At 62.0% G+C, this 55,981-nt stretch carries 54 protein-coding genes (1 of these 54 cut by a window edge); 37 read left to right on the forward strand and 17 right to left on the reverse strand.

The window, feature by feature from the left end; translation table 11 throughout:
- Window positions 1–364: 364 nt before the first annotated feature.
- The 3 genes from NKJ01_RS24465 to NKJ01_RS24475 all read left to right on the forward strand — a co-directional run bounded on the left by NKJ01_RS24465 (window position 365) and on the right by NKJ01_RS24475 (window position 2,346).
- A protein-coding gene (locus NKJ01_RS24465) for an IS630 family transposase (protein ID WP_502898192.1) occupies window positions 365–1,326 on the forward strand; the annotation gives its coding sequence in 2 pieces (ribosomal slippage) (window positions 365–703 and window positions 706–1,326; 960 coding nt in all).
- A 121-nt stretch (window positions 1,327–1,447) separates the two neighbouring features.
- On the forward strand, window positions 1,448–2,005 hold the full coding sequence (locus NKJ01_RS24470; protein ID WP_352731707.1) for a hypothetical protein: 558 nt from the start codon (window positions 1,448–1,450) through the stop codon (window positions 2,003–2,005).
- Entirely contained in the window at window positions 2,005–2,346 is a 342-nt protein-coding gene (locus NKJ01_RS24475; RefSeq protein WP_352731709.1) for a DUF6105 family protein, read from the forward strand. The genes NKJ01_RS24470 and NKJ01_RS24475 overlap by 1 nt, the downstream gene beginning before the upstream one ends.
- Here NKJ01_RS24475 and ruvX read toward each other — a convergent pair.
- Entirely contained in the window at window positions 2,264–2,770 is a 507-nt protein-coding gene (gene ruvX, locus NKJ01_RS24480; RefSeq protein ID WP_352731711.1) for a Holliday junction resolvase RuvX, read from the reverse strand. The genes NKJ01_RS24475 and ruvX overlap by 83 nt on opposite strands.
- Before the next feature lie 122 nt (window positions 2,771–2,892).
- On the opposite strand from ruvX, the gene NKJ01_RS24485 reads away from it, so the two are divergent.
- From NKJ01_RS24485 to NKJ01_RS24510, 6 genes are all read left to right on the forward strand, one after another.
- On the forward strand, window positions 2,893–3,600 hold the full coding sequence (locus NKJ01_RS24485; RefSeq protein ID WP_023759275.1) for a metal-dependent hydrolase: 708 nt from the start codon (window positions 2,893–2,895) through the stop codon (window positions 3,598–3,600).
- A gap of 51 nt (window positions 3,601–3,651) precedes the next feature.
- A complete protein-coding gene (locus NKJ01_RS24490) occupies window positions 3,652–4,038 on the forward strand; it encodes a hypothetical protein (RefSeq protein WP_352731797.1) in 387 nt (128 codons plus the stop codon).
- 130 nt (window positions 4,039–4,168) lie between these two features.
- The gene (gene gatC / locus NKJ01_RS24495; protein WP_023759273.1) at window positions 4,169–4,456 is read left to right on the forward strand and encodes an Asp-tRNA(Asn)/Glu-tRNA(Gln) amidotransferase subunit GatC; all 288 of its coding nucleotides are present in this window, start codon (window positions 4,169–4,171) and stop codon (window positions 4,454–4,456) included.
- Between the two features lie 7 nt (window positions 4,457–4,463).
- Entirely contained in the window at window positions 4,464–4,919 is a 456-nt protein-coding gene (locus tag NKJ01_RS24500) for a GNAT family N-acetyltransferase (RefSeq protein ID WP_352606210.1), read from the forward strand.
- Window positions 4,919–6,484: an amidase gene (locus tag NKJ01_RS24505; protein ID WP_352731714.1), complete on the forward strand. Its 1,566-nt coding sequence runs from the start codon at window positions 4,919–4,921 to the stop codon at window positions 6,482–6,484. Before NKJ01_RS24500 ends, NKJ01_RS24505 begins: the two co-directional genes overlap by 1 nt.
- A 29-nt stretch (window positions 6,485–6,513) precedes the next feature.
- Window positions 6,514–7,305 carry a YdcF family protein gene (locus NKJ01_RS24510; protein ID WP_352731716.1) on the forward strand — a complete coding sequence of 264 codons (792 nt, stop codon included), beginning with the start codon at window positions 6,514–6,516 and terminating at the stop codon, window positions 7,303–7,305.
- On the opposite strand, the gene NKJ01_RS24515 is transcribed toward NKJ01_RS24510, so the two are convergent.
- Window positions 7,284–7,997 (reverse strand): DUF599 domain-containing protein, encoded by a 714-nt coding sequence (locus NKJ01_RS24515; RefSeq protein WP_352731718.1) that lies wholly within the window; start codon window positions 7,995–7,997, stop codon window positions 7,284–7,286. The genes NKJ01_RS24510 and NKJ01_RS24515 overlap by 22 nt on opposite strands.
- A 436-nt stretch (window positions 7,998–8,433) precedes the next feature.
- Here NKJ01_RS24515 and NKJ01_RS24520 point away from each other — a divergent pair, with 436 nt between their 5' ends.
- The 4 genes from NKJ01_RS24520 (at window position 8,434) to NKJ01_RS24535 (ending at window position 11,866) form a co-directional block, all read left to right on the forward strand.
- Window positions 8,434–9,837 (forward strand): L-serine ammonia-lyase, encoded by a 1,404-nt coding sequence (locus NKJ01_RS24520; RefSeq protein WP_352731721.1) that lies wholly within the window; start codon window positions 8,434–8,436, stop codon window positions 9,835–9,837.
- A 78-nt stretch (window positions 9,838–9,915) separates the two neighbouring features.
- Window positions 9,916–10,353 carry a DUF1489 family protein gene (locus NKJ01_RS24525; RefSeq protein WP_352731724.1) on the forward strand — a complete coding sequence of 146 codons (438 nt, stop codon included), beginning with the start codon at window positions 9,916–9,918 and terminating at the stop codon, window positions 10,351–10,353.
- 83 nt (window positions 10,354–10,436) lie between these two features.
- On the forward strand, window positions 10,437–11,168 hold the full coding sequence (locus NKJ01_RS24530; protein ID WP_352731726.1) for a VWA domain-containing protein: 732 nt from the start codon (window positions 10,437–10,439) through the stop codon (window positions 11,166–11,168).
- A complete protein-coding gene (locus NKJ01_RS24535) occupies window positions 11,168–11,866 on the forward strand; it encodes a DnaJ domain-containing protein (RefSeq protein WP_352731728.1) in 699 nt (232 codons plus the stop codon). The genes NKJ01_RS24530 and NKJ01_RS24535 overlap by 1 nt, the downstream gene beginning before the upstream one ends.
- A gap of 46 nt (window positions 11,867–11,912) precedes the next feature.
- Here NKJ01_RS24535 and NKJ01_RS24540 read toward each other — a convergent pair whose 3' ends face one another.
- Entirely contained in the window at window positions 11,913–13,325 is a 1,413-nt protein-coding gene (locus NKJ01_RS24540) for an SPOR domain-containing protein (RefSeq protein ID WP_352731730.1), read from the reverse strand.
- Between the two features lie 283 nt (window positions 13,326–13,608).
- On the opposite strand from NKJ01_RS24540, the gene NKJ01_RS24545 reads away from it, so the two are divergent.
- The 3 genes from NKJ01_RS24545 (at window position 13,609) to clpA (ending at window position 17,038) form a co-directional block, all read left to right on the forward strand.
- A complete protein-coding gene (locus NKJ01_RS24545; RefSeq protein WP_023759263.1) occupies window positions 13,609–13,938 on the forward strand; it encodes a phasin family protein in 330 nt (109 codons plus the stop codon).
- 295 nt (window positions 13,939–14,233) lie between these two features.
- Complete coding sequence (clpS, locus tag NKJ01_RS24550) at window positions 14,234–14,563, forward strand: ATP-dependent Clp protease adapter ClpS (protein WP_010909565.1); 330 nt, start codon at window positions 14,234–14,236, stop codon at window positions 14,561–14,563.
- A gap of 6 nt (window positions 14,564–14,569) precedes the next feature.
- A complete protein-coding gene (gene clpA / locus NKJ01_RS24555) occupies window positions 14,570–17,038 on the forward strand; it encodes an ATP-dependent Clp protease ATP-binding subunit ClpA (protein WP_023759262.1) in 2,469 nt (822 codons plus the stop codon).
- Between the two features lie 210 nt (window positions 17,039–17,248).
- Here the strand turns inward: clpA and NKJ01_RS24560 are convergent, their stop codons facing one another.
- The 4 genes from NKJ01_RS24560 to NKJ01_RS24575 form a co-directional block, all read right to left on the reverse strand.
- Complete coding sequence (locus NKJ01_RS24560) at window positions 17,249–17,680, reverse strand: HIT family protein (RefSeq protein WP_352731733.1); 432 nt, start codon at window positions 17,678–17,680, stop codon at window positions 17,249–17,251.
- 92 nt (window positions 17,681–17,772) lie between these two features.
- Window positions 17,773–18,987: a GNAT family N-acetyltransferase gene (locus NKJ01_RS24565; protein ID WP_352731735.1), complete on the reverse strand. Its 1,215-nt coding sequence runs from the start codon at window positions 18,985–18,987 to the stop codon at window positions 17,773–17,775.
- 50 nt (window positions 18,988–19,037) lie between these two features.
- The gene (locus NKJ01_RS24570) at window positions 19,038–19,766 is read right to left on the reverse strand and encodes a glycerophosphodiester phosphodiesterase (protein WP_352606232.1); all 729 of its coding nucleotides are present in this window, start codon (window positions 19,764–19,766) and stop codon (window positions 19,038–19,040) included.
- 14 nt (window positions 19,767–19,780) lie between these two features.
- Complete coding sequence (locus tag NKJ01_RS24575; protein ID WP_352606234.1) at window positions 19,781–20,245, reverse strand: RidA family protein; 465 nt, start codon at window positions 20,243–20,245, stop codon at window positions 19,781–19,783.
- 138 nt (window positions 20,246–20,383) lie between these two features.
- Here NKJ01_RS24575 and NKJ01_RS24580 point away from each other — a divergent pair, with 138 nt between their 5' ends.
- From NKJ01_RS24580 to tsf, 6 genes are all read left to right on the forward strand, one after another.
- Window positions 20,384–21,211, forward strand: a complete 828-nt coding sequence (locus tag NKJ01_RS24580; RefSeq protein ID WP_023759257.1) for a cell envelope integrity EipB family protein — start codon at window positions 20,384–20,386, stop codon at window positions 21,209–21,211.
- Between the two features lie 165 nt (window positions 21,212–21,376).
- Entirely contained in the window at window positions 21,377–22,615 is a 1,239-nt protein-coding gene (locus NKJ01_RS24585; protein ID WP_352606236.1) for a lysophospholipid acyltransferase family protein, read from the forward strand.
- A gap of 59 nt (window positions 22,616–22,674) precedes the next feature.
- Window positions 22,675–22,953, forward strand: coding sequence for a DUF4031 domain-containing protein (locus tag NKJ01_RS24590; RefSeq protein ID WP_352606238.1), 279 nt, complete (start codon window positions 22,675–22,677; stop codon window positions 22,951–22,953).
- Entirely contained in the window at window positions 22,950–23,558 is a 609-nt protein-coding gene (locus tag NKJ01_RS24595) for a LysE family translocator (protein WP_352606240.1), read from the forward strand. Before NKJ01_RS24590 ends, NKJ01_RS24595 begins: the two co-directional genes overlap by 4 nt.
- Window positions 23,559–23,733: 175 nt before the next feature.
- Window positions 23,734–24,522, forward strand: a complete 789-nt coding sequence (gene rpsB, locus NKJ01_RS24600) for a 30S ribosomal protein S2 (RefSeq protein ID WP_023759253.1) — start codon at window positions 23,734–23,736, stop codon at window positions 24,520–24,522.
- A gap of 110 nt (window positions 24,523–24,632) precedes the next feature.
- A complete protein-coding gene (gene tsf, locus NKJ01_RS24605; RefSeq protein WP_352606242.1) occupies window positions 24,633–25,553 on the forward strand; it encodes a translation elongation factor Ts in 921 nt (306 codons plus the stop codon).
- A gap of 12 nt (window positions 25,554–25,565) precedes the next feature.
- Here the strand turns inward: tsf and NKJ01_RS24610 are convergent, their stop codons facing one another.
- Complete coding sequence (locus NKJ01_RS24610) at window positions 25,566–26,501, reverse strand: LysR family transcriptional regulator (protein ID WP_352606244.1); 936 nt, start codon at window positions 26,499–26,501, stop codon at window positions 25,566–25,568.
- A gap of 129 nt (window positions 26,502–26,630) precedes the next feature.
- Here NKJ01_RS24610 and NKJ01_RS24615 point away from each other — a divergent pair, with 129 nt between their 5' ends.
- From NKJ01_RS24615 to lpxB, 13 genes are all read left to right on the forward strand, one after another.
- Window positions 26,631–27,173, forward strand: a complete 543-nt coding sequence (locus NKJ01_RS24615) for a nuclear transport factor 2 family protein (RefSeq protein WP_352731741.1) — start codon at window positions 26,631–26,633, stop codon at window positions 27,171–27,173.
- 37 nt (window positions 27,174–27,210) lie between these two features.
- Window positions 27,211–28,320, forward strand: a complete 1,110-nt coding sequence (locus tag NKJ01_RS24620; RefSeq protein WP_352731743.1) for an aldo/keto reductase — start codon at window positions 27,211–27,213, stop codon at window positions 28,318–28,320.
- A gap of 146 nt (window positions 28,321–28,466) precedes the next feature.
- Window positions 28,467–29,189: a UMP kinase gene (gene pyrH, locus NKJ01_RS24625; RefSeq protein WP_023759248.1), complete on the forward strand. Its 723-nt coding sequence runs from the start codon at window positions 28,467–28,469 to the stop codon at window positions 29,187–29,189.
- Between the two features lie 87 nt (window positions 29,190–29,276).
- The gene (gene frr / locus NKJ01_RS24630; RefSeq protein ID WP_352731745.1) at window positions 29,277–29,831 is read left to right on the forward strand and encodes a ribosome recycling factor; all 555 of its coding nucleotides are present in this window, start codon (window positions 29,277–29,279) and stop codon (window positions 29,829–29,831) included.
- A gap of 34 nt (window positions 29,832–29,865) precedes the next feature.
- Window positions 29,866–30,600 carry an isoprenyl transferase gene (locus NKJ01_RS24635; protein ID WP_023759246.1) on the forward strand — a complete coding sequence of 245 codons (735 nt, stop codon included), beginning with the start codon at window positions 29,866–29,868 and terminating at the stop codon, window positions 30,598–30,600.
- A complete protein-coding gene (locus NKJ01_RS24640; protein WP_352731747.1) occupies window positions 30,597–31,412 on the forward strand; it encodes a phosphatidate cytidylyltransferase in 816 nt (271 codons plus the stop codon). Before NKJ01_RS24635 ends, NKJ01_RS24640 begins: the two co-directional genes overlap by 4 nt.
- A gap of 103 nt (window positions 31,413–31,515) precedes the next feature.
- The gene (gene rseP / locus NKJ01_RS24645; protein ID WP_352731749.1) at window positions 31,516–32,658 is read left to right on the forward strand and encodes an RIP metalloprotease RseP; all 1,143 of its coding nucleotides are present in this window, start codon (window positions 31,516–31,518) and stop codon (window positions 32,656–32,658) included.
- A gap of 217 nt (window positions 32,659–32,875) precedes the next feature.
- Window positions 32,876–35,248 (forward strand): outer membrane protein assembly factor BamA, encoded by a 2,373-nt coding sequence (bamA, locus tag NKJ01_RS24650; RefSeq protein WP_352607478.1) that lies wholly within the window; start codon window positions 32,876–32,878, stop codon window positions 35,246–35,248.
- Between the two features lie 76 nt (window positions 35,249–35,324).
- Window positions 35,325–36,383 (forward strand): UDP-3-O-(3-hydroxymyristoyl)glucosamine N-acyltransferase, encoded by a 1,059-nt coding sequence (gene lpxD, locus NKJ01_RS24655; RefSeq protein ID WP_023759241.1) that lies wholly within the window; start codon window positions 35,325–35,327, stop codon window positions 36,381–36,383.
- Window positions 36,376–36,843 carry a 3-hydroxyacyl-ACP dehydratase FabZ gene (gene fabZ, locus NKJ01_RS24660; RefSeq protein ID WP_023759240.1) on the forward strand — a complete coding sequence of 156 codons (468 nt, stop codon included), beginning with the start codon at window positions 36,376–36,378 and terminating at the stop codon, window positions 36,841–36,843. Before lpxD ends, fabZ begins: the two co-directional genes overlap by 8 nt.
- Before the next feature lie 13 nt (window positions 36,844–36,856).
- A complete protein-coding gene (gene lpxA, locus NKJ01_RS24665) occupies window positions 36,857–37,690 on the forward strand; it encodes an acyl-ACP--UDP-N-acetylglucosamine O-acyltransferase (protein WP_023759239.1) in 834 nt (277 codons plus the stop codon).
- On the forward strand, window positions 37,662–38,579 hold the full coding sequence (locus tag NKJ01_RS24670; protein ID WP_352731752.1) for an LpxI family protein: 918 nt from the start codon (window positions 37,662–37,664) through the stop codon (window positions 38,577–38,579). The genes lpxA and NKJ01_RS24670 overlap by 29 nt, the downstream gene beginning before the upstream one ends.
- A complete protein-coding gene (gene lpxB, locus NKJ01_RS24675) occupies window positions 38,572–39,750 on the forward strand; it encodes a lipid-A-disaccharide synthase (RefSeq protein ID WP_352731754.1) in 1,179 nt (392 codons plus the stop codon). Before NKJ01_RS24670 ends, lpxB begins: the two co-directional genes overlap by 8 nt.
- Before the next feature lie 253 nt (window positions 39,751–40,003).
- On the opposite strand, the gene NKJ01_RS24680 is transcribed toward lpxB, so the two are convergent.
- The 3 genes from NKJ01_RS24680 to gltX all read right to left on the reverse strand — a co-directional run bounded on the left by NKJ01_RS24680 (window position 40,004) and on the right by gltX (window position 45,589).
- Window positions 40,004–42,241, reverse strand: coding sequence for an adenylate/guanylate cyclase domain-containing protein (locus tag NKJ01_RS24680; RefSeq protein ID WP_023759236.1), 2,238 nt, complete (start codon window positions 42,239–42,241; stop codon window positions 40,004–40,006).
- Between the two features lie 410 nt (window positions 42,242–42,651).
- On the reverse strand, window positions 42,652–43,980 hold the full coding sequence (gene gltA / locus NKJ01_RS24685) for a citrate synthase (protein ID WP_031260182.1): 1,329 nt from the start codon (window positions 43,978–43,980) through the stop codon (window positions 42,652–42,654).
- Between the two features lie 184 nt (window positions 43,981–44,164).
- On the reverse strand, window positions 44,165–45,589 hold the full coding sequence (gene gltX, locus NKJ01_RS24690) for a glutamate--tRNA ligase (protein WP_352731757.1): 1,425 nt from the start codon (window positions 45,587–45,589) through the stop codon (window positions 44,165–44,167).
- A gap of 100 nt (window positions 45,590–45,689) precedes the next feature.
- Here gltX and NKJ01_RS24695 point away from each other — a divergent pair, with 100 nt between their 5' ends.
- The gene (locus tag NKJ01_RS24695; protein WP_352731759.1) at window positions 45,690–48,155 is read left to right on the forward strand and encodes a ComEC/Rec2 family competence protein; all 2,466 of its coding nucleotides are present in this window, start codon (window positions 45,690–45,692) and stop codon (window positions 48,153–48,155) included.
- Here NKJ01_RS24695 and lexA read toward each other — a convergent pair.
- From lexA to NKJ01_RS24715, 4 genes are all read right to left on the reverse strand, one after another.
- On the reverse strand, window positions 48,149–48,901 hold the full coding sequence (gene lexA, locus NKJ01_RS24700; protein WP_023759233.1) for a transcriptional repressor LexA: 753 nt from the start codon (window positions 48,899–48,901) through the stop codon (window positions 48,149–48,151). The two genes, NKJ01_RS24695 and lexA, sit on opposite strands and share 7 nt — an antisense overlap.
- A 442-nt stretch (window positions 48,902–49,343) precedes the next feature.
- A complete protein-coding gene (kynU, locus tag NKJ01_RS24705) occupies window positions 49,344–50,591 on the reverse strand; it encodes a kynureninase (protein WP_352607458.1) in 1,248 nt (415 codons plus the stop codon).
- A gap of 80 nt (window positions 50,592–50,671) precedes the next feature.
- The gene (gene kynA, locus NKJ01_RS24710; protein WP_031260180.1) at window positions 50,672–51,508 is read right to left on the reverse strand and encodes a tryptophan 2,3-dioxygenase; all 837 of its coding nucleotides are present in this window, start codon (window positions 51,506–51,508) and stop codon (window positions 50,672–50,674) included.
- Window positions 51,505–53,130: an AMP-binding protein gene (locus NKJ01_RS24715; RefSeq protein ID WP_023759230.1), complete on the reverse strand. Its 1,626-nt coding sequence runs from the start codon at window positions 53,128–53,130 to the stop codon at window positions 51,505–51,507. Before NKJ01_RS24715 ends, kynA begins: the two co-directional genes overlap by 4 nt.
- A 318-nt stretch (window positions 53,131–53,448) precedes the next feature.
- Between NKJ01_RS24715 and NKJ01_RS24720 the strand changes: the two genes are divergently transcribed.
- Window positions 53,449–54,279: a hormone-sensitive lipase gene (locus NKJ01_RS24720; RefSeq protein ID WP_023759229.1), complete on the forward strand. Its 831-nt coding sequence runs from the start codon at window positions 53,449–53,451 to the stop codon at window positions 54,277–54,279.
- Window positions 54,280–54,325: 46 nt separating this feature from the next.
- Here NKJ01_RS24720 and NKJ01_RS24725 read toward each other — a convergent pair whose 3' ends face one another.
- On the reverse strand, window positions 54,326–55,531 hold the full coding sequence (locus NKJ01_RS24725; protein WP_352731765.1) for a molybdopterin molybdotransferase MoeA: 1,206 nt from the start codon (window positions 55,529–55,531) through the stop codon (window positions 54,326–54,328).
- Window positions 55,531–55,981 carry the 3' portion of a cyclic pyranopterin monophosphate synthase MoaC gene (gene moaC / locus NKJ01_RS24730; RefSeq protein WP_352731800.1) on the reverse strand. 32 nt of this gene lie beyond the right edge of the window, so the window shows 451 of its 483 coding nt (coding positions 33–483); its start codon lies off the right edge, out of view; the stop codon is at window positions 55,531–55,533. The genes NKJ01_RS24725 and moaC overlap by 1 nt, the downstream gene beginning before the upstream one ends.

Here is a 55,981-nt window from a genome sequence, read left to right on the forward strand (position 1 = left end):
GTCCATCCCGGCGTCTGCTACAGTCGCCGAAGGGCCTTTGCGCGCCGCTAGTCAAAGTCGCAGCCTGGCTGTCGCCAGCAACGCTACACCTCAGCGTCAACGACCCAATGGCGCCGTCTCTCGCGTCGCAGATGGTCCTGCATCGCGACGACGGGCGACCGCCTAAGAGCGATCGGCGAGCCCGCTCCGGCGCCTCGGACACACTGTCGAGCCCTAAATCCCCATAGCCCCGCCCGCCATCCCGCGGTTCAGTTCAATCAGGCTTCAATGTAGTCGCGACCCGTGCATGCCCGCCCAATCGCGCCCGCGACTACACAGAACCCTCCAGATTCAACGTTCATGCTGGGCAAGGAGGTCAGCATGGATGGGCAAGCCTTACTCGATGGATCTTCGCGAACGGGTTGTTGCGTCAGTTGAGCAGGGTGGCCTGTCGCGGCGGCAGGCGGCAGTGCGCTTTGAGGTTGGGATCAGCACCGTCATCAGATGGGTGAGCCGGTTGCGCGAAACGAACAGTCTTGCGCCCGGCAAGATGGGTGGGCACAGACCGAAGAAGATTGCCGGTGAGCATCGGGAGTGGCTGCTGGTGCGCTGCCGGGCCGCGGATTTTACGCTACGCGGACTTGTGGCCGAACTGGCCGAGCGCGGCCTTGCGGTCGACTACCGCTCGGTGTGGGAGTTCGTCCACGCCGAGAAGCTCAGTCACAAAAAAAGACGCTGATCGCGGCTGAGCAGGATCGCCCGGATGTGGCGCGCCGGCGGGCACAGTGGACCAAGTATCAGGACCGTATCGATCCTTCCCGCCTGGTGTTCATCGACGAGACATGGACCAAAACCAACATGGCGCCGCTCAGGGGATGGGCGCCGCGCGGCGAGAGGATCAAAGCCAAGGTGCCACACGGCCATTGGAAGACAATGACCTTCCTGGCGGCGCTGCGCCATGACCGTGTCGATGCACCATGGCTCATCGACGGACCGATCAACGGCGAGCGTTTCCAGCTCTACGTCGACAAGGTTCTCGTCCCCACCCTCAAGCCAGGCGACATCGTCGTCATGGACAATCTCGGCTCGCACAAGGGCAAGGCCGTGCGCCGCGCCATTCGCTCAGCCGGCGCCAGGCTGTTCTTGCTGCCGAAATACTCGCCCGACCTCAATCCTATCGAGAAGCTCTTCGCCAAGCTCAAGCACTGGCTGCGCAAGGCTGCCAAGCGAACAGTCGAAACCGTCTGTGACGCCATCGGCCAAATCCTCGGCGAGGTCACGTCAACCGAATGCCGAAATTACTTCACCGAGGCTGGCTATGCCCAACCTAAATTCATCCCGCTCTAATCGCCGTTAACCTTAACAAATGGTTTCCGTTGCGGTGTCGAGCGGCAGGGCCCACTGTCCCGGCGAAAGCAGGGAATGGTTCAAATTTGGCCGCTCCTTGCTTTGCGAAGCGGGAACGGCGATGCGACACGTACTGACCTCTTTTCTGGCCTTGCACTGGGCGATCGTTTTCGCCCTGCTCGCACTCATCTGCATCGACGGAAGCCGTGGTGTGGCGACGGCTCTCGGCGTGTTGGGAGCCACAATCGAGGATAGCCGCTTCATCGACCTCGACAAATTTGTCGTCGTGGCGCCGCTCGCGACCGCATTGCTCGTCGTGGCGGTGCTGTTCTTCTGGGCCTTTGTCGAAACCCTGATCAACGACGCTACCAGCCAGGGCGTCGACAGCGTTGCCCGGATCGCCTTCATCTGCGCGTCCGGCGTGTTGTCGCTGATCGTGGTCGGTGGCGCCGCGCAAGGCATCAACGGGCTGTTCATGGTTGTCGCCGTGCAGTTGGCCGCACTTCAGGCGTCTTATGTCGCCATGCTTGCCGAGCGGCGGTCCGCGGTTGCGGCAGTTGCTTCGGGCGAGGGCGAGGTTCGCGCCGTCGCGCATGGCATGGCAAAGGCCGCGGCCCACAATTCGCTGCTTTCACTCATATCGGGCCGAACAGGCTCTAATTCCGGGGGAGACCGCTGATGCGTTACATCTTCGCATCCTGGGCGGCCCCCATGGCGATTTTCTGGGGCTGGTTCTATCTGTCGGCCAATGACATCAATTTTGGCTACACGATGCTCAGCCGACAGATGCACGACATCTTCTTCCAGCTCTATGGTCAGATGCTCGGCATCGATCCGGCGACCATCCCCGACATGGTGGCAAAGGCCTGCGTCTTCGACGGGTTTCTGCTGATGGCGTTGTGGGCGTTCCGCCGCCGTCGCGAGATCACAGGCTGGCTCAGCCGGCGTTGGGCAGGTCCGGGTCCGTTCGACCGGATGCGTGGAGCGACTGAAGCCGGTCCAAAACTCCCTGCAGAATAAACGCGGCTGCCGCCGAATCGATCTTGCCGGCGCGTTTGCGGCGCGAGAAGTCCATCTCGATCAGCGTTCTTTCGGCCGCGACCGTCGATAGCCTTTCATCCCAGAGCACGAAGGGCAGGTCGCTGATCTGCGCCATGTTGCGGACGAAGGCGCGCGATTTCTGAGCGCGAGGCCCTTCTGAACCGTCCATGTTGATCGGCAGCCCGATCACCACCGCGCCCGCGTTCTCCTTTTGCAGCAAGGCGAGCAGCACCGCCGCATCGAGCGAGAATTTCCTTCGCATGATGACTGGTCGCGGATGGGCGAAGGAAAACCCCTGGTCCGACACCGCGACGCCAATCGTCTTATCGCCGAGGTCGATCCCGGCCAGCGTCTTGCCTCCGGTTAACCGCGCCGGCAATTCATCGATCGTGATAATGCCCACCGGCGTCCTTCACCTTCACCGCTATGTGTTCTCTCAAACGCACAACGGACACAGTAACCCTTTGATCTGCGGTCTATCGGCGTTCTATCCTTTGGCAAGCCAAAAATCGAGGAGTGCGTTCCATGAAACTGACCTGGTATGGCCACTCGGCCTTTCGCATTGAAACCGCTGACGCCAAGATCCTCATCGATCCCTATCTGATCGGCAATCCGTCCTGGACGGGCGGCTGGGAAGGGCCGGCTGAGGGCGTCACGCATGTGCTGCTGACGCATGGACACAGCGACCACATCAGCGGCGCGCTGGAAGTGCTTGGCAAAAGCGGCGCCCAATTAGTCGCGAATTTCGAGATCTGCATGTACCTGGTCGGCAAGGGCGTCAGCGACAAGAAGATCAATCCCGGCAACATCGGCGGCACCGTCGATTGCGGCAGCTTCACCACCACGTTCGTCCAGGCGCTGCATTCCTCCTCGTTTGGCGAAGAGGGTGGCAAGAACGTCTATCTCGGCAATCCCGGTGGTCTCGTCCTGCACTTCCCGGAAGACAAAACGCTGTACCACATGGGCGACACCGACATCTTCTCCGACATGGCGCTGATCAACGAATTGCACGAGCCGAAGATCGGCATCGTGCCGATCGGCGACCGCTTCACCATGGGTGGCGCGGTGGCGGCACTTGCCTGTCGCCGGTTCTTCAAGTTCGAGACCGTGGTTCCCTGTCACTTCGGCACATTTCCGATGATCGATCCGACCGCCGATAAGTTCGAGGCCGGCCTGGAAGGATCCGGTGTGACGGTGGCATTGCCTGACATCGGAGAGACGATTACGATTTAGAAGTAGCCAAGGCGGAATAAATCGGTGTTGGGGCGATCTCTTTACGTGTCCATGTTTGTTGCGGCGTCGCCCGCGCTCGCCGCGGATGATTTCATAGAGGGCATCTATCTTCAGTCCGAGGAGCTTTGCAAACAGGCCAAAAAAGACACGCTGCAAACGCTTGTCGACGCAGGGAACATCGTGCTTTCGGCCCGCGGCCTGCAAAGCGTCGAATACAATTGCGAGTTTCTGCAGATCAGCAAGGCGACGGCCTCGCCAAGCTGGGCGGTGACGGCAATCTGCCAGGAGCCGGGCTATGTCTATCCGGATGTCCTCTCGGTGACGCAAATCAACCCGAAGCAGGTCGATCTCGTGTCGGTTCGGCCCACCGATAGCGAAAGCGAGGCAAGCGGCAACAGCGGCAGCTACTATCTGTGCGAGGGCGTTGCCCTGCCGTAGACAGCACCTTGCCCTTGGACCGATGGCCGAGAGCCGGGCCGCCACCACGGTCCGGTCTGCCGCATGATGCATGTTGCGCACCGCGCGCGGCGCCGCTATAGCCCGAACTGGTTTTCCCCGAGGCAAAAACATGTCCGTCGATCTGCAAACAGTGAAGCGCGTCGCGCATCTCGCCCGCATCGCGGTGAATGAAGAAGATGCCGAGCGCATGACTGGCGAGCTGAACGCCATCCTCGGCTTCGTCGAGCAGCTGAACGAGGTCGATGTTTCCGGCGTCGAGCCGATGACCTCGGTGACCCCGATGGAGATGAAGAAGCGCCAGGACGTTGTCACCGACGGCAGCAAGGCGACCGATATTGTCGCCAACGCGCCGGCGACCGACGAGAATTTCTTCCTCGTTCCGAAGGTCGTGGAGTAGCGGGCCGATGGCAATCGAGATCGCCATCGAGACGCCGCTGCAGGACGACGTGCGCGGCCTGGTCCAGGAACTCAACGAAACCTTGCTCGAATTGACGCCGCCGGAGCACTGCTACCACCTGACGGTCGAGCAGATGGCCGGCGACGACACGACCGTCTTCATCGCCCGCGAGGATGGTCTCGCTGTTGGCTGCGGCGCGCTGAAGCGCCATGACGGCGCCATCGGCGAGGTCAAGCGCATGTTCACGCGGCCTTCGCATCGCGGCCGCAAGATCGGCGCCAGGATCGTCGAGCGGGTCGAGGCGCTGGCGCGCAATGAGGGGCTGACGCGCCTGGTTCTGGAGACGGGCGATCGCCATCCCGCCGCGTGGACCGTCTACGAACGTGCCGGGTTTTCGCGCTGCGGCCCGGTGCTGGATTATCCCGATTCCAAGTGGTCGGTTTTTTACGAAAAGAGCCTTTGATGAGCGACCTGACCCAGCTGACGATTTCGCAGGCCCGCGCCAAGCTGCGCGGCAAGGAGATCACCGCGACCGAGATCACCGAGGCCTATCTGTCGGCCATCGATCGCGCCAATCTGGCGCTCAATGCCTATGTCGCGGTGACCGGCGACAAGGCGCGCGACATGGCCAAGGCCTCCGACGCAAAACTGGCGAAGGGCGAGGGCGGTGCGCTGGAAGGCATCCCGCTCGGCATCAAGGACCTGTTCGGCACCGAAGGCGTCCATACCCAGGCCTGCAGCCATGTGCTCGACGGTTTCAAGCCGCGCTATGAATCGACCGTCACCGCCAATCTGTGGGCCGACGGCGCGGTCATGCTGGGCAAGCTCAACATGGACGAATTCGCCATGGGCTCGTCGAACGAGACGTCATATTACGGGCCGGTCATCAACCCGTGGCGGCGCTCGCGCCTCGACACGGTGGTGATGCCGACGACGCATCAGGGCGACGGCGGCTTCGTCTCGGCCGGCGGCACCAGGACCGCGCGCAGCCTGGACAACGCGCAGCTGGTGCCGGGTGGTTCTTCCGGCGGTTCGGCGACCGCGGTTTCGGCTTTCCTGTGCGCCGGCGCCACGGCGACGGATACTGGCGGCTCGATCCGCCAGCCGGCCGCCTTCACAGGCACCGTCGGCATCAAGCCGACCTATGGCCGCTGCTCGCGCTGGGGCATCGTCGCGTTCGCTTCGTCGCTCGACCAGGCCGGCCCGATCGCCCGCGACGTGCGCGATGCCGCGATCCTGTTGAAGTCGATGGCGTCCGTCGATCCGAAGGATACGACCTCGGTCGACCGGCCGGTGCCGGATTATGAAGCGGTGATCGGCAAGCCGATCAGGGGCATGAAGGTCGGCATTCCCAGGGAATACCGCGTCGATGGCATGCCTGAAGAAATCGAGGCGCTTTGGCAGAAGGGCATTGCCTGGCTGAAGGACGCCGGCGCCGAGATCGTCGACATTTCCCTGCCGCATACGAAATACGCGCTGCCGGCCTATTACATCGTGGCGCCCGCCGAGGCTTCGTCCAACCTCGCGCGCTATGACGGCGTCCGCTACGGGTTGCGCGTACCGGGCAAGGACATCGTCGACATGTATGAGAAGACCCGCGCCGCCGGTTTCGGCCGCGAGGTCAAGCGCCGCATCATGATCGGCACCTATGTGCTGTCGGCCGGCTATTACGATGCCTACTATCTGCAAGCGCAGAAGGTGCGCAATCTGATCAAGCGCGACTTCGAGACCGTCTTCGCCGCCGGCGTCGATGTCGTCCTGACCCCGGCAACACCATCCGCCGCCTTCGGCATCGCCGATGAGGACATGGCGGCCGATCCGGTCAAGATGTATCTCAACGACATCTTCACGGTCACGGTGAACATGGCCGGCTTGCCGGGCATTGCCGTGCCTGCCGGGCTCGACGCCAAGGGCCTGCCGCTTGGGCTGCAGCTGATCGGCCGGCCGTTCGACGAGGAAACCCTGTTCCAGACCGCTGCCGTCATCGAGCAGGCGGCCGGCACATTTCAGCCGGAAAAGTGGTGGTAAGCATGCCGCTCGTCCGAGAGCGATGAGCGATGTTCTTCTATTTTTCCAAAATATTCTGGTTTTTCATCCAACCGCTCAATTTGGCGATCTTCCTGCTGCTGGCGGGATTGCTCGCGGCGATGATCGGCCGGCGGCGGCTGGCGGTCACCGGCTGCGTGCTGGCATTTCTGATCCTTGCGCTGTCAGCCTGGACGTCGCTTGGCGCCATGATGCTCAACCCGCTGGAAGAGCGCTTTGCGCGCCCGAAGCTGCCGGAAAAGGTCGACGGCATCGTCGTGCTCGGCGGCGGTTTTGAAGGCTCCATCAACCTGGTGCGCGGCGGCTACGAGCTTAACAGCAGCGGCGATCGGATGGTCGAGGCCGCGATTCTGGCCCAGCGCTTCCCCACTGCCAAGGTGATCGTCTCGGGCGGCACCGGCGAGTTGTTTCCCGACGGCGAGGGCGACGCCGCCACCGCGCCTCGTCTGCTCACCGCGCTGGGTGTGACGGCCAATCGCCTCATCCTGGAGAACAAATCCCGCAACACCTATGAGAATGCCGTCTTCAGCAAGGAATTGGTGACGCCGAAGCCCGGCGAGACCTGGCTGCTGGTGACCTCTGCCTTCCATATGCCGCGCGCCAAGGCGCTTTTCGACAAGGCCGGCTTTGCGACCGTTCCCTGGCCGGTCGACTATCGCACCTCGGGGCGGGAAGGCATCGGCCTGTTCCGCGACAATCCAGCCGATTCGTTGCAGGCTACCACCGTGGCGATCCGCGAATGGATCGGGTTGATCGCCTACTGGCTGTCAGGACGGATCGATCAGCCTTTTCCTGGCGGCTGACCGATCACCGCTTGCCTGGCCGCTGAGAAGAACTGGCGCCGCACCAGCACGGCCAGCAGCAACAGCGTCGACAACACGAACACCATGGGGTCTACGAACCAGCCGAGATAGCCGATCGAGAAGAACACACCGCGCAGGCCGGCGTTGAAATGTTTTCCGGCGAGCATGTTCATCTGTGTCGCGCGCCACACCGCCGTTTCGGTAACCGGATTGCGCGAGGCTTCGCCATGCGGGATCGGCACGGCGCCGATCAGGATCGTGCAGTAGTTGAACAGCCGATAAGCCCAGCCGAATTTAAAGAACGAAAACGCCAGGATCAGCACCAGTCCGAACACCTTTATCTGGAAGGCCGCGCGTGACGGGGCGCCGCCCAGGGGCAGATCGCTGAGCACTTCAAGAACCCGGTCGGACGCGCCCAGCAAGGCAAAGCAGCCGCCGATCGCGATCAGTGAGCTGGACGCGAAGAAGGCGGTGCCTTGCTGCAGACCGCTCATGATGGCGGTGTCGACGATGCGGATCTCGCGCTCGGCCATGGTCCGCATCCAGGCTTGCCGCTGTGCATTCATCGCCGTGGTCAGCGACACGCGGCTGATCAGCTTGCCGTCGGAGGCGAGCGTGTGCAGCAGCCACGCGATGAGGAAGAAGGCCAGCGCCGCGAGATCGGCTGTCGAAAGCTCGATAGAATCGCCCATAGGCTGAATCTATCACATCCGGTGCGGTCGCTTCGATGTCCGCAACCAGCGATCTAGGGCTTCGAATTCAGGTGAACAAAAGACCTGACGACGGCCAGTTCGGCGGTGTCGGCAGCTTTTGTGCCGGTAGCTTTTCACGATAGGAATTTTTTCTTGATTTCGTGACCTCAGCTATGGTACATATTTATCTATGGTGCTGATTTGCGCCAGTGACCCGCCGCGCAGGCGGGTTTTTCGTTTCCGTCAGCCTACGCGCCGGCGAAGGCTCCGAAGAAACCCGTTAACCCGAGTTCGTAGCCCTGACCAGCGATCGGCATCAATGTCGCTGCCGGAGCAAACAAGGTCGGCGGGTGCGGCGCCGCGGTTTCCAAAAGGGCGGAAACATCTGGGAATTCCTATATGTAATCCTCGACCTGACTCCAGGAGACAACGCCGCGTGTTCCTTTCGGTTTTCGACCTGTTCAAGATCGGCATCGGACCCTCGAGTTCTCATACGATGGGGCCGATGACCGCTGCGGCGCGGTTTCTCGATGAGGTCGCGGGAAATGACTGGCCGCGCCCGGCGGGCGTGAAGGTCGATCGGCTTGGCGCCAGCCTGCACGGATCACTCGCCTATACCGGCATTGGCCATGGCTCGGATCGCGCCGTCGTGCTCGGCCTTGCCGGCCTGACGCCACAGACGGTCGATCCCGACCAGGCCGATGGCATTGCCGGCCGCATCGCCGCCGAAAAGCGCATCTCGCCGCCCGGCCATCCCTCCTATCGCTTCGATCCGGCAACCGATCTGGTGCTGGACCGCAAAACTCCGCTCACCGGACACGCCAACGGCATGGCGTTCTACGCCTATGATTCAGGCGGCCGCCTGCTGCTCAAGCGCATCTACTATTCGATCGGCGGCGGCTTCGTGGTTTCGGAAGAAGATCTGCAGCGGATGAAGGCCAAGGGCTCGGTGACATCAGAAGGCAAGAAGGTGCCTTATCCGTTCAAGAACGCGGTCGAGATGCTGGCCATGGCCGGCAAAAGCGGCCTTTCCATCGCCGACATGAAGCGCGTCAACGAGGAGACGCAGATGTCGCGCGAGGAGCTCGATGCCGGCCTTGACGACATCTGGAGCGCCATGAAGGGCTGCATCGACCGTGGCCTGTCGCAGGACGGCATCATGCCGGGCGGACTGAAGGTGCGCCGTCGTGCCCGCATGCTGCATGACAAGCTGCAGGAGCAGTGGCAGCAGAACAAGCCTAATCCCTTGCTCGCCAATGACTGGCTGTCGATCTATGCCATGGCGGTCAATGAGGAGAATGCCGCCGGCGGTCGCGTCGTCACCGCGCCGACCAACGGTGCTGCCGGCACGCTGCCGGCGGTGCTGCGCTACTGGCTGCATTTCCATCCCGAGGCCGACCAGCCTAGCATCCGCGACTTCCTTCTCACGGCAGCCGCGGTTGGCGGCATCATCAAGACCAACGCCTCGATCTCGGGCGCCGAGGTCGGCTGTCAGGGCGAGGTGGGGTCAGCGTCGGCGATGGCGGCGGCCGGCCTGTGCGCCGTGATGGGCGGCACGCCTGAGCAGGTCGAAAACGCCGCCGAGATAGCGCTCGAACATCATCTCGGCATGACCTGCGATCCGGTCGGCGGGCTGGTGCAAGTGCCGTGTATCGAGCGCAATGCGCTGGGCGCCGTCAAGGCGGTGACGGCTGCGTCACTGGCCATCAAGGGCGACGGCATCCATTTCGTACCGCTCGATGCGGCGATCGAAACCATGCGCCAGACCGGCCTCGACATGAACGAGAAGTACAAGGAAACCAGCCTTGGCGGGCTAGCAGTCAATGTCGTGGAGTGCTGAGGGCTGGCCTAAACTGCTACTGTGGAGAAGGTCGATCAAGCCGTTGACGCGTCCCCGCGGCGGACTAAACTTTAAGCGATGTCTCTCAATCTCATAAAACTCTGTGTCGGCTGCGACAGCGTTGAGGATCTCGAAGAGTGGATCGCCTTCCGTCTCGACGAGCGGCGGCGCGCCGGTGAGCCGGTCGAGCAATATCACACCACCCGCATGGTGCCGACGCGCGGTGCCGAAGTTACCGATGGCGGTTCGCTCTACTGGGTGATCAAGGGCAATGTGCAGTGCCGCCAGCTGATCACCGAGATCCGGCCATTCACCGACCGTGAGGGCATCGGCCGTTGCCACCTGATTCTCGACCCCGAGGTTGTTCGAACCGACTGGCAGCCGCGGCGGGCCTTTCAGGGCTGGCGCTATCTGAAGCCGGCGGACGCGCCGGCCGATCTAGGCCAGGGCAAGGCGGGGCTGATCGAGATGCCGCCGAAACTCAGGCGCGAGCTTGCCGATCTCGGGCTGCTCTGACCTCCCGGAATCCGAGCCTCTGGCTCTCAATGTTGCCTTGGGCGGGGCTTGCAAGCGGCGGCACAGCGCCACATCTTGTTTCCATGAACGACAAGAAGCAGCCCGTGCCCGCAAGGGCCAATTCTGCGCCGGTCAAACCTCAATCCAATGCCGGCGAGATCGAAGCCTTTCTTCGGCAGGCAAGGACGCTGGCTGCCTCGGCGAAGGGGTCGGGCAGGCTGATCCTCTCGCTCGACGCGACGATGAGCCGCCAGCCGACCTGGGATCTGGCTTGTGAGCTGCAGGGCCAGATGTTCGATGCCGTCGGCAAGGCCGGAACCCTCAGTGTCCAACTGGTCTATTTTCGCGGCCTGGGCGAGTGCCGTTCGTCCGCTTTCGTGACCGATACCAGTGCCTTGAAGCAGTTGATGACGCGAATCCAATGCCGCAGCGGCCACACCCAGATCGGCAAGGTGCTGACGCACGCGCTGAAACAGACCGCTACGGCCAAGGTCAATGCGCTGGTCTATATCGGCGATGCCATGGAAGAAAACATCGACGATCTGGCCGAAAAGGCTGGCAGCCTCGGCCTGCATGGCGCTCCTGTCTTCGTTTTCCAGGAAGGTCATGATTCCGGCGCAGAAAAAGCGTTTAAGGAAATCGCCCGGTTGTCCAAAGGGGCTTGGTTCCGATTTGATAGGCGGGCTGCCGCGACTCTAGCCGAACTGCTTTCGGCGGTTGCGGTGTTTGCAACCGGCGGGCTGGCGGCGCTCGAGGCCAGAGGCAGGCCGGAGGACCGGCTGATGATCGAGCATCTGCGGGGCAGCGGGAACTGATGGGCGCGGTTATCTTATTCGTAGCATTGCTTCTGGTGCTTCTCGGCGCGGTGACCATCTTTCTGCGCGCCGATCCGGGAAAACTGGCGAGCGGAATGCGCACGCTCGGGCCGGTTCTCCTGGCGCTGGTCGGCGTCACTTTGCTTGTGGTCGGGCGCGAAGGCATCGCCGGCATCATACTGGCCGCGGCAATTGCCTGGTACGGTTCTGTGCGGATGAAACACCAGACGGCCAGACCGGTGCAGGGCAAGCGTTCGACGGTGCGTACCGCCGCATTGGAAATGGAACTTGATCACGCTACTGGCGGCCTGGAGGGCCTCGTGCTGGCCGGCCGCCATGAAGGCAAGATGCTTGGTGCGATGGGATTAGCCGAATTGCAGCATCTCTACCGGGAACTCTCCGGCGACCCGGAGAGCCGACAGCTGCTAGAGACGTATCTTGACGGCAGATTTCCCGTCTGGCGCAAAAACACTGATGCGGACGGTGGCGAAGGGTTGGGTGTTGCGCCAGGTTCGGGCGCCATGACTAAGGAGGAGGCCTACAAGGTCCTTGGTCTTGAAGCGGGGGCCGCCGCGGCGGATGTCCGCAAGGCGCACCGCCGCCTGATGCAGCGCCTCCACCCCGATATCGGCGGCACGTCTTTCCTGGCGGCGCGGATTAACGAAGCCAAGGACGTCTTGCTCTCCAACCACAACTAGTCTCCTTCGACGCAGAAATTTTCCGGGAGATGGCTTCCACGCCGTCCTACTGCTGGACGGCGTAGCACTCGATGTTCTTCTTCTTCAAAGCGGTACAGGTCTTCCAGGCGGCGGTCTTCGAACCAAAGCCACCAAAGCGGGCGCGGTAATAGGTGACCCCGTCCTTGTCGAAGGCGACGGTGAAGCCGGACGCGTCGGCCAACACGTTGGGTGCCTTCTTGGCGGCCTTGTCGAGGAAAGCCTGGGCTTCAGACTGTTTCGGCGACGAGGCGACCTGAATGGCCCAGCCCGACGGCACCGACGCCGTGCTGACCGGATCGACAGGCGCAGCCGGCGTCGGCTCGGCGTAAGCAGCGACGACCTGGGCAGTGGCAATTTGAGGGGCCGAGACGATGACGGTCTTGACCTTCCTGGTCTTGACGACCGGGGCTGCCTCTTCGGCCTGCGCGGTGTCGTCTTCCGCGACGGTGGCGTCCTCGGCAACCGTGGCATCTTCCTGCGCCACAACAGGCTTGTCGTCCGGCGTCGGCGCGTCGTGCTTGGGCAGGAGCACCTTGGCAAGCGCAGTGACCGGGTTGTTGCCGCCGGCCTTGGCGACCAGATCGCCGCCGCCTCGGGTAGAGGCCCTCGGCAAGTAGGTGTTGATCAACATCGCCATCTGGTTATCGCGGCTGCCGCCGGAAGTGCCGCCCATGACCACGCCGACGAGGCGGCGATTGCCGTCGGAAACCGACGAGACGAGATTGAAGCCGGAGGCGCGGGTGTAGCCCGTCTTGATGCCGTCGACGCCCTTGATGCGTCCGAGCAGGCGGTTGTGGCCGTTGATGCGCTGGCGCCCGTAGAGAAAGGAACGCTGCGAGAAATAGCCGTAATACTGCGGGAAATGCTCCCTCAGCGCGATGCCAAGCGTCGCCATGTCGCGCGCGGTGGTGAACTGGCCGGGGTCGGGCAGGCCATTGGCGTTGCGGAAGACGGTGCCGTTCATGCCCAGCGCCCGTGCCTTGGCGGTCATCATGCGGGCAAAAGTGGGTTCATTGCCGCCGAGCATTTCACCTAGCGCGGTGGCCGAGTCGTTCGCTGACTTGGTGACAATCGACAGGATCGCGGTCTCGACCGTGACAGAACCGCCCGGCTTAACCCCGAGTTTCGTCGGTGCCTCGGCGGATGCATGGGCCGAAAACACGACTGGCGAGTTCGTGCTGATCTTTCCCTTCGCCAGTGCTTCGAAGGTCAGGTAGAGCGTCATCATCTTGGTCAGCGATGCCGGATAGCGCCTGCCGTCGGCGTCCGCCGAATACAGCACCTTGCCGGTCTTGGCGTCGATGACGATGGCCGCCGACCTCGCCGCCAGCGACGAGGCAACGTCGCCGCAAACGAATGCCATCGCCATGGCGATGATCATGATCGTTTTGAGAGGGGAGGTGGATTTGGAAACGATGCCCAACAACGCCTTACGCACTGGTACTTCCCTTGGATTCTTCGTTGCGCTGGAGGCGGCAAAGGGTCCTGCCTCGCTTCCGGCCAAGCTACCGGGGCAGCGTTACCAATCCGTTTATGGTAACCGCCGCGTTCACCATTTTCTTCGAGCTTGAAGCTCTCTTTATTCGATTTTTAGCCATTGGCTGCGCAGGCGGGTTCGCGCGCCGGTGGAATATTGACTTTTGTGCGACGCACAATATATTAAGGTGCACTGCACAAGGGCGCCCCGAAGAAGGACGCCTCAACCGTCAAGGGAATTAGAAATGACCCAGACCTATGAGGACTTCAGCAAATACGGCAAAGAGTTTGCCGACACCGGATTGAAGAGCTTCGCGTCGCTCTCCAAGGGCGCCCAGGCGATCGCCACCGAGGCTGGCGAATACACCAAGAAGAGTTTTGAGTCAGGCAGCGCTACTATAGAGAAGCTGTTTTCGGCCAAGTCGCTGGAAAAGGCGATCGAGATCCAGTCGGATTATGCCAAGCAGTCCTACGAGGCGTTCGTCGCCGAGGCCACCAAGATTGGCGACCTTTATGCCGAACTCGCCAAGGAAGCTTACAAGCCCTTCGAATCGATCGTTGCCAAGGCGAAGTAATTTTCGCCCGGCGAATTAGCTTCGTCCAGACACGACTCAGAGTTGGCCCTTTGGGCCCGTAAAAAACCCGGCAGCGGAAACGCGGCCGGGTTTTTGTTTTCAATTGCCGATCAAAGGCCTCGCGCCCTTCACGATTGCGAAAATCGTCCAAGTTTGGTCACCTAGCCATATTGTCAGCTAAACAGAAGGGCTTAAAATCGTCCATCGAACACCTACATGTCGAGTTCGCATGGGGATTCGAAAGAGGCAGGAATACGTGACGATCGGTTTGACTGCCACGAGATGCGTGGTGCGGATGCAAAACGGCGGCGGCGACGGCAATGAGGCCGGCCGCGGGACGGCCGTCATCACGCGCACGAAAACCAAAACCAAGAAGCCCAGCCTTTATCGGGTCCTCATCCTCAACGACGACTACACGCCCATGGAGTTCGTGGTTCACGTGCTGGAGCGTTTTTTCCAGAAGGACCGCGAAGCCGCCACACGCATCATGCTTCATGTTCACAATCATGGAGTGGGCGAGTGCGGGGTCTATACATTCGAGGTGGCCGAGACCAAAGTGTCCCAGGTCATGGATTTCGCCCGACAGAATCAGCATCCGCTGCAATGCGTGATGGAGAAGAAGTGAGGTAACATGCCGGCTTTCTCCCAAGGCCTGGAAAAGGCGCTTCACCAAGCGCTGACGCTCGCCAATGAGCGGCACCATGAATACGCAACCCTTGAACATCTGTTGCTCGCGCTCATCGACGACACCGAGGCGGCTGCCGTCATGCGCGCCTGCAATGTCGATCTCGATGAGCTCAAGCATACGGTTCTCACCTATATCGACACCGAGCTCGACAACCTGGTCACCGGCTACGACGAGGACTCCAAGCCGACGGCCGGTTTCCAGCGCGTCATCCAGCGCGCGGTGATCCATGTGCAGTCATCGGGCCGCGAGGAAGTGTCGGGCGCCAACGTGCTCGTCGCCATCTTCGCCGAGCGCGAGAGCCATGCCGCCTATTTCCTGCAGGAACAGCAGATGACCCGCTACGACGCGGTCAACTACATCTCGCACGGCATTGCCAAGCGTCCGGGCGCGTCGGAAACACGCTCGCCGCGCGGCGCCGAAGACGAGCAGGGCGGCCAGAACGGCGCCGAGCCGCAGGAGGAAGGCGGCAAGAAGAAGCAGCAGCAGGACGCGCTGACAGCTTATTGCATCAACCTCAACAACAAGGCCAAGGCCGGCAAGATCGACCCGCTGATCGGCCGCGAGTCCGAGATCAACCGCACCATCCAGGTGCTGTGCCGCCGCTCCAAGAACAACCCGCTCTATGTCGGCGATCCCGGCGTCGGCAAGACGGCGATCGCCGAAGGCCTGGCCAAGCGCATCGTCGAAGGCGACGTTCCCGAAGTGCTGCACAACGCCACCATCTTTGCGCTCGACATGGGCACGTTGCTCGCAGGCACGCGCTATCGCGGTGACTTCGAGGAACGGCTGAAGCAGGTCGTCAAAGAGCTCGAGGACTATCCAGGTGCTGTGCTGTTCATCGACGAGATCCACACGGTGATCGGGGCAGGGGCCACATCAGGCGGCGCCATGGACGCGTCGAACCTGTTAAAGCCGGCCTTGTCGTCGGGTGCGATCCGCTGCATCGGTTCGACCACCTACAAGGAATTCCGCCAGTTCTTCGAGAAGGACCGCGCCCTGGTGCGACGCTTCCAGAAGATCGACGTCAACGAGCCGACCATCGAGGACGCCATCGCGATCATGAAGGGCCTGAAGCCCTATTACGAGGAATTCCACAAGGTGAAGTTCACCAACGAGGCGATCAAGGCCTCGGTGGAGCTGTCGGCGCGCTACATCAACGACCGCAAGCTGCCGGACAAGGCGATCGACGTGATCGACGAGACCGGCGCCTCGCAAATGCTGGTGCCGGAAGCCAAGCGCAAGAAGACCATCGGCATCAAGGAGATCGAAGCCACGATCGCCACCATGGCGCGCATCCCTCCGAAGACGGTTTCGGCCGATGACGAGAAGGTGCTGCAGGGCCTCGACATCGAGCTGAAGCGCGTCGTCTATGGCCAGGACACCGCGATCACCGCGTTGACCTCGGCCATCAAGCTGGCGCGTGCGGGCCTGCGTGAACCGGAAAAGCCAATCGGTTCCTACCTGTTCTCCGGCCCGACCGGCGTCGGCAAGACCGAAGTGGCCAAGCAGTTGGCCGCCTCTCTCGGCGTCGAGCTGATCCGCTTCGACATGTCGGAGTACATGGAACGTCACACCGTATCGCGGCTGATCGGCGCGCCTCCCGGCTATGTCGGCTTCGACCAGGGCGGCCTTTTGACCGATGGCGTCGACCAGCATCCGCACTGCGTGCTGTTGCTGGACGAAGTCGAGAAGGCGCATCCGGACCTGTTCAACATCCTGTTGCAGGTGATGGACCACGGCAAGCTGACGGACCACAACGGCAAGCAGATCGACTTCCGCAATGTGATCTTGATCATGACCACCAATGCGGGTGCGTCGGATGCGCAGCGCGCGGCGATCGGCTTCGGCTCGACCAAGCGCGAAGGCGACGATGTCGAGGCGATCAACCGCCTGTTCACGCCGGAGTTCCGCAATCGTCTCGATGCGATCATCCCGTTCGGCTCGCTGCCGGTACCGGTTATCCACCAGGTGGTGCAGAAGTTCGTCATGCAGCTCGAGGCCCAGCTTTCCGAGCGTGGCGTCACCTTCGACCTGTCGCCGGATGCGATCGCCTGGCTCGCCGACAAGGGTTATGACGAGCGCATGGGAGCGCGGCCGCTCGGCCGGGTGATCCAGGAGCACATCAAGAAGCCGCTGGCCGACGAGGTGCTGTTCGGCAAGCTCAAGAAGGGCGGTACGGTGCGTGTCACCGTCGAGAAGAAGGAAACCGGCGAGACCGGCCTGAAGCTCGAATCGCTCGCCGACGAGGCACCGGTCAAGCCGAAGAAGGAAGAGCCGGAAGAAACGCCGAAGCCCAGAAAGGCCGTGGCGAAAAAGCCCGCGGCCAAGAAGCTGGTGGCGCAGAAGCCCGAAGCCAAAGGCAAGGACGGCGGCAAGCGCAGCCTCGTGCCGCAACTGCCCAGAAAGAACTGACTTGATGAGAGTCGAAAAAGCCCCGGAGACGGGGCTTTTTCATGGAGCGAGTGCTGCTTGTCGGTGTTCGCTGCCCGGTCGAAATCATCATGGAGAGGGCATGCGGCCAGCGCGCTGCCGGCTGCTGCAGCAAGGCATCGCACGGCCGAGTGCGATCGAGTGATGGGCTCAGCCCGACCTAAACTGTTCCGTTTGCCGGCGATTGCGGTGTCAGCTTTGCAGTGCCGCCCGTATCTTTTCGGCGTTTTCGGCCAACACCTCCGGCTTTTCCATCGCGCCCGTGTGTGGCTTCAGCGGGATGCCGTCGAAGCGCGGGATGACATGCACATGGAGATGATAAACGGTCTGGCCCGAGGCCAGCTCATTGAACTGCATGACGGTGACGCCGTCGGCGCCGAAGGCCTTTTTCACCGCCTGCGCCACTTTCTGAACGACCGCGAAGAGCGGGCCGAAAATTGACGGATCGGCGTCGAGCAGGTTGCGCGACGGCACCTTCGGCACCACGAGCGTATGGCCCGGCCCCTGCGGCATCACATCCATGAAGGCTATGAACGCATCATCCTGGTAGACACGGTGCGAGGGAATTTCGCCGCGCAGGATTTTCGCGAAGATGTTGTCGGTGTCATAAGCGGTTTCAGCCATGGCAAATGCTCCCGATTGTGACTTTTGCTGTAGCGAAGCCGTCGAAAGTCGGCAAGACGATCGTCGATCCTGCCCTGCGGGCAGCCGGGTCGCTATTCCTCCAAATCCTTGCGGAACGGGGTATGCTCTTCGAGATATTCGCTCATCCGCTCCACCTCATGGCGTTCGCGCCTGAGATAGTCGGCAACGGCGTTGCGCAGGCCGGGATGGGCGATGTAGTGCGCCGAATGCATGGTCACCGGCCGGTAGCCGCGCGCCAGTTTGTGCTCGCCTTGCGCGCCTGCCTCGACCACCTTCAGCTTGCGCTCGATGGCGAAGTCGATCGCCTGATGGTAGCAGACCTCGAAATGCAGGAAGGGATGATCCTCGATGCAGCCCCAGTTGCGGCCATAGAGTGCGTCGGAGCCGATGAAATTGATGGCCCCGGCAATGTAGCGCCCGTTGCGCCTGGCCATTACCAGAAGGATGTCGTCGGCCATGCGCTCGCCGATCAGCGAGAAGAACTGCCGGTTGAGATAGGGGCGGCCCCATTTGCGGCTGCCGGTGTCCATGTAGAAGGCATAAAAATCGTCCCAGGCCTTTTCGGTGATGTCCTTGCCGGTCAGCCGGTCGATCGAAATGCCATCTGCAAGCGCCTCGCGCCTTTCCTTCTTCATCGCCTTTCGCTTGCGTGAGGCAAGGGTGGCGAGGAAGTCGTCATAGGTCGAAAAGCCTTCGTTGAAGAAATGGAATTGCTGGTCGGTGCGGTGCAGGAAACCTGCCGCTTCCAGCACCTTCACGTCGCTCTCTTGCGCGAAGGTGACATGCGCGGAAGAGACGCCGAGTTTTTGCGTGACCGCTTTCAGACCCGCCGCGAGACCGGCCTTCACCGTGGCGCTGTCCTCGCCCTTGCTGACCAACAGGCGAGGGCCGGTGACCGGCGTGAACGGCACAGCGCTTTGCAGCTTGGGATAGTAGCGGCCGCCGGCCCGCTCGAAGGCATCCGACCAGCCATGATCGAACACATATTCGCCCTGGCTGTGCGACTTGAGATAGCAGGGAACCGCGCCGAGCAATCTTCCTTGCCCATCCTCCAGCCTGAGATGGTGGCCCTGCCAGCCGGTGCGCCGCACGGCGCAGCCGGACTCTTCGAGCGCGCTCAGGAAAGCGAATGAAACGAGTGGGTTGTAGCCATTTTCTGCGTCGCCGCGCGTGGTCCCGCCGAGGCTGTCCCATTCATCGCAGGTGAAAGCGCCGATGCCCGCGGCGACGCGGATCGAATAGTTCGCATTTGCTATTTGGCCATCGCCCTCGTCGCCTTGATCCATGAGGCTTATTTAAGCTCCGTCCCGCTCGGTACAAGTCACGTTTCAGGCACTCAGGCGACTTTGACCAGATCGGGTTCGAACCCTTCGAATGTCATCTGGTCGGCGTATCTGAAGGTCAGGTCGACAGCCGGCTGGTCATGCACGGTCCAGGTGATGACAGGCATTTTCAGCTTTTCACGCACGAAGCTGACGAACCGGTTCGGCAGGTCACCGGCGGCATAGGAGGTGAAGGCGATCTCGTGCGCAAGCATGGCGAAATGCGCTTCGATCAACCTGACGTCGTTGCCGTAGGCGGTGAGTCCCCCCGGGATACCCGGCGCGTCCTTCGGGAAATCGCGGATCAGCCAGTGGTCGAACGACATGATCGCGGCTTTGCCCTTGTAGCGCTTGAGCATCTTGCCGACGCTTGCCACCAAGCCTTCGTCATAGCCTGGCACGCCCTTCAGTTCGACGACCAGCGGCACGCGGCCATCGATCAGGTCGAGCACTTCCTGCAGCGTCGGCACATGGTCTGCCGTGCCACCGATCTTGAGCGCCGCCAGTTCCGCCGCGCTGCGCTGCCAGACGAAGCCGTCCTGGCCGGTCAGGCGCTTGAGATCGCCATCATGGATGATGACGGGAACGCGGTCAGACGACAGGTGCACATCGCATTCGATGGCATAGCCACGCTCGGCCGCGGCCGCAAAGGCGGAAAGCGTGTTTTCCCAGCGCTTCTTGTTCATGTCGTGAAAGCCGCGATGGGCGACGGGCCGGGCGGTCAGCCAGGATAGGTCGGTCATATCTGTCCCCTGGCTCATTCGACTTCGAAGACGGCTTCGATTTCCACTGCGGCATTAAGCGGCAGGCAGGCGGTGCCGACAGCCGAGCGTGAATGCTTACCGCGTTCGCCGAGGGCCGCAACCAGGAAATCGGAGGCGCCGTTGGCAACCAGATGCTGTTCGACAAACTCAGGTGTCGAAGCCACGAAAACGGTGATCTTCACCAGCCGGCGGATTTTCTCGAGGTCGCCGAGCGCTGCCTTGGCCTGCGCCAGGATGTTGATCGCGCAGTGCTTTGCCGCGTCCTTGCCGCCTGCCGTGTCGACATCGCGGCCAAGCAGTCCGCTCGCCTGCAGCTTGCCATCCTTGAGCGGCAACTGCCCGGCGGTGAACAGCAAATTGCCGGTCCTGCAATAGGGCACGTAGTTGGCGGCGGGCGCGGCGGCGACAGGAAGCGTCACGCCCAGATCGCTTAGCCGCTTTTCGATTGTTTCACTCATGGTATTTCCCTATTGCTTGGTGACGCCGCGCTGGCCGGGCCGAAATTGCTATTTTTGCCTCGCTTCCGCCATGACTTTTTTTAAGCTGGACCATCTTTCCCTGCGGCATACCATCAGCCGCGACGATCGGAGTACCTTATGCGCGCAGCGCGCCTTGCATTCCATGCCGTCCTGTTGTCGGGGATCTTCTCGATCGGCCCGGCCTTTGCCGCGCCGGCGCTGCAAGCCCACCGCGCCGTCTACGACCTTACCCTGAAAAAGGCGTCCGATCAGTCCGGCATCACAGGCATATCCGGTCGCATGGTCTATGAGTTCAACGGCTCTGCCTGTGAAGGCTATACGGTGAAATTCCGTTTCGTGACCCAGATCGTGACCGCCGACAACACCAGGCTGACCGACCAGCAGACAACCACTTTCGAGGATGCCGAAGGCAAAACATTCTCGTTTGTGACGAAGTCCTTCGTCGATCAGAACCTCGACAAGGAGGTCAAGGGCATCGCCACGAAGGAGACCAAGGGCCTGAAGGTCGATATCGACAAGCCGGAAAAGAACAGCGTCGAGCTGTCGACCACCCAGTTCCCGACCCAGCATCTGGTCGAACTGATCGGCAAGGCCGAAAAGGGCGAGAATTTCTACGAAACCAATCTGTTCGACGGTTCCGAAGATGCCAACAAGGTGATGACCACCACCGTCGTCGTCGGCAAGAAAACCGATGCCGACAAGGCCGATCCGGAGGCTCCGGCACTGGCGAAGCTCGCCACCGAAAAGTATTGGCCGGTCGACATCGCCTATTTCGACGACACCGGCAAGACCGGCGAAGAGGTGCCGGAATACCGCATCAGCTTCAAACTGCATGAGAACGGCATCACCCGTGACCTCACCATGGACTATGGCGACTTCTCGATGACGGGCAAGCTGGTCAATCTGTCGCTGTTCGACCAGACGAAAGCCTGCCCGACGAAATAAGGCTTCGATCCGGACCGGTTAAGCATGCCACGCCGTGGCGAACGACTTGAACGTGCCGCAATTTTCTCTCAACCTCTCCCCAGCGTCCAGGCGCAAGGGGGGAGCAGCTTGAGCAAGATCGATGTCTTCGTTGCGCCGAGACCTAGCCGGTTACTGATCAGGGCCATGACATCCGTTAACCGGATCGTCATGCTGCGCGGCATTCCCGGATTTCGCGATCTGTTGCCGTTCAACCGCCTAGCCGGTTTGCGCGGCGTCTCCAATGTCCGCCACATCGACTTGCCCGACGCCGACCTTGAGCAGCTGAAGGCCAGTTGCGGGGCGGGGAAGGCGACCTTCATCACGCCCAATCACCCCGAGTTCTTCACCGACTGGATGATCGACAAGGAGATCGTCTCGCAGGTCAGCCCGCTCACTGCGTCATGGGCGACGAATGGCGTCGTCAACGGTCTCGGCAGAATGATGCAGAAATTCTGGCTGGCCAACAACCTGATCGCCCAGATTCCGGGCAACAGCGGGGCAGCTAAGGAACACTCCATCGCCTGGGCCTTGAAGGGCCATGGCGTGCTGCTGCATCCCGAAGGCGGCGTCGGCTGGCATGCCAATGTCGTCGCGCCGCTGCTGCCGGGTGCCGTGGAGATGGGGCTTGAGGCTCTCCGGCGCGGCCGGGCCACGGATCCGGATTTCAAGGTCTGGATCGCGCCGGTCGTCTGGAAGCTTGCCTTCACCGGGAATGTCGAAGCGGCGCTGGCAAAGGAATGCGCCTATGTCGAGAAAAGCCTGAAGATAGAACGCCAGGCGACCGACACACTGCCGCAGCGCATCCACCATGTCTATTCGACGCTGCTGACCCGCGATGAAGCCGCCTGCGGCATACAATCCGACGAAGGCGCGACATATACCGAGCGCCGGAAAGCGTTGGTCATCGAGCTCGGCCGCCGGCTCGGCGAGAGCATCTCGGCCGACACTGCCATCGATACCGCCGAGCTTCTGCGTCGGGCGCGTCGCTGGCAGCGCGAAAACACCGGCGATGCGGAACGGCAAAAGGAGGTTCGCACGCTTGCCGACACCATTCAGAGGCTACAACGCGTCGGGCCCTGGGCCTCGGCCAACCCGCGCATCACCCAGGAGGAGATCGCCGAACATCTGAAGCGGATCCGCAACGATTATTGCCGGAACGGACTACGTGACACGATGAACCGGTTCATTCCGCAGCCGGCCGGGCCGCGTTGCGCCCACATCCGGGTGCCGGAGGCGCTGGGCCTGCATGCGTATGCGGGCTCGATCGATGATGCGGTTGCCGAACTGCACCGTCGCATGCAGGAAACCGTCACCAGCACCGTGACCGAGCTTGCGGCCAAAGGCAGCTTCATTTTCTATCCGAATCCATTCTATCGTCACTGACATCCGGACGGGCCATGTGGCCGACTGTCGTGAAAGATGGAAGGCAGACAGCAAGCTTCATGGCAGTCTATGTCGACGCAGCGATCTGGAATTGGGCTGGCCATCGCTGGTGCCATCTGTTGGCCGACGACACCGACGAACTGCATCGCTTCGCCGCGGAGCTGGCGATCAAGCGTTCATCCTACCAGGGGCCGCCCAAGACATCGGCGCCGCATTATGACATAACCGGCTTCGAGCGCGACCGTGCGGTGCGGCTCGGCGCCATCGAATGCAGCCGCGAGGAGATCGTCGCGATCTTTCGGCGGGTGCGGGTGCCGAAGGGAAAGGTCCGATCGTGACGCTGACAGCATTTCTGACTTACTGCGCTGCGATCACTCTTGCCGCCGCGACGCCGGGACCGGCGATGTTCGCGGTCATCACCAACGGCGTGTCGCGCGGGTTCCTTCGCGCGTTCATGGCCGGAGTCGGTGTTGCCGCCGGCGATGCCGTGCTGGTCACACTGGCATTGCTCGGACTGGTGGCGCTGGCCCAGACGTTCGAATGGATTTTCCTGCTGCTGAAATATGCGGGCGCTGCCTATCTGATCTTTCTCGGCGTCAGGATGTGGCGCGCGGCCGCGCAATCGAATGAGCCGCAGGCGACGCAGGCAAGATTGTCGCGGTCATTCTTCCTCGGTGCGTCCATTGCGCTCGGCAATCCGAAGGCGATCCTGTTCCACGCCTCGATCATGCCGCTGATCCTGAACCTCGACACCATGACCCTTGCCGACGGCCTGCTGGTGGTCCTGGTCGTGATCAGCGTCAACATCCTCACTATGGGTTTCTATGCTGCGCTCGCGGGCAGGGCTTCGGGCTGGTTCAGGACGCCGAGGCGCATGCGACTGATGAACCGGTTTGCCGGCAGTGCCATGATCGGCACCGGGGCGCTGATTGCCGCACGCTGAGCGTGAAGCGCCGCACGGCTTGCGTTTGTCGCGTATCCCCTCTATATGCGCGCTCATTCCACACACGGACTTTGGTGTCTGCCCGGGAGAAATCCGGCTGAAACCTCCGGTGGCGTTCGAGGACAAAGTCCAAAAATGCCTGTGTCCGTGGAGGCTAACCGGAAAGGAACTTTGAATGGCACTGCCTGATTTCAGCATGCGCCAGCTTTTGGAAGCTGGCATTCACTTCGGCCACCAGACCCACCGCTGGAACCCGAAGATGGCGCCCTATATCTACGGCGCACGCAATAACATCCACATCATCGACCTCTCGCAGACGGTGCCTTTGCTGCACCAGGCGCTGAAGCAGGTGTCCGACACTGTCGCCAAGGGCGGCCGCGTGCTGTTCGTCGGCACCAAGCGCCAGGCGTCCGACATCGTCGCCGATGCGGCACAGCGTTCGGCTCAGTACTATGTCAACTCGCGTTGGCTCGGCGGCATGCTGACCAACTGGAAGACGATCTCGAATTCGATCCAGCGCCTGCGCAAGCTCGACGAGATGCTGGCCGGCGAGGCCCAGGGCCTGACCAAGAAGGAGCGCCTCAACCTCGATCGCGAGCGCGAGAAGCTCGACAAGGCGCTGGGCGGCATCAAGGACATGGGCTCGACGCCCGACCTGATGTTCGTCATCGACACCAACAAGGAAGCGATCGCCATCCTCGAGGCCAAGCGTCTCGGCATCCCGGTCGTCGCCATCATCGATTCGAACTGCGATCCCGACAAGATCGACTTTCCGATCCCCGGCAATGACGACGCGGCCCGCGCCATCCAGCTTTATTGCGATCTGATCGCCAAGGCTGCGATCGACGGCATCGCCCGCCAGCAAGGCGCGCTCGGTATCGACATCGGTGCTTCGGTCGAAGCCCCGGTCGAGCCGGCGCTCGAGCCGGCCCCGGCCCCGGCGTCGGAAGCCCCCGAAGCTTGACAATCGACGGCCGGTTGCGGCCTTCATCTTTCTCATATTTTGGCACGCTAAACAGACGCATCATCGAATATCGATGGTGCGTCGGTGCATTTAAAACCAAAGAGGCGACAATGAGCATTTCGGCTGCACAGGTCAAAGAACTCCGCGACTTGACCGGCGCGGGCATGATGGATTGCAAGGCGGCGTTGACCGAGACCAACGGCAACATGGAAGAAGCCGTCGACTGGCTGCGCAAGAAGGGTATTTCCAAGGCCGACAAGAAGGCTGGACGTACCGCGGCTGAAGGCCTGATCGGCGTCGATTCCGGCGTTCGCGAGGCTGCCGTGGTAGAAGTCAATTCCGAGACCGACTTCGTTGCCCGCAATGCCGCGTTCCAGGAAATCGTCGCCAAAATTGCCAAGGTTGCTCTGGCCTATGGCACGACAGAAGCTGTGGCTGCCGCAAAGTATCCGGGTTCTGACAAGTCGGTTGCCGATACAATCAAGGACGCTGTCGGCACCATTGGCGAGAACATGGGCTTCCGCCGTTCGGCCAAGCTGACCGTTCCGCACGGTGCCGTCGCGACCTACGTCCACAACGCGGTTGCCGATGGTCTCGGCAAGCTCGGCGTTCTGGTCGCCATCGAGACCACGGGCAACGAGCATGCAGCGCATGCTTTCGCTCGTCAGGTCGCCATGCATGTTGCCGCCACCAATCCGATGGCGCTGACCGCTGAGCAGATCGATCCGGCCGCGGTCGAACGCGAGAAGGCGATCTTCTCCGACCAAGCGCGCCAATCCGGCAAGCCGGAAGCGATTATCGAGAAGATGGTCGAAGGCCGTCTGCGCAAGTTCTACGAGGAGGTCGTGCTGCTGAAGCAGGCTTTCGTGCTCAATCCCGACATCACCGTCGAGAAGGCGCTGAAGGATGCCGAGAAGGACATCGGCGCGCCGGCCAAGATCACGGCTTACCTGCGCTTTGCGCTGGGCGAGGGCATCGAGAAGGAAGAGACCGATTTCGCGGCGGAAGTCGCGGCCGCGGTCAAGAAGTAACTTCCTACCGCTTTATTCCGAAAGCGTTTTTCGGCCGGATGTCCGCAGGGATGTCCGGCCGATTTCTTGTGCGGTGTCGATAAAGGCCCGCAGTTTCGGCGCCATCGCCGCCCGGCGCGGGAAATAGAGGAAAAGGCCGGGTTCCTCGATTGCCGACTGCGGCAGAACCTGCACCAGGCGGCCGGCCGCAAGATCGGCGCGCGCCAGCGGCTCGAACATATAGGCAAGGCCCACTCCGGCAAGCGCCAGGGCAATCGCCGCGAGCGAATCCGTGACGATGGCCGTACCGCCGGTCTCCATGACGACATCCTTGCCATCTTCGGTCAAATCCCAGCGATAGAGGGCACCGGAGCGGACAAGCCGGTAGCCGATGCAATTGTGGTTGGCGAGATCGGCGACGCAACGCGGACGGCCGCGGCGTCCGATATAGTCGGGAGAGGCGACGATGACGGCTTTGAACGGAGGCGTGAGCCGCACGGCCACCATGTCCTGCGCGATCATCTCGCCCAGCCGGATGCCCGCATCAAAGCCTTCGCCGACGATGTCGACCAGCCCCTGGTCGGCGAAAATCTCCACCGTAACGTCCGGATAGCGCTCGGCCATCGCCGCGACGACAGGCGTCACCGCCAATGGAATCGCGATGGTGGAGGCGTTGATCCTGAGCAGGCCGGAGGGCCTGCCCTTGACGCTGCGGATTCGGTCGATCCGTTCACCAATATCCTGAAGGGCAGGGGCCGCGGTCTCCACCAACGCCTTTCCGGCTTCGGTCAGCGAAACGCTGCGCGTCGTGCGTGCGAACAAGGGCTGGCCGATACGCTCCTCGACCAGCCGCACGGCATGGCTGACCGCTGACGGGCTCATGCCGAGTTCGGCCGCCGCAAGCGCGAACCCGCCGCGCCGGGCAACGGCAACGATCACAGGCAAATGTATGAGGAGATCGCGGTCCATTCATGAGCAATATCGCATTGTCTTTGCGAACTATGCAATCTTATCGACGCCGATTCAGTGGTCTACTTTGTCGCCAACACATCGGCGCCCACACTTTGCCGATCGACTGATGGCATCAGGAGGAGAGACATGAATGCGTTGAAGCACGTAACGTTCGCGGCAGGCATGGCGCTGGCGCCCATTGATACCGGCGGGGCGGAACCTTCCGGCTGGCAGGCGCTAGCGGACGAACGCGCGGTCATCCGGATAGCCGATGGCATCGACCGCGCCGTCGACGCGCAGGACTGGAAACTGGCGCGCAGCTATTTCGCGGATCGGGTCACCGCCGATTTCAGCAGCCTGTCCGGGCAGCCGGCGGCCAACATCGCCTCCGACGACCTGATCGGCGCCTGGGCCGGCAACCTCAAGGGTAGCAAGACAAGCCTGCATCTGCGCACCAACCATCAGGTCGCTCTCCAGGCGAACACGGCGACGGTCCGTTCGAACGGCTATGCCTGGAACCGGATGGAGGGCAATGGCGACCCGCATTGGGAAGTCTGGGGCACCTATGAGCATCACTTGACGCGCTCCGCCGCCGGCTGGAAGGTCGACGGCTTCGCGTTCCACATGACGCATGAGCGCGGCAACCCGTGGGTCAAGGCAACCCCGGGCAATGACACGGCGGGCCAGTGACGCCACGGCATTCACCAGCAAGCATTGGAAGACGATCATGACCATGACCTATTACACGCTCGGCAACAGCGGCCTCAGGGTCAGCCGGCTGGCGCTCGGCACGATGACTTTCGGCAAGGAATGGGGGTGGGGAGCAGACAGGGACACGGCCCGCGCCATGTTCGACGCCTACGTCGAGGCGGGCGGAAATTTCTTGGATACGGCGGACCTCTACACTGGCGGCACGGCCGAAGCCTGGCTTGGCGAATTCATCGCCGAGCGAGGCTTGCGCGACACCGCGGTGATCGCCAGCAAGTTCACCATGAACATGCAGCCGGGCAATCCGAATGCCGGCGGCAACGGCCGCAAGAACATTATGCGGGCGGTTGATGCCTCACTGAAGCGGTTGGGCACTGACTATATCGATCTCTATCTCATGCATGTGTGGGACAGGCTGACGCCGGCCGAAGAGGTCATGCGTACGCTGGATGACCTGGTGCGGATGGGCAAGGTGCGCCATGTCGGCCTGTCCGATGTGCCGGCCTGGTATGCGGGGCGCGCGCAGACGATTGCCGAACTGCGCGGATATGAGCCGGTTTCGGCCCTGCAACTCGAATATTCCCTGGCCGAACGCGCGATCGAGAACGAGTTCGTGCCTTTCGGCTTGCGCCATGGCGCCGGCATCATGGTCTGGAGCCCGCTCGCCGGCGGGCTGCTCAGCGGCAAGTATCGGCCGGCCCGGGCCGGAAATGTGGGCCGGCTCGACGGGTTCCGCAATTCGACGCATCCGGGCTTCCAGAAATTCACTAAGCGTAACTGGGCCATCGTGGCCGAACTCGAGAAGGTTGCATCCGAACTCGGCCGCAGCATGCCACAGGTCGCGCTCAACTGGGTGGCGACGCAGCCGGGGATCGCCACCGTCATCATTGGTGCGACCACGCTGGCCCAGATACAGGACAATCTTGGCGCGCTGGACTTCGAGATTCCGCCAGGGCTTCGCGACCGGCTGGATTCGGTCAGCAGAACGCCCGCGTCGTTCCCCTATTCCTATTTCGGGCCGCAGATACAGGCGCGCGTCACAGGCGGTGCCGCAACCGGCGACAAGCCCTCCGGCTACGCATCGCCGGTGCTTGTCGAGGGCGAGCCAGCCAGCGTGTCCGCCGACTGATCGATCCGGCAGGTTACCACCAATTTGCCGGTCGGGCGCCGCGTGACATCGCGGCGCCCTTCGTGTATCGGAACGCGATTGTTCGGGGCGGTGACTGCGCGAGGGTTGCCACCCGGAACGCGCCACACGCAAATGACGAGGACCAGATGACGGTGAAGCCCCTCTACCGACGTGTCTTGCTGAAAGCGTCGGGCGAAGCATTGATGGGCGAACAGCATTTCGGCATCGACGTTTCGGTCGTCGATCGCATCGCCGGCGACATCGCCGAGGCGCGTGCACTGGGCATCGAGGTCGGCGTCGTCATCGGCGGCGGCAATATCTTTCGTGGCGTGGCCGTTGCTTCCAAGGGCGGCGACCGTGTCACCGGCGACCACATGGGCATGCTTGCGACGGTCATCAATTCGCTGGCGCTGCGCACGTCATTGAACAAGATCGGTGTCGACGCCGTGGTGCTTTCGGCTATCGCCATGCCTGAGCTTTGCGAGAGTTTTTCGCAGCGCCAGGCGACCAGCTACATGAATCAGGGCAAGGTGGTGATCTTTGCCGGCGGCACCGGCAATCCGTTCTTCACCACTGATTCGGCCGCTGCACTTCGCGCGGCTGAAATCGGCGCCGACGCGCTGTTCAAGGGCACCCAGGTCGACGGGGTCTACTCGGCGGACCCGAAGAAGGACCCAAATGCGACACGTTTCGAGCGCATCAGCCATGGCGAAGTCATAAATCGCGGCCTTTCCATCATGGATACGGCAGCGATTGCACTTGCGCGCGAAAACAACATTCCGATAATCGTCTATTCGATCCACGAAAAAGGTGGTTTCGGCGATATTCTAAGGGGCGGCGGCCGCTGCACGGTCGTCACGGACGATTGACCCGGGCCTGATCCCGAAGAAAGGGAAGCAGGCTCGAACACGGCCCCGAAGCAGTGAACCCGCGTCAGACGGGTCGAGGAGATTAAGATGAGTGGTGAGTACGACGATCTCAAGCGGCGCATGGATGGAGCAATCGCAGCGTTCAAGCATGATCTGGCTTCGCTGCGGACCGGTCGCGCCTCCAGCAATCTGCTCGATGCGATCCAGGTGCAGGCCTATGGCACCACGATGCCGATCAACCAGGTCGCCAACGTCTCGGTGCCGGAGCCTCGTATGATCTCGGTATCGGTCTGGGACAAGTCGATGGTCGGCGCGGGCGCCCGCGCCATCCGCGAATCCAATCTGGGTTTCAATCCGATCGTCGACGGCACCAATCTCAGAATTCCACTGCCCGAACTCAACGAACAGCGTCGCAAGGAACTGGTCAAGATCTCGCACACCTATGCCGAGAATGCCCGGGTCGCCGCGCGCCATGTGCGCCGCGACGGCATGGACTTCCTGAAGAAAGCGGAGAAGGACGGCGAGATCAGCGAAGACGATCAGCGCAAGCGCTCGGACCAGGTCCAGAAACTTACCGACGAGACGATCAGCACCATTGACCACCTGCTTTCCGATAAGGAAGCTGAAATCATGCAGGTTTAGGGTCGTGGCCATAGGCTGACCCGAAAGCGAGAACATGGCAACGCCCGCGCATGTCGCGATCATCATGGACGGAAACGGACGCTGGGCCAAGGCGCGCGGCATGCCTCGTCTTGCGGGCCATCGTGCCGGCGTCGAGGCGCTGCGCAAGACGGTGCGCGCCGCACCCGGGCTCGGCATCTCCTACCTGACCGTCTATGCGTTCTCGTCGGAGAACTGGTCGCGGCCGAAGTCCGAGGTCAGCGACCTGATGGGCCTCCTGAAAATGTTCATCCGCCGGGACCTGGCCGAACTGCACCAGAGTGGCGTGCGGATCAGAATCATCGGCGACAGGGCAGGGCTGCAGCCCGATATCAGGGGGCTGCTCGACGAGGCCGAATCGCTGACATCAGCCAATGAATCGCTGACGCTGGTGATCGCCTTCAACTATGGCGGACGCGACGAGATCGTGCGCACGGCGCGCAAGCTTGCTTCGGCGGTGGCGCGTGGCGAACTCGAGAGCGACGCGATATCAGCCGAAAGCTTTGCCGGCGCCCTCGACACGCATGGCATTCCCGACCCCGAGCTGGTCATCCGCACCAGCGGCGAGCTCCGGCTGTCGAACTTCCTTTTGTGGCAGGCCGCCTATAGCGAGCTCGTCTTCCTGCCTTGTTATTGGCCCGACTTCAGCCGCGAGCATCTTGCCGAGGCGTTGCGTGAATTTGCCGGCCGCGAACGCCGATTCGGCGGACTTGGAGCCCAGGACGTCGCTTCGCGACCGGCCGCGGGATGAGCAATCTCCGGCTGCGCGTCATTTCGGCGATCGTGCTTGCCATCATCACCCTTGGCTTGACCTGGCTCGGCGGTCTGCCGTTCCGCTTGCTGTGCGCCGTGATCGCTGGGGTCATCTTCTATGAATGGACCCGCATGTCGCGCCCGGCCGGGGCCACGGGTCTGGCTTTTCTGCCGGAAGCGCTGCTGGTTGTCTTCATTGGCGCCTTGATTGGCGGCCTTGGCGCGTCCTGGCTGTTGCCATTTGTCGTGGTCATGGTTGCCACAACGGCGATTGCCGCATCGGTCCGCAAGGCCGGGCAATGGGACGCGAGCGGTCTTGCCTATGCTGCCGTTTCAGGCCTGTCGCTGGCCTTGCTGCGCGACGGTGACCGTTCGGGCCTTGTCGCCATCCTGTTCCTGTTCGCGGTCGTCTGGGCCACCGATATCTTTGCCTATTTCGTTGGCCGTGCGGTTGGAGGCCCGAAGCTGGCGCCGGCGATCTCACCTGGCAAGACACGCAGCGGCGCGCTCGGCGGCGCTGTCGGAGGCGTCGTCGCGGGGCTGATCCTCGGCGCCATTGCCGGTGTCGGCAACCTGGTGTTGCTCAGCCTGGTGGCGCTCGTGCTGTCAATTGTCTCACAGGCCGGGGACCTGTTTGAATCCTGGGTCAAACGCCGCCACGGCCGCAAGGATTCGGGTACGCTGATCCCAGGCCATGGTGGCGTGATGGATCGCGTCGATGGGCTTGTCGCGGCGGCTTTCGCCCTATACGTCATTGGCTGGATTTCGGCGACCGCCGATCATCCGGCGCAGGGTCTGTTCCCCGTTTGAGTGGTGTCATTTCAGGTCCGATGCGCGATGCGCCTTGGATTCGCCCGGATTGGTGTCACAGTCACGGCGCAATCCGCGCTGTGGAAGAATTTGAGGGTTTGTCTTGAACGAGATTCTTCACGCGCTTTTCAGCACAGAAGGCTTTGTCCTCGGCACGCTGGTGCCGTTCCTCTTCGTGCTGACCGTGGTCGTATTCGTCCATGAGATGGGCCATTACCTTGTCGGGCGCTGGTGCGGCATCGGCGTCAAGGCCTTCTCGATCGGCTTCGGTCCGGAACTCATCGGCTTCAACGACAGCCACGGCACGCGCTGGAAACTCTGCGCGATACCGCTTGGCGGCTATGTCAAATTCGTCGGCGACATGAGCGCCACCTCGAGCCAGCCCTCGTCGGAAGAACTCAAGACGCTGACGGAGGAAGAGCGCAAGGTCGCCTTTCACACGCAGCCGATCTGGAAGCGCGCGGCAACAGTGGTGGCCGGGCCAGTGTTCAATTTCCTGCTGACGATCGTCGTCTTTGCCGTGCTGTTCACTGCCTATGGCCGTTATGTCGCGGAGCCGATGGTGGCCGAGGTGACGGCCGACAGCCCGGCGGCGAAGGCCGGCATCCTGCCCGGCGATCGATTCGTCAGCGTCGACGGCAACAAGGTCGAAACCTTTGGCGACGTCCAGCGCCTGGTCTCGGGCCGCGCCGACGACATTATTACCTTCGTCATGCTGCGCGGCGGCAAGGAGGTCACGGTGACCGCGGCGCCGCGGCTAATGGAACAGGAAGACGCGCTCGGCAACAAGGTCAAGGTCGCCGTGATCGGCGTCGTCAACAACAAGGAACTCGGCCAGCCGCGACTCGTCACCTACACACCCGTCGGGGCGGTTGCAGCGGCCGTCCAGGAAACCGGGCATGTCATCCAGCGCACCGGCCAGTTCCTGCAGCGCTTTGTCGTTGGGCGCGAGGACAAATGTCAGCTGGGCGGCCCCGTGAAGATCGCGGACATGGCCGGCAAGGCGGCGAAACTGGGATTCGAATGGCTCGTGCAGCTGGTTGCAATGCTGTCGGTTGGCATCGGGTTTCTCAACCTTTTGCCGATTCCCCCCCTCGACGGCGGCCATCTCCTGTTCTACGGGGTGGAGGCCGTCATTCGCCGTCCGGTGTCGGAACGGATGATGGAAATGGCCTATCGGGCCGGGTTGCTTCTGGTGCTGTGCTTCATGGGGTTCGTTTTCTGGAACGATCTGTTTGGATGCTGAAATCATGAAGAAATTCGGCTTCTGCATGGCCGGTGTTGAGACGCCGTTTACCATGCACGGGGATATGAGTGACGCGAAAGCCACGCCGCAAGGCTAAGTAAATACAAATTAACCAGAAGCCTTGCGTGTAGGGAAAATCCGGTTAATACGGTAGGGGAAATTACCGCACGTCCGGTTTTCTCGCCGTGGGGACTACGAGAAAAGGTTATTAAGCCCGATGAAGGCAGCATCCAAGTTTCTGAGCGCCGCTTCCGCGGTGACCCTGTCCGCGGCTCTTGTCGTGCCAGGCGCTCTCGCAGTGCAGTTCGTTGCCACATCGGCGGCCGAAGCCGCTGTCGTCAGCAGAGTCGAAGTGAGCGGCAACCAGCGTATCGACGCTGAGACAATCCGCAATTACATCACCATCAAGCCGGGCAAGGCGTTCTCCAGTTCCGATATCGACAGCGCCATCAAGGCGCTGTTCGGCACCGGCCTGTTCTCGGATGTGCAGATCAACCAGGTCGGATCGACCCTGGTGGTCAAGGTTGCCGAGTACCAGGTCGTCAACCAGGTGCTGTTCCAGAACAACAAGAAGCTCAAGGACAATGCGCTTGCGGCGGCGGTGCAGCTGAAGCCGCGCGGGACGTTCTCGCAGGCAACGCTCGATGCCGACGTCGAATCGATCAAGGCTGCCTACAAACGTATCGGCCGGGACGATGTGACAGTGACCACTCAGGTCATGCAGCTCGGCGACAACCGCGTGAACGTGGTCTTCAACATCACCGAAGGCGAACGTACGCAAATCGCGGCGATCAATTTCGTCGGCAACAGCGCCTATTCGAGCCGCCGCCTGTCGGATGTGATCAATACCAAGCGTTCGTCGTGGGTTTCGTTCATCCTGCGCGACGACGTCTATGACGAGGACAAGCTGCGCGCCGACCAGGAACTGCTGCGCCGCTTCTACTACAATCACGGCTATGCCGACTTCCAGGTCGTGTCCGCAGTCGGCGAACTCGACAGCGCGACGAACAAGTACACGGTCACCATTACCGTCCAGGAAGGCGACCGCTACACATTCGGTGACGTCAGCGTCGAAAGCACGATCCCGGAAGTAGACGGCAAGGCACTGGAATCGGTGATCGAGACCCGCAAGGGCGACGTCTACAACGCCAAGGACGTCGAGGATTCCATCATTGCCCTGACCGAGAAGGTGGCCGGTTCCGGCTATGCCTTCGCGCAGGTGACGCCACGCGGCGACCGCAATTTCGAAAACCACACCATTTCGGTGGTCTACACGATCGACCAAGGCACCAAAGCCTATATCGAGCGCATCGAGATCCGTGGCAACGACCGCACGCGCGATTATGTCATCCGTCGCGAGTTTGACGTCAGTGAGGGCGACGCCTTCAACCAGGTGCTCATCCAGCGCGCGAAGAAGCGTCTGGAAAACCTTAATTACTTTGACAAAGTCGATATCTCGACCGTTCCGGGCTCGCAGCCTGACCAGGTCGTTCTGGTGGTCGACGTGGTCGAGAAGTCGACCGGTGAATTCTCGGTTGGTGCTGGCTATTCGACCGGTGGCGATACGGCTGGCCCATCCGTCGAAGGGTCGATCACCGAGCGCAACTTCCTTGGTCGTGGCCAGTTCATCAAGGTGTCGGCAGGCGGCGGCAAGAATTCGCGCGATTACAGCCTGTCCTTCACCGAGCCCTATTTCCTCGGACGGCGTATCGCTGCCGGCTTCGACATCTTTAAGCAGACCCGGAACTACGATCACTACGACAGCGACACCACGGGTGCGACCGTTCGCTTCGGTCTGCCGATCACGGACAGCATCTCGACGCAGCTCGCGTACAACATCTCGCAAGAGAAATACAAGCTGGATGATGGTTGCGTGACCGATGGCGTTTATGACCCCCTTAAGTGCAAGGTTTCAGACGCTATCCTGGATGGCATAGAGCAAAGTCCATGGATCAAGTCTTCTGTCAGCCTGGGGCTGGTCTACAACACTATCGACGACATGAAGAACCCGCATGAGGGTATCTACGCCAACACGACTGTGGAGGTTGCAGGTCTCGGTGGCGATGCAAAGTTCGTCAAGATCACCGGACGGGGCAGCATCTACCAGACGTTGTCTGAGCAATATGATCTGGTCGGGCTTATTTCGGGCGGCGCCGGTCATGTCGAAGGCTACGGCGGCGATGGCGATCTGCGCGTGTTCGATCACTTCCAGAGCAGCGACCGAATGATCCGCGGCTTCGCTTACGGTGGCATTGGTCCCGTCGACAGTGATGGTGCGGGCGACCACCTGGGCGGCACCACCTATTTCAATGCTTCGGCGGAAGCCCAGTTCCCGCTGCCGGTAGTTCCGGAGAGTTTCGGCCTGCGCGGCGCGGTGTTTGCGGACGCGGCAACGCTCTACGGCAGCAAGGTCGCCCACGATTTGGTCGACCAGTCGTCGGTCGACATGAAGCTGCGCGCCTCGGTCGGTGTCGGCCTTATGTGGGCGTCGCCGTTCGGTCCGATCCGTATCGACTATGCGATCCCGGTCAAGAAGGAAGCGTCCGACGATGTGCAGGAATTCAACTTCGGCATATCGACCCGCTTCTGATCGGTGGCCAACGATGCTCCCGGGTCTTTAAGGTCCGGGAGAAAATGTTCCGATCTAGCTGGATATAGCTTCTGGAATGACCGATCCGGTGTTCTTCGCGCCATCACGCCGGTATACGGCGGGCGAAGTCGCGAATCTGACCGGCTCGGTGCTTGTCGATTCCGGCCAATCCGATATTTTCATCGATGCGCTCGCGCCGGCCAGCGAAGGCGGTGAGAATGCGCTCGTATTTGTCGACGGCAGGCGTAATTCCGCGCTGATGCCGTCGCTGCGGGCGGCCGCGGTGCTGTGTCCGGCGGAATTTGCCGGCAAGGCGCCGGCCGGCATGGCCGTTCTGGTTCATGCCCGTCCGCAGCAGGCCTTCGCGCTGGTCGGACGGCTGCTGTTTCCGAGGGCGGCGACGCCGGGACCGATGACCAGTGAAACCGGTGTCTCGCCGCATGCTCATGTCGATGTGACCGCGCATGTCGAAGCAGGTGCCATCGTCGAGGCCGGAGCGGTCATCGGGCCGGGAGCGTCGATCGGCAGCGGTACCGTCATCGCGCCCAATGCGGTCATCGGACAATCCTGCCAGATCGGCCGCGACGGTTATGTCGGTCCCGGCGCCAGCATCCAGTATGCCTTGATCGGCAACCGCGTCATCATCCATGGCGGTGCCAGGATCGGCCAGGATGGTTTTGGCTTCGTCGGTGGCGCCAAGGGCCCGGAACGCGTGCCGCAGATCGGCCGTGTCGTCATTCAGGACGACGTCGAGATCGGCTCCAACACCACCGTCGATCGCGGCGCCATGTCCGATACGATCATCGGCCAGGGTACCAAAATCGACAATCTCGTGCAGATCGCCCATAACGTTCGCATCGGTCGCAATTGCATAATCGCCGGGCTTTCGGGTATTTCTGGGTCCGTGGTCGTAGGTGACAATGTCACAATGGGCGGTGGCGTCGGGCTTGCGGATCACCTAACCATCGGGACAGGGGCCAAGCTTGCCGCCAGAAGTGGATTTATGAGCAATGTCCCTGCAGGCGAGATCTGGGGCGGTTATCCGGCACAGCCGATGGCGGAAGCCATGCGGGAGATAGCCATGCTGCGCAAGCTCGCCAGGAGCCGCAAAAAGGGCGAGGGAGGCAATGGCTGACATGATCGCGTCGACGACGCTGGAAGCGGTCGACATTATGGGGCTGATAAAGCTCTTGCCGCACCGCTATCCGTTCCTGATGATCGATCGCATCGTCGACATCGATGGCGACGAGTCCGCCGTCGGCATCAAGAACGTGACCATAAACGAGCCACATTTTCAGGGGCATTTTCCAGAGCAGCCTGTGATGCCAGGTGTGCTTATCGTCGAAGCGATGGCGCAGACGGCTGGTGCCATCTGCATCCGTAGCCTCGGGACTGAAAAGCCGTCGCTGGTCTATTTCCTGACCATCGACAACGCCAAATTCCGCAAACCGGTCGTCCCCGGCGACCAGTTGAAGATCTATGTCAAGAAAATCAAGAAACGCGGCAATCTGCTCAAATTCGCTTGTGAAGCCATGGTCGACGGCGCCAAGGCGGCCGAGGCCGAGATTTCAGCCATGATGGTCACCAGCGACTGACGATCGAATGCTTATGAAAATCAAGACATCCATCCATGTTTCTTCCGTTGTGGAGGAAGGCGCCCAAATCGGCGACGGTGTGCGCATCGGACCGTTCTGCCACGTCGGCGCCGATGTCGTGATCGGCGACGGCGTCGAACTGGTCAGTCATATCTCGGTAATGGGCGCGACTTCAATCGGTGCTTCGACCAAGGTCTACCCAATGGCGACATTGGGCGCCCCACCACAGAACACCAAGCACAGGGGCGGCCGCACCACCCTGGTCATCGGCCAGAACTGCACGATCCGCGAAGGCGTGACCATGCATCTCGGCACCGATTCCAGCCGCGGCGAGACGACGGTCGGCGACAATGGCAATTTCCTTGCCTACGCCCACATCGCCCATGATTGCGTGGTGGGCAACAACGCGACGTTCGCCAACGGCGCGACGCTGGGCGGCCACTGCGAGGTCGGCAACAATGTCTATATCGGTGGGCTGACCGCCGTGCATCAGTTTGTCCGCATCGGCGACAACGCCTTTCTGGGCGGCTGCTCGGCGATCGTCGGCGACGTCATTCCCTATGCCATCGCGGTCGGCAACCGTGCCAGCCTGCGCGGCCTCAACATCATAGGCCTGAAGCGCTCCGGCCTGCCGAGATCCGAGATCCATGTGCTGCGCAAGGCCTACAGGATGATCTTCGACCGTTCCCGCACAGTTGGCGAGAACATCGAATTCGCCAAGGCGGAGTTCGCGTCTTCGCCGACCGCCATGAAAATCATCGATTTCATCTCCAGTCGCGGCAAGCGGCACTACGCTGTGCCGTCGCTCAAGGGCGGCGATGGCGACGATGTCGATGACGAAGACTGAGACAGCGGCAGCGCGTCTTGATCTCCCGCCAGGCGCCAGGGTCGGCATTATCGCCGGCGGTGGCAGTCTGCCCGTAGAGGTCGCGGCCGGTTCGGCTGAACAAGGCTATCCGCCCTTTGTCATCCTGATGGACGGCGAGGTCGACCGCACGGCGGAGCTCTCCCGGTATGAGCATGAAAGCCTCGCTCTGGAAGGCATCGGCTCGCTGATATCGTTGCTGCGGCGGCACCGGATCACCCATCTGGTGCTTGCCGGGGAGATCAAGCGCCGGCCAAGACTGACACAGCTGCGTCCAAGTCTCGGTCTGCTCGCAGTGATACCGGTCGTTGTCGCGGCGCTGGCGCGTGGCGATGATGGCCTGCTGAAGGTCTTGGCGCGAGGCCTCGAAGCGCGGGGAATAAAGGTCGTCGGCGCCCATGAGATCGTGCCGAACCTTGTCGCTGCCGAAGGCGTGCTGACGAAAGCCTCGCCAAGGAAATCCGACTGGCGCGACATCGAGGCCGGCCTTGCGGCGGCAAAGGCCATAGGGGCGCTCGATATTGGCCAGGCGGCGATCGCCGTCGGCGGCCGGACCATCGCGTTGGAAGGTATCGAGGGAACAGCAGGACTGCTCGACCGTGCGAAGCTGCTGCGTGGCCACGGCCGTATTGCCGGCAAGACCCGCGGTGTCCTGGTCAAGTGCGCCAAGCCTGGTCAGGAACTGCGCGCGGATCTTCCCTCCATCGGCCCGCAAACGGTCGAAGCCGTGCATGCGGCCGGGCTTGCCGGCATTGCCGTGGAAGCGGGACGTTCGCTGGTTCTCGAAGGCCCGGAAACCATCGCGTGCGCCAACGCGCTTGGTCTGTTCGTCATTGGTCTGCCTGCCGCGACGGAGCCACGCAATGGTTGACAGGGCATTGAAGATCGCAATCGTTGCCGGCGAGGAGTCCGGCGATCTGCTCGGTGCCGACATCGTGCGTTCGCTCAAGCAGGCTACCGGGCGCGACGTGCGACTCGTCGGCCTCGGCGGTCGCCATTTGCAGGCACAGGGACTGGTCCCGCCATTCGATGCCGGTGAGATCGCCCTCATGGGCTTCAGCGTCATCCTGCGCGACCTGCCGCGGCTGATGCGGCGGATCAACGAGCTGGCCAGGAGCGTTGCGGACGAGAAGCCTGATTGCCTCATCACCATCGACAGCCCGGACTTTTCGTTGCGCGTCGCCAAAAAGGTCCGTGCGGCCAATCCGTCGATCCCGATCATCCACTATGTCTGCCCGAGCGTCTGGGCGTGGCGGCCGGGCAGGGCGGCGGCGATGAAGCCCTATGTCGACCATATCCTCTGCATCCTGCCGTTCGAGGTGAAGGAGCTTGAGCGGCTGGGCGGCCCCCTGGGCACCTATGTCGGGCATCGCCTCATGCATGATGCGGGCGTGCTCAGCGCGGCCAAGGCACAGGACCTGCCGCGCGACCTTGCTGCGGACCGCGTGAAGACGCTGCTCGTTCTGCCCGGCTCGCGGCGCGGCGAGGTGCGTCGGCTGCTCGATCCGTTTGGCGAAACCGTGTCGATGCTGCGCGCGCGCGGGCACCGCCTGCGGCTGTTGCTGCCGACAGTTCCGCATGTCGCCGACCTGGTCAAATCCTCGGTAAACCGTTGGGATGAAAAGCCTGAGATCATCATCGATCCGCAGCGCAAATGGCAAGCGTTCGGCAAAGCCGATGCCGCACTCATCGCGTCCGGGACGGTGTCCCTGGAACTGGCGCTGGCCGGTGTGCCGATGATCTCCTGCTATCGGCTCGATCCTGTCGCGCGCGTCGTCGCGCCGTATATGGTTTCGGTCTGGTCGGCACTGCTGCCCAATCTGATCTCGGATCGAGCGTTGATCCCTGAATTCTACAATGAGTACGTCAAGCCGAACAATTTGGCTCGGCAATTGGAGGCGCTGTTTGCCGACAGCGGCATGCGGGCCTGGCAGAAGCAAGGCTTCGCCGAGATCACGCGGCGCATGGCGACCGAGAAGCCGTCCGGAGAGATCGCTGCGCAGGTCGTGATGCGGTACATTAAGAGAGCGAATAGCGAATAGGAAGAAGGCCGTTCTCACCGCCTCGGTCTATATGAGGGCATAGCGTTGGTTTCCCGCTAAACAACGCCAAGGGAGATCAAATCGCGAACACGAACCGGATGGTGTGCTGAACTTCTCTGTGGGTGGAACGTTGCCCTTCTCTCGTCGGTGGGAACTAGCAAGCAGCGCCACTTCCGGTCATTTGCGGTTATGGCGAACAAGGTCGCATGTATATCCGCAAGCAGACTTTCGGGCTTTTGCGGCATTTTGGAGTTCACTTGACGACCGAAAACTCGAACTGGTCCCCGCGGTAAACGGCCTTGTATTCGTCGTCGCGCCCTGGCGTCCTGAACACATTGCGAAAAATCGCCCCACAGCTTGTCAGTTCTATGGGAAAGGCGTTGCACAAGAAATCGCCTTGCACCCACGAGGTTCCTACGCGGCTCCTCTGGCCAACGGTCTCGCTGACGGCGCCGTCGACCGAGGTTGTGCGCTGCATCGGCAGGAACGTGGGCATTACCAATTTTCCGCGCGTTTCGTGCCCGAACATGAGAGACTTTATTTCCGCCCCTGTGAGCCGGTCCTTCGGATTCATGCCTGCCTTTGCCAATGCCGACAGCTCTGGCACACCTGCCTTGGTCAGCCCGGCCAAAAGGCGTTCGATATCGGCTGTATTCTTGAACACCATGTAATCCTGGGTCATCAACTGGCTCGGCTCCCATTCCATTCTCTGCGCAACAACCTTCCTAAGCGTTTCCAAAGCCGCCGCGGCCTGGTCTGTGCGCCCAAGATGCCCATAGGCCGAAATAAGGACCTGCAGGGCATAAAATTTCGCCCGTGGATCGGCCGATATAAGGTCCATCTTCTCGATAGAGCGAACCGCGTCCTCAAACTTCTCCTGGCCGAACTCGGCCAGTCCGGCTTGGTAGCGCCTGTAGTCCATCCACGAGTTTGGGTCGACGCGCGCAGCCGCATCGAGATAGCTAAGCACTTCCTTCGGCCTGCCGTTGAAATTCAGAGCATTGGCCAGCGAGAGATAATTCCAAGTATCGCTGGGATCTAGCGCCACCGACTTCAGAAGAACGGTAACTGCGTCGTCCGAGTCGTGCTCGCGGACCATCAACTCGGCGACGAGCTGATAGTAGCCCGGCGAAGGATACCTGGCCGCCGCTTCCAGGGTTTCATAGATCTTGCCCTGGGCCACGTCGGTCGTAAGCCCCATTACTACGACCCGACCGACATCCGCGTCCCAGTAGGCCCAGGCGAGCTGGGCGTACGCCGCGCCGAAATCGGGGTCGAGTTGCACGGCTTGCTGGAAATACTTCACAGCCTGCGCAAACTCCTCGGGCGTGTTGATACGGTTGTAGATGTCCATCCCCTTGAGATAGGCCTCATAGGCCTCGGGATTACTGGTGCCTCCGGCCCGGGTAGCCGGCGCGCCGCTCACCAGGCGGAGCTGGAGCGCACCCGCGATGCTGCTGACAACGCTGTCCTGCAGCGCGAATACGTCTGCCCACCGGCCGTCGAAACGCTCCGCCCAGAGATGTCTGGAAGTCGAGCCATCGATCAGCTGCGCATTGATGCGCATGTCGTCGCCGACGCGGCGAATCGAGCCTTTCAGCAGGTACCGGACGCCCAATGCCGCCGCAATCTCCGCCGGCTTTGGGTCCTTGTCCTTGTAAGCGGAGGCCGCGTTGGGGGAGAAGACGAAAAGACCCGGCACACGCGCCAGTGCGGTCGTCAGATCCTCGGTGAAGCCGTTGGCGAGATATTCTTGTTCCTTGTCGTCGCTGAGATTGTCGAAGGGCAGGACGACTAGCGAGGCCCGGGTGTCGGCTGCCTCGCTGACGGTCGGAACGGCAAGCTGTGCAGGCCTCTCCCACGGCTGCCACCATGCTACTGCAAGGCCGAGAGCCAGGACGAGAACACCCGCCGTGACTGGAAGACGCCAGGCGCGCGGCTGGCGGCGAGCATGGAGGGTCTTGCCCGCTGCCGCTGGATCAAGCAGTACGCGATACGCCCGAACTGGTTCGGTGATGTTCTTAACCCTCTGTTCGCCCATTGACGCAAATGTGAACGCTAGCTTCCTCTCGACCTCCTTGGCCACTTTTCCCGAGACGCAGATGCCGCCCGGTTCCGCTAACTGCTGAAGTCTGGCCGCGATGTTGACCCCATCGCCATACCGGTCGTCGCCGTCAACGATCACCTCGCCGAGGTTGATACCGATCCGCACCAGGATCTGTTCCGACTCGGGAAGCGAGGCGTTGCGCTCGGACAGGCCGCGCTGCAGCGACACTGCACATTCGACGGCATCGACGACACTGCCGAATTCGGCCAGCATCCCATCGCCCATCAGCTTGAAGATATGGCCGTGGTGGCGAGCGATTTCGGGTTCGAACAGCTCTTTGCGTCCGGCACGAAGGCGCTCGAATGTACCGGCCTCGTCGCGCTCCATCAGAGACGAATAGCCCACTACATCTGCGGCTAGAATCGCGGAAAGCTTGCGGTCCATTGTTGGCCTGGCCCCGGCGGAACATAGCATTGGTTGTTCCGATAAGAAACTGACCTCACCAGCACTCAGCAAATCCCTATTTTCCGCGCGTTCATTGATGGCTGATGCGGCGACGGTTGACCAATATCGTATTCTACCACATTCAAGACATTCGAGCTTACCTGTCGGAATGGCTCGTTTGGGTCATGGATGTGAATTCGGCCGAGCGGGTGGGAGCATATTGCCTTCTCCGGCGACTTCCTTTGGGATCGAGCAGCCAAAGCAGCCGGCCGGAAAGCTCTCAATCTGTCCGCGAAACAGCGGGCAGCATGACGATGTTCAAGCTTCGTTCCCCCTTAGCGTTGTTTAGCGGGAAACCAACGCTATGCCCTATATAAAAGTCCCTATTCGCTACTGGCTATTCGCTCCCATCACCGCTTGGCGATCGGCACGTAGTCGCGCTCCGGCGCGCCGGTGTAGAGCTGGCGCGGGCGGCCGATCTTCTGGCGCGGATCCTCGATCATCTCTTTCCACTGCGCGATCCAGCCTACGGTGCGGGCGACCGCGAACAGCACGGTGAACATCGTGGTGGGGAAGCCCAGCGCCTTCAGCGTGATGCCGGAATAGAAGTCGACGTTCGGGTACAGCTTCTTCTCGATGAAATAGGGATCGGTCAGCGCGATCTTCTCCAGTTCCATGGCGATGTCGAGCAGCGGATCGTCCTTGATGCCGAGTTCGCCCAGAACCTCGTGCGCCGTCTTCTGCATGATCTTGGCGCGCGGATCGTAGTTCTTGTAGACGCGGTGGCCGAAGCCCATCAGCCGGAACGGGTCGTTCTTGTCCTTGGCGCGGGCGATGAACTCCGGGATATTGTCGACATGGCCGATCTCGCCCAGCATGTTGAGCGCCGCTTCATTGGCGCCGCCATGGGCCGGCCCCCACAGGCAAGCAATGCCGGCGGCGATGCACGCGAACGGGTTGGCGCCAGAAGAGCCGGCGAGACGAACGGTCGAGGTCGAGGCATTCTGCTCGTGATCGGCATGCAGGATGAAGATGCGCTCCATGGCGCGCGCCAGCACCGGGTTGATCTTGTATTCCTCGCATGGCACGGCAAAGCACATATGCAGGAAATTGGCTGCGAAATTCAGCTCGTTCTTCGGGTAAATGAAGGGCTGGCCGATGTGGTATTTGTAGGCCATCGCGGCGATCGTCGGCATCTTGGCGATTAATCGCATCGACGCCACCATGCGCTGGTACGGGTCGGAGATGTCGGTGGAATCGTGATAGAAAGCCGACAGCGCGCCGACCACGCCGCACATCACCGCCATCGGGTGCGCGTCGCGGCGGAATCCAGTGAAGAAGCGCGACATCTGTTCGTGCACCATGGTGTGGCGCGTCACGCGGTAATCGAAATCGTCCTTCTGCGCCTTGGTCGGCAATTCACCGTAGAGCAGGAGATAGCAGACCTCGAGGAAGTCGCCGTGTTCGGCCAACTGGTCGATCGGGTAGCCGCGATGCAGCAGTATGCCGGCGTCGCCGTCGATGAAGGTGATTTCGGACTCGCAGCTTGCGGTCGAGGTGAAGCCGGGATCGTAGGTGAAGGCCCCGGTGGTGGTGTAGAGCGAAGCGATGTCGATGACATCAGGCCCGACAGAACCGCTTCTCACCTTGAATTCGTGGGTCTTGCCGGCGAATGCAAGTGTTGCCGTGGCCTCCTGGCCCTTGCCGCCCAAGTCCAGTTTTTTAGCAGCGTCGGTCATTGCAAACTCCTTCTTGTTTCCTCATGCCGGCAAAGGCAAAATTCTGCAGAGCGACACGTTGAGATCACCGCAATGCGCGTATTCGCCACCGCATTTCAGGAGGTGCGTGCCAGATTGGGCCAAGGCCTAATGTTGCACTGCGAAACCCGCCTTTCAATGCCAATCTTCTTGGGCCAGATTGCTGCTAATCGATTTGGTCTTCTATGCGCGCCAGGCTTTCCTCGCGGCCGAGCACGGCAAGCACATCGAACACGCCCGGCGACGTGCTTTTGCCGGTCAAAGCGGCGCGCAGAGGCTGGGCCACGGCGCCGAGCTTGTGGCCACCAGCCATGGCAACCTCGCGGATCGCGGCCTCTGCCGAGGCGGCCGTCCAATCACTTGTAAGCCCATTCAAAGCTTCGTGAGCGCCGCGCAGGATCTTGCGGGCATCGTCATTGAGCAAAAGGGCCGCCTTGTCGTCGATCGGTAGTGGCCGGGTGGCAAACAGGAAGGCAGCACCATCGACGAGTTCGACCAGCGTCTTGGCGCGCTCCTTCAGGCCCGGCAACGCGGCCAGCAGCTGCGCCTTGTTGCTGTCGTTCAGACGCGCGGCCATCGCCGAGCCGCCTTCGAGATAGGGCAGGGTAGCGATGAAGATATCGAACAGCTCGGCGTTGCCCATGCGGCGCATATGCGCGCCGTTGATCGCCTCCAGCTTGGCGAAGTCGAATCGGGCCGCGCTTTTGTTGACGTCACCGATGTCGAACCAGGAGATCATATCGTCGATCGACATGATCTCGTCGTCGCCGTGGCTCCAGCCCAAGCGCGCCAGGTAGTTCAGCAATGCCTCCGGCAGATAACCCATGGCACGATAGGCTTCGACGCCGAGCGCGCCATGCCGTTTCGACAGCTTGGCGCCATCGGCACCGTGGATCAACGGGATGTGCGACATCGAGGGCACGGCCCAGCCCATGGCGTTGTAGATCACAGTCTGGCGCGCGGCGTTGGTCAGATGATCGTCGCCGCGGATGATATGGGTGACGCCCATGTCATGATCGTCGACGACGACTGCATGCATGTAGGTCGGATTGCCGTCCGAACGCAGGATGATGAAATCGTCGAGATCCTTGTTGGGGAAGCGTACCTCGCCCTGGACACGGTCATGGACAATCGTCTCGCCCTCGGTCGGCGCCTTGATGCGGATGGCACCCTTGTCGCCTGCAGGCGCCTCTGAGGGGGCACGGTCGCGCCAGCGGCCATCATAGCGGGGCGGCAGGCCTTTGGCTCTGGCGGCCTCGCGCATCGCCTCCAGTTCGGCCGGCGTGGCATAGCAATAATAAGCCTTGCCCAGGCGCACGAGTTCCTCGGCCACCTCGCGGTGGCGCGGCGCGCGCTCGAACTGCGACACCGGCTCGCCGTCCCAGGTCAGGCCGAGCCAGGAAAGTCCGTCGAGAATGGCAGCCGTCGCCGCGTCGTTGGAGCGTTCGCGATCGGTATCTTCGATGCGCAGCAGCATCGTGCCGCCGGTGTGCCTTGCATACAGCCAGTTGAACAGCGCCGTGCGCGCGCCGCCTATATGCAGGTAGCCGGTGGGCGAGGGAGCAAAACGGGTGACGACCTTGTCGGACATGTAACTCTCGGAAACCATCTGAAGCGGGTGCGGTGCGCGGACTTTCGCGCGCCCGGCGTTCATGTAGCATAGGGTGTCGAGGGCGCAAGGGGCAGACCCGATGGCTGGACGAGGCTGGGGCTCGGATCAGGACGAGGACGCTGTCATTGGCGTCAGCGAGCGGTCCCTGTTTGCAGCGCCACTGCCAGCTTCATTGCCGCCGCCATCGCCCCTTGTGCCGGCACCCGACAAGGCGCCTTTGCAAGCCGGTGTCTCCGCCCCTGTTCCAACTGCCGAAGCCAGCAGGATCGTGCGCTTGCGCCGGCAGATTGGCCTGATATCACCGCCGCGCCTGCGCAATAGCCTGGCCATGGCGGCGGGCCTGGAACTCGACCGAGGCGTGGCCTTCCTGCTGGTGCCGGTCTGCCTGGCAAGCGGGGCGATCGGCTATTTTTCGCTTGTGGCGGAGCCGGACTTCGCAAAGCCTGTCGCAGTTGTCATCTTGGCGGGGCTCTGTGCGCTGGTCTCGCGTTCCTGGCCGAAAACCCATCTGTCCTTCATGGCGGCGCTTTTGTGTACACTCGGCCTGCTCGCCGCGAAGGTCGAGACATGGCGAGCCGGAACGCAGATGCTGGGCTCGGAAATCTCGACGCAAGTGACCGGCCGGGTCGTCTCGCTCGAACGGATGGAGAGCGGTCGCATCCGGCTGACAATCGACGTGGCATCGACTGCAAGGCCGAAACTGCGCTATGCGCCGGAGCGGGTGCGGCTTTCGGCACGCAATATCCCGGCGGACATGACCGCCGGTTCCCTGATCACTGGGTATGCCAAGCTGTTGCCACCGACCGGGCCGGTGCGGCCGGACAGCTACGACTTCTCCTTCGACAGCTATTTCGCCGGCATCGGCGGCAGCGGTTTCTTTCTCGGCAATCCAAAACTTGTCGTCACCGATGACGATAACATGCCGTTGGCGGCCCGGCTTTCCTCGGGGATCGAAAAAGCCCGTGAGGCCATTGCCGATCACATCAGGGGCAGCGTCGGTGGCGCCGAAGGCGAGATCGCCGCGGCGCTGATCGTCGGCGTTCGCGCCGGCATTCCCGATGACGTGAACGAGGCGATGCGGCGTACCGGCATCTATCACATCATCTCCATTTCCGGACTGCACATGGCGCTGGTCGCTGGCACCATCATGGGTTTGCTGCGTGGCGCCTTCGCCCTGTTTCCGGATTTTTCCGCGCGTCGCCCGGTCAAGAAGTATGCTGCGGCTGCCGCACTGTTCTCGATCGCCGCCTATCTTATCATCTCAGGCGTCGTCGTTGCCGCCGAGCGCAGTTTCATCATGCTGGCGGTGATGCTGATTGCCGTTCTTTTTGATCGGGCAGCACTGACGATGCGCAATCTGGCGATCTCGGCGATCGCGGTCATCATGGTGTCGCCGCATGAAGTGGTCGGCCCGAGTTTTCAAATGTCGTTTGCCGCGACGGCCGCGCTGGTCGGTGCCTATGCCGGCTGGGCGGATCATCGTGCGGGGAAGGCGAGGCCACCGCCGCCAAAGCGATCCTTGCCCGGCTTCCTGACGCGAAAATTCCTGCTGGCGGCAGGCGGCCTTGCCATGACCTCCATCATCGCCGGCAGCGCCACGGCGCTGTTTGCCATCTGGCATTTTCAGCGTGTGTCGCCGCTCAGCCTGTTCGCCAACCTGGCCATCATGCCTATCGTAACAGTCGTGATGTTCCTGGCTGTCGCCAGCGCGCTGCTGATGCCATTCGGGTTGGACTGGCCGGCCCTCTATCTGATGGGCAAAGGCCTGACGGTGATGATCGCGATGTCCGGATGGATTTCCGAGCGTTCGCCAGTCGACGCAATCGGTTTGATTTCGCAGCAATCCGTCGTGCTGGTGACGATTGCCTTGGTCATCGCGACGATGGCGACCACATGGTTGCGGCTCGCAGCGCTTCCCTTCGCGCTTGCCGGCCTGTTGACCGTCTCGGATACGCGCGTACCTGACGTGCTGGTCTCGGAGGATGCGAGGCTGGTGGCGCTGCCGATTGGCGGCGGCGAACTCGCGGTCAGCCGGGCCAGGCCGAACGAATTCACCGTCGACAACTGGAAGCGTGCGCTGACATCCGAAAGCATTATCGCGCCGGAGGTGTTCGACGAAGGCGACGGGCAATTCGACGTCGAGGATGCGGCTGAAATGCCGCCGGGAGCGCCATTCTATTGCACATCAGGCGTTTGTCTCGCCAGGCATCCGTCCGGAGCTATCATTGCCTATGTCGAGGACCGAAAGGACACCTGGAAAGCCTGCGGCTTCGCCGACCTGATCGTCATCAACGACGCGACGGCCTATGACGCTTGTCACAACCCGCTGGTTCTCGTCATCACCAAACGGCAACTGGCTCGCAATGGCAGTGCTGCCGTCTTCTTCGATCGCCAGTCGGCGACCACGCCGGCAACGGTCAGCTTTGCGGTGGGTAGGCCCTACCGGCCTTGGCACGTGCAACGCAAGTTTTCGCGTGAGGCGAGGGGCCTGCCGCCCTTCAAGAGACCGGACAAGCCCGTCGTTAAACCGCAGCTGCCTCAGTAACGGCGGATCAGGCCGACAAGCTTGCCCTGCACCTTGACCCGGTCTGGTCCGAAAATCCGTGTCTCATAGGCCGGATTGGCGGCTTCGAGAGCAATCGAGGCACCCTTGCGGCGGAACCGCTTCAGCGTCGCTTCCTCTTCATCCACCAGCGCCACGATGATCTCGCCAGGGCTCGCCGTATCGGCGTTGCGGATGATGACGGTGTCGCCGTCGAAGATGCCGGCCTCGATCATCGAGTCGCCCTTGACCTCCAGCGCATAGTGCTCGCCTCCCATGATCATGTCCGGCGGCACCGAGATCGAATGGGTCTGGTGCTGGATGGCATCGATCGGCACACCGGCGGCGATGCGCCCCATCACAGGGATCGACACGGCGGAGACCACGTCGTCGTCATTGCCGGCTGAAGGCATCCGTGAAGACGCCGGCTTGATCTGCCGGCCAAGGCCGCCCTGGCCGAGACTGGCCTGACCAAGACTGCCCTGGATGACGCTAGGCGAGAACTTTTTCGCCGCGTTGAGGCCGGGCGCGATCGAATCCGGCAGCCGCAGCACTTCCAACGCGCGCGCCCGGTTGGGCAGCCGGCGAATGAAGCCGCGCTCTTCCAGTGCCGTGATCAAACGATGAATCCCGGATTTGGAGGCAAGGTCGAGCGCCTCCTTCATCTCGTCGAAGGATGGCGGAATGCCGCTTTCCTTCAGGCGTTCATGAATGAACATCAGCAGTTCGTGTTGCTTGCGTGTCAGCATGGCGGCCCCCAGGGTACCTAAAACCAGAATCAGAAAACAAACCCAGAACAAACACTATATGTTCCAGTTGTGTTCTGCAACCGTTTAAAGTTTAATGAATCTGTTAAGGCCGCTGAAATTATTTGGCGCGCGCCAGCGCGCTTGGGTGATCACGGCATGCCGTCACAAGGCGCTTTCCGGCATTGAAATTGTTATGGTTAATGGGCTGCCGCCCATCGTTGGCCCAAGCTTTGGCATGAGCTGCCCATGGATCCGCGACGGGGCATTTCCAGCCTTCCATGCGTTCGTCTGCCGTGAACGAAACGAAGCCAAAATGCCAACCTTGGTTAATTTGTTGATGCCAGTGTTGGCCAGCAGCGGCAACCGGATTTGTGCACTGGAAATTCGTCCCTCCATCATCCGACCAAGAGGCAACGATGCGACAACAGTTGGGACGACTGCGTCAGGTCACGGCCTCCTTGACGGCGAAACGCTGGTCCTTCCATGCATCCGTTCGCAGAATGTCTTCCAGCACCTCGACCGCCAGCCACACGTCCTTGTAGCCGACATAGAGCGGCGTAAATCCGAAACGGATGGTTGACGGCGCGCGGAAGTCACCGATCACTCCGCGCTCGATCAGCGCCCGCATGATTTGATAGCCATGATCGTGAACGAACGACACCTGGCTGCCGCGCCTGGTCGCGTCGCGGGTGCTCTCCAGCGTGAGGCCATAGGCGCCGCACTTCGCTTCGACGAGCTGGATGAACAGTTCGGTCAGCGCGACGCTTTTCTTTCGCAATGCCGCCACGTCGACGTCGTTCCAGATTGCGAGCGCACCTTTGAGCGCCCGCATCGACAGGACCGGCTGCGTGCCGCACAGAAAGCGGCGGATACCGGTGCCGGCAACATAGCCTCGTTCGAAGGCAAAGGGCCGTGCATGCCCCCACCAGCCGCTGAGCGGCTGGCTGATCGCGCCGTGGTGGCGTTGCGCGGCATAGATGAAGGCCGGCGCGCCTGGACCGCCGTTGAGGTACTTGTAGGTGCAGCCGACAGCGAAATCGGCTTTTGCATGATCGAGCTCGACTGGCAGAGCGCCAGCGGTGTGGCATAGATCCCAGACGATCAGCACTCCGGCCGCATGAGCTATGCGCGTCAGCGCCGCCATGTCGCGCAGTTCACCCGATTTGTAATTGACGTGGTTGACCAGCACCACCGCGACGCTTTCGTCGATCAGCTCTTCGATGGTTGGCGCGTCGACGCCCGCGAGGCGCAGAAGGACCCCATCCCGGGTCGAGGCAACGCCTTCGGCGATGTAGAGGTCGGTGGGAAAACTGTCAGCCTCGGCGACGATGGCCGATCGGCCGGGCCGCATCTCCATCGCGGCATGTAGCACCTTGTAGATGTTGATCGACGTCGTGTCGCAGACAACAGTCTGTCCGGCTGCGGCCCCGATCAAGCGTCCGAGCTGGTCGCCGAGTTCGATCGGCATCTCGAACCATCCGGCTGTATTCCAGGCCCGAATGAGATCCTTGGCCCATTCCTCGGTGGCCGCCTGCTGCAGCTCGCCGAAAACGGCATGCGACGCTGCCCCAAGCGAATTGCCGTCGAGATAGATCACCCCCTCCGGCAGAATGAAACGATCGCGCATGGCGCGGAGCGGATCCGTGGCATCCATCGCTTCGATTGCAGCGAGATCAGGAATTCCACTCATGGTCAGTCAGTCCTCGGTTGTTCGCGAAGGTTTTCCGCTGCAAGCGCGCCCTCGATGTGCCTGTTCTCATTTCGATTGTGTCAAAGCCGGGTACGGACTGCCCACAGCTCCGGAAACAGCACGACCTCGAGCATCTTCTTGAGATACGAAGCACCCGACGTGCCGCCGGTGCCGCGTTTCAGGCCGATGATGCGCTCGACCGTGGTGACGTGGTTGAAGCGCCAGCGGCGGAAATAGTCCTCGAAGTCGACCAGCTTCTCGGCCAGTTCGTAGAACATCCAGTAGCGCTGCGGGTCGCGGTAGATGGTCTGCCAGGCGACCAGAACCTCTTCATTCTCGGTTCGCGTCTCACGCCAATCCGTGCGCCTGGCATCGGTGCCGATGTCGAATCCGTTGCGCGCCAGAAGCAGCAGCGCTTCGTCGTAGAGCGACGGCTCCGCCAGGATCGCCTCCAGCTTGCCGCTGAGGTCCGGCCGGTGCTTGTGAGGGCCCAGCATGGCGAGGTTGCGGTTGCCGGCCATGAACTCTATGGCGCGATACTGCCAGGACTGGAAACCCGAGGACTGGCCGAGTGCATCGCGGAACTCGGTATATTCGCTGGGCGTCATCGTGCGCAGCACATCCCAGGCGTTGTTGAGCTGTTCGAAAATGCGGGCGACGCGCGACAGCATCTTGAAGCTTGGCTCGAGGCGATCGGCGCGGATCGAGCGGATCGCAGCGCCAATCTCGTGCAGGGCGAGCTTCATCCACAGTTCGGAGGTCTGGTGCTGGATGATGAACAGCATCTCGTCATGCGCCGAAGACAGCGGCGTCTGGGCCTCCAGCACTTTCTCCAGGTGCAGATAGTCGCTGTAGGACATGCTCTCCTTGAACGACATCTGTGCGCCTTCGGACGCCGGATCGTAGGGTTCGCTCAATTGATCTTCTCCGTGCGCAGCCGAAAACGCTGGATCTTGCCGGTCTGGGTCTTGGGCAGCGCGGCGATAAATTTCACCGATCGCGGATATTTATAGGGCGCGATCGTTGCCTTGACGTGGTCCTGCAGGCGCTTGGTCGTCAATGCGTCCGGCGCTACGCCCTGCACCAGCACGACGTGCGCTTCGACGATCTGGCCGCGTTCGGCATCTTCCGTGCCGATCACCGCGCATTCGGCAACATCCGGGTGCGACAGGAGTGCCGCCTCGACCTCGGGTCCGGCAATGTTGTAGCCGGCGCTGACGATCATGTCGTCGGAGCGCGCGGCGAAATGGAAGAAGCCGTCTTCGTCCTGCGTGAAGGTGTCGCCGGTGAGGTTCCAGCCGTCGCGGACGTAGTCCTTCTGCCTGTTATCGGCCATGTAGCGGCAGCCGGTCGGTCCGCGCACCGCCAGCCTGCCGGTCGCGCCGCGCGGCAGCTCGCGCATCTCCTCGTCGACGATGCGCGCCTCGTAGCCGCCCACCGGCTTGCCGGTCGACGCCGGCTTCATGTCGTCAAAGCGGTTGGAGATGAAGATGTGCAGCATCTCGGTGGCGCCGATGCCGTCGAGGATAGGCTTGCCGGTCTTTTGCGTCCACTCTTCGAAAACCGGAGCGGGCAAGGTTTCGCCAGCCGAAACGGCGACACGCAGCGATGACAGATCGGCCCCTTCATCCATGGCCTTCAGCATGGCGCGGTAGGCGGTCGGCGCGGTGAAGGAGACGGTCGCCTTATAGGTCTCGATGATGTGTATCATGTTGGGCGGCGTCGCCTGTTCCAACAGTGTCGCTGCCGCACCGAAGCGGAGCGGGAAGATGGCGAGCCCGCCAAGGCCGAAGGTGAAGGCCAGCGGCGGCGAGCCGACAAAGATATCGTCCGGTGTCACCCGAAGGATTTCGCGTGCGTACGCATCGGCGATGATCAGGAGGTCGCGGTGGAAATGCATCGTCGCCTTCGGCACGCCAGTCGTGCCCGAGGTGAAGCCGAGCAGCGCGACATCGTCGCGGCCGGTGTCGACGGCGGTGAACGTCACCGGCTTATCGAGAGCGGCACGGTCGAGTTCAGCATCATGGTTGGCGGTGCCGTCGAAGCCGATGACCTGTTTGAGGAACGCGCTGTCCTTGGCGCAGGCTGTCATCTCGTCCATCAGCCTGGTGTCACACAACGCGATGGTGATTTCCGCCTTGTCGACGATCTTGGCAAGCTCACCGGCGCGCAGCATCGGCATGGTGTTGACGACCACGGCGCCGACCTTGGTGGCGGCCAGCCAGCAGGCGACCATGGCGGGGTTGTTGGCGGAGCGGACCAGCACCCGGTTGCCCGGCTTGACGCCGTAGTTCTCGACCAGCGCGTGGGCTAGCCTGTTCGTCCAGTCGGACAGTTCCTTGTAGGTGCGGCGGCGGCCATTGCCGATCAGCGCGGTGTGGTCACCGAGGCCCCTCTCGACCAGCCTGTCCGTCAGTTCGACGCCGGCATTGAGACGTTCGGGATAATCAAAGCCGTCGAGCAGGAAATCCGGCCACTGCTCCGGAGGCGGCAGGTGATCGCGCGTGAACGTGTCGATATGCGCTGAAGGCCCAAGCATGTCGCCGCTATCCCGTCTGCTGCCTGGCCAGTGCGCGATGTGCCTGACCTGTGTGGTGGATTTGAAGTTCCTGTCTTTCGCGGGAGGTTTTCGTACCGCCAATCGTGCCAGCTCGACTATGCCACCGGGAAAGGACGAGCATCTACGGGGTCAGGGCAGCACAGCAGACCTCCCATTTCGTCGGCTGATCGTCTTGTCAGGATCGCACCAGTCGAAATTTGTTTCAAGCCTAAAATGTTTTGGCCTTGAAGCATTGACGCATGGCGTGCCGGTGGCCATTGCTAGCTCACAAGCGATGCCGTTTTGGGGGAGGCGCAGATGTTCGAACGTCACATTGTCGATTGGGATGATGCCTATGCCAACGGCGCGAACATCGCCGGCAGTGACCGCTGGCCGGCTGCGTGGGCGGAGCCAGCGCAAGCATTTCGTGATGCGCTATCAATGGAGGGCCGGGCACGGCTCGACATCGCCTATGGTGACGGACCGCGCAATCGGCTCGATCTTTTCCTTCCCAATGTCGCGCCCAAGGGGTTGGTGGTGGTCCTCCACGGCGGTTACTGGCTGGAGACCGACAAGAACATGTGGTCGCACCTCGCCAATGGCGCGGTCAGCAGCGGCTTTGCCGTGGCGATGCCGTCCTACACGCTGTGCCCGGACATACGCATTGCCGGTATAGTCGGGGAAATCGGCGCGGCTATCGGCAAGGCAGCGGCAATGATCGACGGGCCGCTGATGCTGACGGGACATTCGGCCGGCGGCCATCTCGCCACTCGAATGGTGACGATATCAACGCCTCTGGCGGCCGATGTGGCGCGGCGCATACGCCATGTCGTTTCGATTTCAGGCCTCCACGACCTGCGTCCGCTTATGCGCACCGGGATGAACAAGGCACTGGCAATCGACGAAGGGGAGGCGCTGGCTGAAAGCCCGGCGCTGCTGCGACCCATGGACGGCGCCCGCATCACCTGCTGGGCTGGTGGTGGTGAGCGCGCCGAATTCCTGCGCCAGAACGCGCTGCTTGCCAACATCTGGACCGGCCTCGGCGCCACCACCAGCACCGTGGTCGAGCCCGACCGTCATCATTACAACATTGTCGACGGCCTCGCAGATCCGGCGCATCCGCTGACACAGGCCTTGATCTCGGAATAGCCGAGCACAATTTTCACAACTCTATTAAAGGTTTGCCCGAGCTTCTTCAGCGCAGCATCAGCACGCTACAGGCCTCGCCTGCGGCCGCAGCGGGAGCAAACGGCGCGCGCACGATCAGCCCGTTGGCGTTGGCCAGCATTCTCAGCATCGAGGAATCCTGGATGCCGAACGGCGTCGCCACCAGCGCGCCATTGTCTTCCCTGACCACCGCCCGCACATAGTCCTGGCGCAGATCATTGGCCGGCATTGCGGCGCCCAATCGCGCCGGACGAATGTCCTGGCGATAGTCGCGGCCACCGAGCCGCGCCAGCAGCGGTTTCAGGAACAGCTGCGAGCAGACCAGGCTTGCCACCGGGTTGCCGGGTAGGCCGATGCACCTGATGTCGCCGAGGCGGCCGAACATCAGCGGCTTGCCGGGACGCATGGCGATTTTCCAGAAGCCGAGCGTCATGCCTTCGCCGGTCAGCACGTTATGGATCAGGTCGTGATCGCCGACCGAGGCACCACCAAGCGTGACGATGACATCCGCGCCGGCACTGACCGCCTCTTTCACCAAGGCTGCAATCGCGTCCTTGCGGTCGGCGGCAATGCCGAGATCGAGCGCGTGGGCGCCGACGGATTGCGCTGTCGCGGCAACGCCATAGGCATTGGATGAGATGATCTGGTCCGGCCCAAGTTCGCTGCCGGGCGGCAACAATTCGTCGCCGGTGGCGATGATGGCGACCAGCGGCCGTTTTACCACGCTGACCCGGGAATGGTTTGCCGAAGCCGCCAGCGACAGCGCCGCCGGATCCAGCACGCGGCCTTTTTCCAGCAGCACGTCGCCTTTTGAAAAGTCGAGGCCGATGCGGCGGATGTTTCGCCCTTGGGCGGTTGGTTCGATCACTTCGACGTCGCTGCCGCCGAGATCCCTGACATTTTCCTGGATGACAATGGTGTCGGCGCCTTCGGGCAGCGGCGCACCCGTGAAGATGCGCACGGCCTGAGCGTGGCTGACGGTGCCGTCAAAGCCGCGTCCGGCCGGCGCCATGCCGATCACCGAAAGTCGCGACGGCACCGACGCCACATCGATAGCGCGGACTGCGTAGCCATCCATGGCGGAAGCGTTGAAGGGCGGCTGGGTACGCAGCGCAACAAGCGGTTCCGCCAGCACGCGATCCGCCGCCTCGAACAGGGGAACGTTTTCGCCGGCCAAAGGTGCTGCACCCTCGAGCAGGCGCTCGAGCGCTTCGGCGATTGGAACCAGCGCCATCAGGCGCCTGCCTTGTACGCGCCCGACTTGCCGCCGGTCTTTTCGACCAGCCGAACGCCAGAGATGACCATGGCGCGGTCCACCGCCTTGGCCATGTCATAAATGGTCAGACAAGCCACCGAAGCGGCGGTCAGCGCTTCCATCTCGACGCCCGTCTTGCCAGTGACGCGCGCCAGTGCCGTGACCTTCAGGCCGGGCAGGGCATGGTCCGGCTCGATGTCGACGGAAACCTTGGTCAGAAGCAGCGGATGGCAGAGAGGGATCAGTTCATGTGTCTTCTTCGCCGCCATGATGCCGGCGATACGCGCGGTGCCGAGTACATCGCCCTTCTTGGCGTTGCCGGCGAGAATCGTCTTCAGGGTCTCGGGCTGCATCGCGACAAAGCCCTCGGCGATCGCCGTGCGTGTCGTCTCCATCTTGTCGCCGACATCGACCATGTTGGCCTCGCCC

The sequence above is a fragment of the Mesorhizobium sp. M0276 genome (assembly GCF_040321755.1).
Classification (GTDB): Bacteria; Pseudomonadota; Alphaproteobacteria; order Rhizobiales; family Rhizobiaceae; genus Mesorhizobium.

What these genes read in the sequence shown, in the direction of transcription:
- NKJ01_RS24500 (WP_352606210.1), top strand. Translation starts at nt 4,464, where the DNA reads ATGGCAATCGAGATCGCCATCGAGACGCCGCTGCAGGACGACGTGCGC.
- clpS (WP_010909565.1), top strand. Translation starts at nt 14,234, where the DNA reads ATGCAAAACGGCGGCGGCGACGGCAATGAGGCCGGCCGCGGGACGGCC.
- NKJ01_RS24720 (WP_023759229.1), top strand. Translation starts at nt 53,449, where the DNA reads ATGTTCGAACGTCACATTGTCGATTGGGATGATGCCTATGCCAACGGC.
- NKJ01_RS24545 (WP_023759263.1), top strand. Translation starts at nt 13,609, where the DNA reads ATGACCCAGACCTATGAGGACTTCAGCAAATACGGCAAAGAGTTTGCC.
- NKJ01_RS24615 (WP_352731741.1), top strand. Translation starts at nt 26,631, where the DNA reads ATGAATGCGTTGAAGCACGTAACGTTCGCGGCAGGCATGGCGCTGGCG.
- NKJ01_RS24505 (WP_352731714.1), top strand. Translation starts at nt 4,919, where the DNA reads ATGAGCGACCTGACCCAGCTGACGATTTCGCAGGCCCGCGCCAAGCTG.
- rpsB (WP_023759253.1), top strand. Translation starts at nt 23,734, where the DNA reads ATGGCACTGCCTGATTTCAGCATGCGCCAGCTTTTGGAAGCTGGCATT.
- NKJ01_RS24565 (WP_352731735.1), bottom strand. Translation starts at nt 18,987, where the DNA reads ATGGATCAAGGCGACGAGGGCGATGGCCAAATAGCAAATGCGAACTAT.
- NKJ01_RS24680 (WP_023759236.1), bottom strand. Translation starts at nt 42,241, where the DNA reads ATGGACCGCAAGCTTTCCGCGATTCTAGCCGCAGATGTAGTGGGCTAT.
- NKJ01_RS24525 (WP_352731724.1), top strand. Translation starts at nt 9,916, where the DNA reads ATGTCTCTCAATCTCATAAAACTCTGTGTCGGCTGCGACAGCGTTGAG.
- pyrH (WP_023759248.1), top strand. Translation starts at nt 28,467, where the DNA reads ATGACGGTGAAGCCCCTCTACCGACGTGTCTTGCTGAAAGCGTCGGGC.
- gatC (WP_023759273.1), top strand. Translation starts at nt 4,169, where the DNA reads ATGTCCGTCGATCTGCAAACAGTGAAGCGCGTCGCGCATCTCGCCCGC.
- NKJ01_RS24715 (WP_023759230.1), bottom strand. Translation starts at nt 53,130, where the DNA reads ATGCTTGGGCCTTCAGCGCATATCGACACGTTCACGCGCGATCACCTG.
- lexA (WP_023759233.1), bottom strand. Translation starts at nt 48,901, where the DNA reads ATGCTGACACGCAAGCAACACGAACTGCTGATGTTCATTCATGAACGC.
- NKJ01_RS24490 (WP_352731797.1), top strand. Translation starts at nt 3,652, where the DNA reads ATGTTTGTTGCGGCGTCGCCCGCGCTCGCCGCGGATGATTTCATAGAG.
- NKJ01_RS24570 (WP_352606232.1), bottom strand. Translation starts at nt 19,766, where the DNA reads ATGACCGACCTATCCTGGCTGACCGCCCGGCCCGTCGCCCATCGCGGC.
- NKJ01_RS24610 (WP_352606244.1), bottom strand. Translation starts at nt 26,501, where the DNA reads ATGGACCGCGATCTCCTCATACATTTGCCTGTGATCGTTGCCGTTGCC.
- NKJ01_RS24515 (WP_352731718.1), bottom strand. Translation starts at nt 7,997, where the DNA reads ATGGGCGATTCTATCGAGCTTTCGACAGCCGATCTCGCGGCGCTGGCC.
- NKJ01_RS24725 (WP_352731765.1), bottom strand. Translation starts at nt 55,531, where the DNA reads ATGGCGCTGGTTCCAATCGCCGAAGCGCTCGAGCGCCTGCTCGAGGGT.
- lpxD (WP_023759241.1), top strand. Translation starts at nt 35,325, where the DNA reads ATGACCGATCCGGTGTTCTTCGCGCCATCACGCCGGTATACGGCGGGC.
- NKJ01_RS24530 (WP_352731726.1), top strand. Translation starts at nt 10,437, where the DNA reads ATGAACGACAAGAAGCAGCCCGTGCCCGCAAGGGCCAATTCTGCGCCG.
- NKJ01_RS24695 (WP_352731759.1), top strand. Translation starts at nt 45,690, where the DNA reads ATGGCTGGACGAGGCTGGGGCTCGGATCAGGACGAGGACGCTGTCATT.
- NKJ01_RS24510 (WP_352731716.1), top strand. Translation starts at nt 6,514, where the DNA reads ATGTTCTTCTATTTTTCCAAAATATTCTGGTTTTTCATCCAACCGCTC.
- NKJ01_RS24580 (WP_023759257.1), top strand. Translation starts at nt 20,384, where the DNA reads ATGCGCGCAGCGCGCCTTGCATTCCATGCCGTCCTGTTGTCGGGGATC.
- gltX (WP_352731757.1), bottom strand. Translation starts at nt 45,589, where the DNA reads ATGTCCGACAAGGTCGTCACCCGTTTTGCTCCCTCGCCCACCGGCTAC.
- NKJ01_RS24620 (WP_352731743.1), top strand. Translation starts at nt 27,211, where the DNA reads ATGACCATGACCTATTACACGCTCGGCAACAGCGGCCTCAGGGTCAGC.
- NKJ01_RS24575 (WP_352606234.1), bottom strand. Translation starts at nt 20,245, where the DNA reads ATGAGTGAAACAATCGAAAAGCGGCTAAGCGATCTGGGCGTGACGCTT.
- NKJ01_RS24635 (WP_023759246.1), top strand. Translation starts at nt 29,866, where the DNA reads ATGGCAACGCCCGCGCATGTCGCGATCATCATGGACGGAAACGGACGC.
- NKJ01_RS24590 (WP_352606238.1), top strand. Translation starts at nt 22,675, where the DNA reads ATGGCAGTCTATGTCGACGCAGCGATCTGGAATTGGGCTGGCCATCGC.
- fabZ (WP_023759240.1), top strand. Translation starts at nt 36,376, where the DNA reads ATGGCTGACATGATCGCGTCGACGACGCTGGAAGCGGTCGACATTATG.
- NKJ01_RS24670 (WP_352731752.1), top strand. Translation starts at nt 37,662, where the DNA reads ATGGCGACGATGTCGATGACGAAGACTGAGACAGCGGCAGCGCGTCTT.
- kynU (WP_352607458.1), bottom strand. Translation starts at nt 50,591, where the DNA reads ATGAGTGGAATTCCTGATCTCGCTGCAATCGAAGCGATGGATGCCACG.
- NKJ01_RS24475 (WP_352731709.1), top strand. Translation starts at nt 2,005, where the DNA reads ATGCGTTACATCTTCGCATCCTGGGCGGCCCCCATGGCGATTTTCTGG.
- frr (WP_352731745.1), top strand. Translation starts at nt 29,277, where the DNA reads ATGAGTGGTGAGTACGACGATCTCAAGCGGCGCATGGATGGAGCAATC.
- NKJ01_RS24485 (WP_023759275.1), top strand. Translation starts at nt 2,893, where the DNA reads ATGAAACTGACCTGGTATGGCCACTCGGCCTTTCGCATTGAAACCGCT.
- NKJ01_RS24535 (WP_352731728.1), top strand. Translation starts at nt 11,168, where the DNA reads ATGGGCGCGGTTATCTTATTCGTAGCATTGCTTCTGGTGCTTCTCGGC.
- lpxB (WP_352731754.1), top strand. Translation starts at nt 38,572, where the DNA reads ATGGTTGACAGGGCATTGAAGATCGCAATCGTTGCCGGCGAGGAGTCC.
- gltA (WP_031260182.1), bottom strand. Translation starts at nt 43,980, where the DNA reads ATGACCGACGCTGCTAAAAAACTGGACTTGGGCGGCAAGGGCCAGGAG.
- lpxA (WP_023759239.1), top strand. Translation starts at nt 36,857, where the DNA reads ATGAAAATCAAGACATCCATCCATGTTTCTTCCGTTGTGGAGGAAGGC.
- tsf (WP_352606242.1), top strand. Translation starts at nt 24,633, where the DNA reads ATGAGCATTTCGGCTGCACAGGTCAAAGAACTCCGCGACTTGACCGGC.
- NKJ01_RS24640 (WP_352731747.1), top strand. Translation starts at nt 30,597, where the DNA reads ATGAGCAATCTCCGGCTGCGCGTCATTTCGGCGATCGTGCTTGCCATC.
- bamA (WP_352607478.1), top strand. Translation starts at nt 32,876, where the DNA reads ATGAAGGCAGCATCCAAGTTTCTGAGCGCCGCTTCCGCGGTGACCCTG.
- NKJ01_RS24560 (WP_352731733.1), bottom strand. Translation starts at nt 17,680, where the DNA reads ATGGCTGAAACCGCTTATGACACCGACAACATCTTCGCGAAAATCCTG.
- NKJ01_RS24470 (WP_352731707.1), top strand. Translation starts at nt 1,448, where the DNA reads ATGCGACACGTACTGACCTCTTTTCTGGCCTTGCACTGGGCGATCGTT.
- NKJ01_RS24585 (WP_352606236.1), top strand. Translation starts at nt 21,377, where the DNA reads ATGACATCCGTTAACCGGATCGTCATGCTGCGCGGCATTCCCGGATTT.
- clpA (WP_023759262.1), top strand. Translation starts at nt 14,570, where the DNA reads ATGCCGGCTTTCTCCCAAGGCCTGGAAAAGGCGCTTCACCAAGCGCTG.